This is a genomic window from Allopusillimonas ginsengisoli (assembly GCF_004153455.1).
GTDB classification, from domain to species: Bacteria; Pseudomonadota; Gammaproteobacteria; order Burkholderiales; family Burkholderiaceae_B; genus Allopusillimonas; species Allopusillimonas ginsengisoli.
This window is the reverse complement of the sequence record NZ_SDQE01000001.1, coordinates 854,039-907,562: the sequence shown is the minus strand read 5'-3', so window position 1 is coordinate 907,562 and position 53,524 is coordinate 854,039. Positions and strand designations below refer to the sequence as shown.

60 protein-coding genes, 3 tRNA genes and 3 pseudogenes (1 of these 66 only partly in view) are annotated in these 53,524 nt (G+C 59.4%); 35 read left to right on the top strand and 31 right to left on the bottom strand.

The genetic code is table 11. The annotated features are described in order from the left end of the window. A protein-coding gene (gene moaC / locus ERE07_RS04500; RefSeq protein ID WP_130007582.1) for a cyclic pyranopterin monophosphate synthase MoaC crosses the window boundary here: on the bottom strand, positions 1-243 show its 5' portion. Its footprint begins 291 nt before the window's first position; only the first 243 of its 534 coding nucleotides appear in the window; the start codon lies at positions 241-243; its stop codon lies off the left edge, out of view. A 238-nt stretch (positions 244-481) separates the two neighbouring features. Here moaC and ERE07_RS04495 point away from each other — a divergent pair, with 238 nt between their 5' ends. Continuing rightward, positions 482-988, top strand: a complete 507-nt coding sequence (locus tag ERE07_RS04495; RefSeq protein ID WP_130007581.1) for a peroxiredoxin — start codon at positions 482-484, stop codon at positions 986-988. 148 nt (positions 989-1,136) lie between these two features. Continuing rightward, positions 1,137-2,564, top strand: coding sequence for an MFS transporter (locus tag ERE07_RS04490; protein ID WP_130007580.1), 1,428 nt, complete (start codon positions 1,137-1,139; stop codon positions 2,562-2,564). Here ERE07_RS04490 and ERE07_RS04485 read toward each other — a convergent pair. The 4 genes from ERE07_RS04485 to ERE07_RS04470 all read right to left on the bottom strand — a co-directional run bounded on the left by ERE07_RS04485 (position 2,496) and on the right by ERE07_RS04470 (position 6,063). Next, positions 2,496-3,347, bottom strand: coding sequence for a DMT family transporter (locus ERE07_RS04485; RefSeq protein WP_130007579.1), 852 nt, complete (start codon positions 3,345-3,347; stop codon positions 2,496-2,498). The genes ERE07_RS04490 and ERE07_RS04485 overlap by 69 nt on opposite strands. Positions 3,348-3,372: 25 nt before the next feature. After that, positions 3,373-4,452, bottom strand: coding sequence for a biotin synthase BioB (gene bioB / locus ERE07_RS04480; protein WP_130007577.1), 1,080 nt, complete (start codon positions 4,450-4,452; stop codon positions 3,373-3,375). 191 nt (positions 4,453-4,643) lie between these two features. Next, positions 4,644-5,138: a DUF3293 domain-containing protein gene (locus tag ERE07_RS04475; protein WP_130007576.1), complete on the bottom strand. Its 495-nt coding sequence runs from the start codon at positions 5,136-5,138 to the stop codon at positions 4,644-4,646. Between the two features lie 49 nt (positions 5,139-5,187). Continuing rightward, positions 5,188-6,063, bottom strand: a complete 876-nt coding sequence (locus ERE07_RS04470) for an HpcH/HpaI aldolase/citrate lyase family protein (RefSeq protein ID WP_167670721.1) — start codon at positions 6,061-6,063, stop codon at positions 5,188-5,190. Positions 6,064-6,268: 205 nt separating this feature from the next. On the opposite strand from ERE07_RS04470, the gene ERE07_RS04465 reads away from it, so the two are divergent. From ERE07_RS04465 to ERE07_RS04455, 3 genes are read left to right on the top strand one after another with little or no spacing between them, the layout of a single operon-like run. Next, on the top strand, positions 6,269-7,468 hold the full coding sequence (locus tag ERE07_RS04465; RefSeq protein ID WP_130007574.1) for an efflux RND transporter periplasmic adaptor subunit: 1,200 nt from the start codon (positions 6,269-6,271) through the stop codon (positions 7,466-7,468). A gap of 5 nt (positions 7,469-7,473) precedes the next feature. After that, positions 7,474-9,447, top strand: coding sequence for an ABC transporter permease (locus ERE07_RS04460; RefSeq protein ID WP_245153401.1), 1,974 nt, complete (start codon positions 7,474-7,476; stop codon positions 9,445-9,447). A gap of 7 nt (positions 9,448-9,454) precedes the next feature. Beyond that, positions 9,455-10,873 carry an efflux transporter outer membrane subunit gene (locus ERE07_RS04455; RefSeq protein ID WP_130007572.1) on the top strand — a complete coding sequence of 473 codons (1,419 nt, stop codon included), beginning with the start codon at positions 9,455-9,457 and terminating at the stop codon, positions 10,871-10,873. Positions 10,874-10,928: 55 nt separating this feature from the next. Here ERE07_RS04455 and ERE07_RS04450 read toward each other — a convergent pair whose 3' ends face one another. Further along, positions 10,929-11,915 (bottom strand): diaminopimelate dehydrogenase, encoded by a 987-nt coding sequence (locus ERE07_RS04450; RefSeq protein WP_130007571.1) that lies wholly within the window; start codon positions 11,913-11,915, stop codon positions 10,929-10,931. A gap of 208 nt (positions 11,916-12,123) precedes the next feature. Here ERE07_RS04450 and ERE07_RS04445 point away from each other — a divergent pair, with 208 nt between their 5' ends. The 8 genes from ERE07_RS04445 to ERE07_RS04410 all read left to right on the top strand — a co-directional run bounded on the left by ERE07_RS04445 (position 12,124) and on the right by ERE07_RS04410 (position 20,495). Then, positions 12,124-12,810, top strand: a complete 687-nt coding sequence (locus ERE07_RS04445) for a GntR family transcriptional regulator (protein WP_130007570.1) — start codon at positions 12,124-12,126, stop codon at positions 12,808-12,810. Continuing rightward, positions 12,807-13,682 (top strand): phytanoyl-CoA dioxygenase family protein, encoded by an 876-nt coding sequence (locus ERE07_RS04440; RefSeq protein ID WP_130007569.1) that lies wholly within the window; start codon positions 12,807-12,809, stop codon positions 13,680-13,682. The genes ERE07_RS04445 and ERE07_RS04440 overlap by 4 nt, the downstream gene beginning before the upstream one ends. Before the next feature lie 3 nt (positions 13,683-13,685). Then, positions 13,686-15,056, top strand: coding sequence for an NAD(P)H-dependent oxidoreductase (locus ERE07_RS04435; protein WP_130007568.1), 1,371 nt, complete (start codon positions 13,686-13,688; stop codon positions 15,054-15,056). Positions 15,057-15,150: 94 nt separating this feature from the next. Next, positions 15,151-15,912 carry a DUF3348 domain-containing protein gene (locus ERE07_RS04430; protein ID WP_167670720.1) on the top strand — a complete coding sequence of 254 codons (762 nt, stop codon included), beginning with the start codon at positions 15,151-15,153 and terminating at the stop codon, positions 15,910-15,912. Next, positions 15,909-18,398: a DUF802 domain-containing protein gene (locus ERE07_RS04425; protein WP_130007566.1), complete on the top strand. Its 2,490-nt coding sequence runs from the start codon at positions 15,909-15,911 to the stop codon at positions 18,396-18,398. Before ERE07_RS04430 ends, ERE07_RS04425 begins: the two co-directional genes overlap by 4 nt. Further along, entirely contained in the window at positions 18,395-19,039 is a 645-nt protein-coding gene (locus ERE07_RS04420) for an OmpA family protein (protein ID WP_130007565.1), read from the top strand. The genes ERE07_RS04425 and ERE07_RS04420 overlap by 4 nt, the downstream gene beginning before the upstream one ends. Further along, positions 19,036-19,683: a DUF2894 domain-containing protein gene (locus tag ERE07_RS04415; RefSeq protein ID WP_130007564.1), complete on the top strand. Its 648-nt coding sequence runs from the start codon at positions 19,036-19,038 to the stop codon at positions 19,681-19,683. The genes ERE07_RS04420 and ERE07_RS04415 overlap by 4 nt, the downstream gene beginning before the upstream one ends. 2 nt (positions 19,684-19,685) lie before the next feature. Continuing rightward, on the top strand, positions 19,686-20,495 hold the full coding sequence (locus ERE07_RS04410) for an AraC family transcriptional regulator (RefSeq protein ID WP_130007562.1): 810 nt from the start codon (positions 19,686-19,688) through the stop codon (positions 20,493-20,495). 29 nt (positions 20,496-20,524) lie between these two features. Here ERE07_RS04410 and ERE07_RS04405 read toward each other — a convergent pair whose 3' ends face one another. Then, on the bottom strand, positions 20,525-22,027 hold the full coding sequence (locus ERE07_RS04405; protein WP_130007561.1) for an amidase: 1,503 nt from the start codon (positions 22,025-22,027) through the stop codon (positions 20,525-20,527). 128 nt (positions 22,028-22,155) lie between these two features. Between ERE07_RS04405 and ERE07_RS04400 the strand changes: the two genes are divergently transcribed. Further along, positions 22,156-23,055, top strand: coding sequence for a LysR family transcriptional regulator (locus ERE07_RS04400; RefSeq protein ID WP_130007560.1), 900 nt, complete (start codon positions 22,156-22,158; stop codon positions 23,053-23,055). Between the two features lie 51 nt (positions 23,056-23,106). Here ERE07_RS04400 and ERE07_RS04395 read toward each other — a convergent pair whose 3' ends face one another. Continuing rightward, on the bottom strand, positions 23,107-23,358 hold the full coding sequence (locus tag ERE07_RS04395) for a hypothetical protein (RefSeq protein ID WP_130007559.1): 252 nt from the start codon (positions 23,356-23,358) through the stop codon (positions 23,107-23,109). 157 nt (positions 23,359-23,515) lie between these two features. Further along, the gene (locus ERE07_RS04390) at positions 23,516-24,355 is read right to left on the bottom strand and encodes a VOC family protein (RefSeq protein WP_130007558.1); all 840 of its coding nucleotides are present in this window, start codon (positions 24,353-24,355) and stop codon (positions 23,516-23,518) included. A gap of 230 nt (positions 24,356-24,585) precedes the next feature. Between ERE07_RS04390 and ERE07_RS04385 the strand changes: the two genes are divergently transcribed. After that, positions 24,586-25,182, top strand: coding sequence for a BPSL1445 family SYLF domain-containing lipoprotein (locus ERE07_RS04385; protein WP_425330949.1), 597 nt, complete (start codon positions 24,586-24,588; stop codon positions 25,180-25,182). A gap of 36 nt (positions 25,183-25,218) precedes the next feature. On the opposite strand, the gene ERE07_RS04380 is transcribed toward ERE07_RS04385, so the two are convergent. Beyond that, on the bottom strand, positions 25,219-25,833 hold the full coding sequence (locus ERE07_RS04380) for an ABC transporter ATP-binding protein (protein ID WP_130007557.1): 615 nt from the start codon (positions 25,831-25,833) through the stop codon (positions 25,219-25,221). Continuing rightward, positions 25,830-26,741 carry a LysR family transcriptional regulator gene (locus ERE07_RS04375; RefSeq protein ID WP_130007556.1) on the bottom strand — a complete coding sequence of 304 codons (912 nt, stop codon included), beginning with the start codon at positions 26,739-26,741 and terminating at the stop codon, positions 25,830-25,832. Before ERE07_RS04375 ends, ERE07_RS04380 begins: the two co-directional genes overlap by 4 nt. Before the next feature lie 113 nt (positions 26,742-26,854). Between ERE07_RS04375 and ERE07_RS04370 the strand changes: the two genes are divergently transcribed. The 3 genes from ERE07_RS04370 to ERE07_RS04360 all read left to right on the top strand — a co-directional run bounded on the left by ERE07_RS04370 (position 26,855) and on the right by ERE07_RS04360 (position 29,176). After that, complete coding sequence (locus tag ERE07_RS04370; RefSeq protein WP_130007555.1) at positions 26,855-27,589, top strand: SDR family NAD(P)-dependent oxidoreductase; 735 nt, start codon at positions 26,855-26,857, stop codon at positions 27,587-27,589. A gap of 72 nt (positions 27,590-27,661) precedes the next feature. Beyond that, positions 27,662-28,264, top strand: a complete 603-nt coding sequence (locus ERE07_RS04365) for an NADPH-dependent F420 reductase (RefSeq protein WP_130007554.1) — start codon at positions 27,662-27,664, stop codon at positions 28,262-28,264. Positions 28,265-28,552: 288 nt separating this feature from the next. Next, complete coding sequence (locus ERE07_RS04360; protein ID WP_130007553.1) at positions 28,553-29,176, top strand: LysE family translocator; 624 nt, start codon at positions 28,553-28,555, stop codon at positions 29,174-29,176. Between the two features lie 64 nt (positions 29,177-29,240). Here the strand turns inward: ERE07_RS04360 and ERE07_RS04355 are convergent, their stop codons facing one another. Then, positions 29,241-29,759 carry a GNAT family N-acetyltransferase gene (locus ERE07_RS04355; protein ID WP_130007552.1) on the bottom strand — a complete coding sequence of 173 codons (519 nt, stop codon included), beginning with the start codon at positions 29,757-29,759 and terminating at the stop codon, positions 29,241-29,243. A 305-nt stretch (positions 29,760-30,064) separates the two neighbouring features. Between ERE07_RS04355 and ERE07_RS04350 the strand changes: the two genes are divergently transcribed. After that, a complete protein-coding gene (locus ERE07_RS04350; protein WP_130007551.1) occupies positions 30,065-30,742 on the top strand; it encodes a type 1 glutamine amidotransferase domain-containing protein in 678 nt (225 codons plus the stop codon). Positions 30,743-30,964: 222 nt separating this feature from the next. Here ERE07_RS04350 and ERE07_RS04345 read toward each other — a convergent pair whose 3' ends face one another. Genes ERE07_RS04345 through ERE07_RS04335 form a run of 3 tightly spaced genes read right to left on the bottom strand, consistent with a single transcriptional unit; the run spans position 30,965 to position 32,921 of the window. Next, positions 30,965-31,324 (bottom strand): hypothetical protein, encoded by a 360-nt coding sequence (locus ERE07_RS04345; protein ID WP_130007550.1) that lies wholly within the window; start codon positions 31,322-31,324, stop codon positions 30,965-30,967. A gap of 18 nt (positions 31,325-31,342) precedes the next feature. Beyond that, positions 31,343-32,524, bottom strand: coding sequence for an oxidoreductase (locus tag ERE07_RS04340; protein ID WP_130007549.1), 1,182 nt, complete (start codon positions 32,522-32,524; stop codon positions 31,343-31,345). 1 nt (position 32,525) lies between these two features. Then, positions 32,526-32,921 (bottom strand): RidA family protein, encoded by a 396-nt coding sequence (locus ERE07_RS04335; RefSeq protein ID WP_130007548.1) that lies wholly within the window; start codon positions 32,919-32,921, stop codon positions 32,526-32,528. A 150-nt stretch (positions 32,922-33,071) separates the two neighbouring features. On the opposite strand from ERE07_RS04335, the gene ERE07_RS04330 reads away from it, so the two are divergent. The 5 genes and pseudogenes from ERE07_RS04330 to ERE07_RS04310 all read left to right on the top strand — a co-directional run bounded on the left by ERE07_RS04330 (position 33,072) and on the right by ERE07_RS04310 (position 35,301). Next, positions 33,072-33,995, top strand: a complete 924-nt coding sequence (locus tag ERE07_RS04330; protein ID WP_130007547.1) for a LysR substrate-binding domain-containing protein — start codon at positions 33,072-33,074, stop codon at positions 33,993-33,995. Beyond that, positions 33,992-34,189 (top strand): hypothetical protein, encoded by a 198-nt coding sequence (locus ERE07_RS04325; RefSeq protein ID WP_130007546.1) that lies wholly within the window; start codon positions 33,992-33,994, stop codon positions 34,187-34,189. Before ERE07_RS04330 ends, ERE07_RS04325 begins: the two co-directional genes overlap by 4 nt. A gap of 4 nt (positions 34,190-34,193) precedes the next feature. After that, positions 34,194-34,556: pseudogene (locus ERE07_RS04320) on the top strand (tyrosine-type recombinase/integrase); the annotation flags it as partial. Positions 34,557-34,706: 150 nt separating this feature from the next. Next, complete coding sequence (locus tag ERE07_RS04315; RefSeq protein WP_130007544.1) at positions 34,707-35,015, top strand: type II toxin-antitoxin system RelE/ParE family toxin; 309 nt, start codon at positions 34,707-34,709, stop codon at positions 35,013-35,015. Then, positions 35,002-35,301, top strand: coding sequence for an addiction module antidote protein (locus ERE07_RS04310; protein ID WP_130007543.1), 300 nt, complete (start codon positions 35,002-35,004; stop codon positions 35,299-35,301). Before ERE07_RS04315 ends, ERE07_RS04310 begins: the two co-directional genes overlap by 14 nt. 179 nt (positions 35,302-35,480) lie before the next feature. Here the strand turns inward: ERE07_RS04310 and bdcA are convergent, their stop codons facing one another. Then, positions 35,481-36,194, bottom strand: coding sequence for an SDR family oxidoreductase (gene bdcA, locus ERE07_RS04305; RefSeq protein WP_130007542.1), 714 nt, complete (start codon positions 36,192-36,194; stop codon positions 35,481-35,483). A gap of 75 nt (positions 36,195-36,269) precedes the next feature. On the opposite strand from bdcA, the gene ERE07_RS04300 reads away from it, so the two are divergent. Continuing rightward, on the top strand, positions 36,270-36,860 hold the full coding sequence (locus ERE07_RS04300) for a TetR/AcrR family transcriptional regulator (protein ID WP_130007541.1): 591 nt from the start codon (positions 36,270-36,272) through the stop codon (positions 36,858-36,860). 319 nt (positions 36,861-37,179) lie between these two features. On the opposite strand, the gene ampC is transcribed toward ERE07_RS04300, so the two are convergent. Beyond that, positions 37,180-38,367, bottom strand: a complete 1,188-nt coding sequence (ampC, locus tag ERE07_RS04290) for a class C beta-lactamase (protein ID WP_209021079.1) — start codon at positions 38,365-38,367, stop codon at positions 37,180-37,182. Positions 38,368-38,588: 221 nt separating this feature from the next. Then, positions 38,589-39,242, bottom strand: a complete 654-nt coding sequence (locus ERE07_RS04285) for an alpha/beta fold hydrolase (RefSeq protein ID WP_130007539.1) — start codon at positions 39,240-39,242, stop codon at positions 38,589-38,591. A gap of 354 nt (positions 39,243-39,596) precedes the next feature. On the opposite strand from ERE07_RS04285, the gene ERE07_RS04280 reads away from it, so the two are divergent. From ERE07_RS04280 to ERE07_RS21610, 3 genes are all read left to right on the top strand, one after another. Continuing rightward, positions 39,597-40,001 (top strand): TA system antitoxin ParD family protein, encoded by a 405-nt coding sequence (locus ERE07_RS04280; RefSeq protein ID WP_167670719.1) that lies wholly within the window; start codon positions 39,597-39,599, stop codon positions 39,999-40,001. Further along, a complete protein-coding gene (locus ERE07_RS04275) occupies positions 39,998-40,657 on the top strand; it encodes an ATPase (protein WP_130007537.1) in 660 nt (219 codons plus the stop codon). Before ERE07_RS04280 ends, ERE07_RS04275 begins: the two co-directional genes overlap by 4 nt. Before the next feature lie 352 nt (positions 40,658-41,009). Continuing rightward, a complete protein-coding gene (locus tag ERE07_RS21610) occupies positions 41,010-41,426 on the top strand; it encodes a hypothetical protein (protein WP_167670718.1) in 417 nt (138 codons plus the stop codon). Between the two features lie 193 nt (positions 41,427-41,619). Here ERE07_RS21610 and ERE07_RS04265 read toward each other — a convergent pair whose 3' ends face one another. The 3 genes from ERE07_RS04265 to ERE07_RS04255 form a co-directional block, all read right to left on the bottom strand. After that, positions 41,620-41,913, bottom strand: coding sequence for a HigA family addiction module antitoxin (locus ERE07_RS04265; RefSeq protein WP_209021078.1), 294 nt, complete (start codon positions 41,911-41,913; stop codon positions 41,620-41,622). A gap of 96 nt (positions 41,914-42,009) precedes the next feature. Further along, positions 42,010-42,291, bottom strand: a complete 282-nt coding sequence (locus tag ERE07_RS04260; protein WP_130007534.1) for a helix-turn-helix domain-containing protein — start codon at positions 42,289-42,291, stop codon at positions 42,010-42,012. A 35-nt stretch (positions 42,292-42,326) separates the two neighbouring features. Next, positions 42,327-42,626 carry a type II toxin-antitoxin system RelE/ParE family toxin gene (locus tag ERE07_RS04255; protein WP_130007533.1) on the bottom strand — a complete coding sequence of 100 codons (300 nt, stop codon included), beginning with the start codon at positions 42,624-42,626 and terminating at the stop codon, positions 42,327-42,329. 236 nt (positions 42,627-42,862) lie between these two features. Here ERE07_RS04255 and ERE07_RS04250 point away from each other — a divergent pair, with 236 nt between their 5' ends. After that, entirely contained in the window at positions 42,863-43,300 is a 438-nt protein-coding gene (locus tag ERE07_RS04250) for a DUF6152 family protein (protein ID WP_245153394.1), read from the top strand. A 10-nt stretch (positions 43,301-43,310) separates the two neighbouring features. Further along, entirely contained in the window at positions 43,311-43,784 is a 474-nt protein-coding gene (locus ERE07_RS21965; RefSeq protein ID WP_130007532.1) for a DUF2214 domain-containing protein, read from the top strand. 62 nt (positions 43,785-43,846) lie between these two features. Here ERE07_RS21965 and ERE07_RS22320 read toward each other — a convergent pair. Together ERE07_RS22320 and ERE07_RS22230 are read right to left on the bottom strand one after the other, a co-directional pair. Further along, positions 43,847-43,933 (bottom strand): annotated as a pseudogene (locus ERE07_RS22320) (hypothetical protein); the annotation flags it as partial. A 70-nt stretch (positions 43,934-44,003) separates the two neighbouring features. Continuing rightward, a pseudogene (locus ERE07_RS22230) lies at positions 44,004-44,093 on the bottom strand (XRE family transcriptional regulator); the annotation flags it as partial. Positions 44,094-44,369: 276 nt separating this feature from the next. Here ERE07_RS22230 and ERE07_RS04230 point away from each other — a divergent pair. The 3 genes from ERE07_RS04230 to ERE07_RS22315 are packed head-to-tail and all read left to right on the top strand — an operon-like array spanning position 44,370 to position 45,174. Further along, complete coding sequence (locus ERE07_RS04230) at positions 44,370-44,642, top strand: antitoxin (RefSeq protein ID WP_130007531.1); 273 nt, start codon at positions 44,370-44,372, stop codon at positions 44,640-44,642. Next, positions 44,639-45,040, top strand: a complete 402-nt coding sequence (locus ERE07_RS04225) for a type II toxin-antitoxin system VapC family toxin (RefSeq protein ID WP_130007530.1) — start codon at positions 44,639-44,641, stop codon at positions 45,038-45,040. Before ERE07_RS04230 ends, ERE07_RS04225 begins: the two co-directional genes overlap by 4 nt. A 32-nt stretch (positions 45,041-45,072) precedes the next feature. Further along, positions 45,073-45,174, top strand: a complete 102-nt coding sequence (locus tag ERE07_RS22315; protein WP_425330954.1) for a TA system antitoxin ParD family protein — start codon at positions 45,073-45,075, stop codon at positions 45,172-45,174. Positions 45,175-45,271: 97 nt separating this feature from the next. Here the strand turns inward: ERE07_RS22315 and ERE07_RS04220 are convergent. The 8 genes from ERE07_RS04220 to miaB form a co-directional block, all read right to left on the bottom strand. Further along, a tRNA-Asp gene (locus ERE07_RS04220) sits at positions 45,272-45,348 on the bottom strand. A 41-nt stretch (positions 45,349-45,389) separates the two neighbouring features. Then, positions 45,390-45,465, bottom strand: a tRNA-Glu gene (locus tag ERE07_RS04215). 66 nt (positions 45,466-45,531) lie between these two features. Then, positions 45,532-45,607: transfer RNA gene (locus ERE07_RS04210), tRNA-Ala, on the bottom strand. 191 nt (positions 45,608-45,798) lie between these two features. Beyond that, entirely contained in the window at positions 45,799-47,448 is a 1,650-nt protein-coding gene (gene lnt, locus ERE07_RS04205; protein WP_245153392.1) for an apolipoprotein N-acyltransferase, read from the bottom strand. Positions 47,449-47,452: 4 nt separating this feature from the next. Further along, entirely contained in the window at positions 47,453-48,340 is an 888-nt protein-coding gene (locus ERE07_RS04200; RefSeq protein WP_130007528.1) for a CorC family transporter, read from the bottom strand. A 128-nt stretch (positions 48,341-48,468) separates the two neighbouring features. Further along, positions 48,469-49,014, bottom strand: a complete 546-nt coding sequence (ybeY, locus tag ERE07_RS04195) for an rRNA maturation RNase YbeY (RefSeq protein ID WP_130007527.1) — start codon at positions 49,012-49,014, stop codon at positions 48,469-48,471. Continuing rightward, positions 49,004-50,020, bottom strand: a complete 1,017-nt coding sequence (locus ERE07_RS04190) for a PhoH family protein (protein WP_130007526.1) — start codon at positions 50,018-50,020, stop codon at positions 49,004-49,006. Before ERE07_RS04190 ends, ybeY begins: the two co-directional genes overlap by 11 nt. Then, the gene (gene miaB / locus ERE07_RS04185) at positions 50,017-51,465 is read right to left on the bottom strand and encodes a tRNA (N6-isopentenyl adenosine(37)-C2)-methylthiotransferase MiaB (protein WP_130007525.1); all 1,449 of its coding nucleotides are present in this window, start codon (positions 51,463-51,465) and stop codon (positions 50,017-50,019) included. Before miaB ends, ERE07_RS04190 begins: the two co-directional genes overlap by 4 nt. A 276-nt stretch (positions 51,466-51,741) precedes the next feature. Here miaB and sorT point away from each other — a divergent pair, with 276 nt between their 5' ends. Next, on the top strand, positions 51,742-52,971 hold the full coding sequence (gene sorT / locus ERE07_RS04180) for a SorT family sulfite dehydrogenase catalytic subunit (protein ID WP_130007524.1): 1,230 nt from the start codon (positions 51,742-51,744) through the stop codon (positions 52,969-52,971). Positions 52,972-53,071: 100 nt separating this feature from the next. Beyond that, positions 53,072-53,413, top strand: coding sequence for a SorU family sulfite dehydrogenase c-type cytochrome subunit (sorU, locus tag ERE07_RS04175; RefSeq protein WP_130007523.1), 342 nt, complete (start codon positions 53,072-53,074; stop codon positions 53,411-53,413). Positions 53,414-53,524 lie beyond the last annotated feature (111 nt).

Here is a 53,524-nt window from a genome sequence, read left to right as displayed (position 1 = left end):
AAGAATGCCCGCGATGCGCGCGGTGTTCAGCACTTCGCCCTTTGCATTTTTGCTGGCCGACAGCAGTTCGAAGGCGGCTGCCCCCATGCGGACGCGGCCTTGCGCAATGGCCGTGCGCTGCGTAGAAGGCTTGTCGCCCACGTCGACCATGCTGGCTTTGCCGGCATCGTCCAGGTGGGTAAGCCGGGGCGCGTCAGACGCTGTATTGATGGGCGAAGCGGGAGAGGAGGAAACAGTTGTCATAGGTTGCTCTGGCTGGCGGCCCGATCAGGCCGATGAAACGCGAAAAGTAATGTGGCCTATCATATACGCAATCAAGGAGCCCGCCCTGAGGTGGGGGCGCCAAAATCGTCCTTGGCTCATGAGGCTGCCATCGTGGCAGCCGTGGTTTTGTACGCGGGCCCCTTCCTCGTCGTATCATTATGCTTGCCGCGCTGTGTTCTGTGCTGCGGTCAATCAATTCTTGCATGCGGAGTAAATCATGGCTATCAAAATCGGCGATCGCATTCCAGACGGTACGCTGGGCGAATTCATCGAAACGGCAACCGACACATGTGCGGTAGGCCCCAATAATTTCCAGGTCGCCGATCTGGTCAAAGGCAAGAAGATCGCGCTGTTTGCGGTGCCAGGCGCGTTTACGCCCACCTGCTCGCAAAAGCATTTGCCAGGCTATATCGAACTGGCTGAACAGCTCAAGGCCAAAGGCGTGGACGAAATCTGGTGTGTTGCCGTCAACGACCCCTTCGTGATGGGTGCCTGGGGCCGCGATCAGGGCGTGGCGGGTCGTGTGCGCATGCTGGCAGATGGCAGTGCGGCGTGGACCAGCGCGCTTGGCCTTGAACTGGATCTTACCGGTCGCGGCATGGGCGTTCGGTCGCAGCGTTATTCCGCCTTGCTTGATGACGGTGTGGTCAAGCAGCTCAATGTCGAGGCGGGCGGCCAGTTTGAAGTCAGCGACGCCCAGACGATGATCAATCAGTTGGGCTAAGATTTTTCCTCTTTCTATGATTCACGGCGGCGGCGCGAAGGCGTGGCGGCCGTCAGGCGTATGGCAGGCTGTGCGGATGCAGGCCTGCCTAGTCGTCTCGATTTCACATGCTTTCTCGCTTAAAAGTTGAACAGGCCCCGGTATTCCCATGGTGCAGATGATTGCCTCGTTTTTTTCTCTTTATGTGGCGACGCTGTTGCTGCTCATTGGGTCCGGCCTGTTCAACACCTACATGGGCCTGCGCCTGACAGCCGAGCATGTTTCAGAGCTATGGGTCGGGGGCCTGATTGCCGTGTACTACCTGGGCCTGGTGTTCGGGGCGCGGATGGGCCACAGAGTCATTATGCGCGTGGGCCACATCCGCGCCTACGCGGCGACGGCGGCTATTGTCACGATCACGATTCTTGTGCTGGCTCTGGTGGACAATCTCTGGATCTGGCTCGGGTTCAGGTTTGTGGCCGGCATCGCCATGGTCACGCAGTTCGTCGTCCTGGAAAGCTGGCTCAATGAGCAGACCGAAAACAGTCAGCGCGGGCGGGTCTTTGCTTTTTATATGGTGTGCTCCAGCTGCGGCACCGTGCTGGGTCAGCTCTCGCTGACACTTTTTACCAACCTGAATTACGAACCGCTTATTTTTGCGGCCATGTGTTCGGCCTTGTGCCTGGTGCCCGTTGCCCTGACGCGCCGCCTGCATCCGGCGCTGCAGATGCCGGCGCCTATTCATGCCCGTTACTACTTCGCTCGGGTTCCCTTGTCCTTGCTGGTGCTTTTCGTTGCCGGCATCCTGACTGGCGCATTCTATGGCCTGGCGCCCGTTTACGCCTTGAAGCAGGGGCTGGATAACAGCCAGGTCGCCGTGTTTCTTGCTGCCGGCGTCGCAGCGGGGCTGTTGGCGCAGTGGCCGTTGGGCTGGCTGGCCGACCGCGTCAATCGCGCAGGCATGATACGCATGAGCGCGCTGGTGCTGGTGCTCGTTGCCGTTCCCTTGTGGGGGTGGTGGTCGTTCCCCTATTGGGCGCTGGTCATTTTTTCCTGCTTGCTGGGCGCCTTGCAGTTCACGCTGTATCCGCTGGGCGCCGCCTTCGCCAACGACAACATTGATCCGGAGCGCCGTGTTGGCCTGAGTGCGATTCTGTACATGATTTATGGGTTGGGCGCATGTGTCGGACCGCTGGTGGCTGGTTTGTTGATGCGCGAATTCGGCACCTCCATGTATTTTGTTTTTCTTTCCGTTTGCGCACTGGTATTGGTCGGGTTTGTGCGGCCGCAGCGGGTGACAGGCGCCCACCTCAGCCAGGATGCGCCCACACAGTTTGTGCCCATGTCCGACAGCCTGCAGTCCTCCAACGTGGTGGCCAATCTCGATCCTCGCGTCGATGTCGGGAGCGATGTGTCGTTCGTTACGCCCGAAGAGGAGGGCGGCGCACCGCATGTGGATTCGTCCCAGGCGGTGCCCTTCCCGCCGGAGGGGGAGCCTGCTGCTGCCGAAGGTGCGGGGCAGCCTGAATCAGCGCGGAATGAGTATGACGATAGCGCCGATGGCGAGGGCGACGCCGAGGGCATTAACAAGCGATAGTTTTTCGCGGAAAATGCCTGCACCGATCAGCGTGCCGAGCGAGATCACACCGATATTCATGGCAGAGAAAACCAGCGTCGGATTGTCCGGAAACACTTGATGCGCGCGTATATAAAAATAGATATTGCCAAAATTCAGCAGCCCCAGTACGAGGCCGGCAACGATATTGCGCCGTTGCCAGTTCACGCGACGAATAATCAGATAAAGAAAAATGATCATGCCGGCCAGCACGAAGGCGGCGAACAGGCTGCTGGAAAACGCAGCGCCAGCCTTGGCCAGTTGCTTGAACAGAATATCGATCGTGCCGTAGCCTACCCAGACGGCAAGCAGTAGCCCTGCTGTCTTGAGTGTTTCGCCGGGTACGGCGCTGCTGTCGCGCTTGCGCATCAGCAGGCAGACCAGCGCCACGAGCGCCATGGCGATGCCCGCCAGCTTGCTGGCGGAAGCCTGTTCGTTGAACAGCAGAAACGAGGCCATCAGCGGGATAAAGAGCGAGAGTCGCTGGGCGGCATCGCTGAGCACAATCCCCGCATGGCGTACAGCACCTGCCATGGCCAGGAAAATCGTGGGTAACAGGACACCAAGCAGGGCCAGTATCCACCAGGGTGTCGCTGGCGCGAGCAAGGATGCCGGCTGCGGACGCAGCACCAGCAGACACAGCAGCGCAGCGATCACATAGTTGACGGCGATAGCCTGGTCTATCTGGAGATTGCGCCGCCGCGCAATCTTGAGCAGCACCGACACCGCAACGCTGCAGGCAATGCTGATAAAAAGAATAATCATGCCGCGAGAATAGTAGTCGTGGTTATCAGGCTGTCACCGACCGCGCCTGTGATCGTGCCGGGGCAGCTTCGTCGAGCGGCATTTTTGCGGAGGGTGCGCCAACCGGCACCAGTCCCAGGCGCTCGAACAGCGCACGGTCCCGCTCTACCTGGGGATTGGCGGTCGTCAGCAATTGGTCGCCGTAGAAGATGGAGTTGGCACCCGCCATAAAGCACAAGGCTTGCAGCGTATCGTCCATTTGTTCCCGGCCGGCCGACAGGCGCACCACAGTGCGTGGCATGGTGATGCGTGCCACGGCGATCGTGCGGACGAACTCGAAAGGATCGATGTCTTCCTCGCCGGCCAGCGGCGTGCCTGGCACCTTGACCAGATTGTTAATGGGTACGGATTCAGGGTAGGGCGCCATGTTGGCGAGCTCGACAATCAGCCCGGCGCGGTCGCGGCGCGATTCGCCCATGCCGACGATGCCGCCGCAGCACACATTGATGCCAGCATTGCGCACACGCTGCAGGGTATTCAGACGATCCTGGTAGCTGCGGGTGGTGATGATGCTGCGGTAGTACTCGGGCGAGGTGTCCAGGTTATGGTTGTAGTAATCGAGCCCTGCGTCGCGCAATTGTTCAGCCTGGCCTTCCTTGAGCATGCCCAGCGTGACACAGGTTTCGAGCCCCATGGCCTTGACGGCGCTGACCAGCTCGGCCACTGCGTCAACTTGTCTTGCCGTGGGCGAACGCCACGCCGCACCCATGCAAAAACGCTGCGCGCCATTTTCCTTGGCCTTGCGGGCGGCCTCGAGAACCTCTTGCACAGGCAAAAGCGCCTCTTTGGGAACATCTGTGTCGTAACGGGAAGATTGGGGGCAGTAGGCGCAATCCTCTGGGCAGGCGCCGGTTTTGATGGACAGAAGGCTGGACAACTGCACGGCGTTGGCTTGGTGGTGCTTGCGATGCTCGGTTTGCGCGCGAAAAAGCAAGTCCATCAAGGGCAGCTGATAGAGCTGGATGACATCTTCTACAGCCCATTGGTTTGATGCATGCTGCGTCTGGGGAATCGAGGATGACGAGGGGGCGCCAGAGGGGCGGCGCATGATGCTGACCACTTCCATTTCATACTCCATAAAACATGGCTGTGTATGTTAGAAGCGGGGTCAGGCGCGGGCAAGTCTCAAAAAAACATTAAAATTGCCTAAGTTGCTTCTAAAATCCGTTAATGTTGTGATTAATCGAGTTGTTGGCGGAACGTGCCGGCAAAATCCGACAACCTGCGCAGGGCTGCATTGTGTATCTATATGTAACTTCAAATCTTCCAGACTAGTCTCGGCACAGCGTCACGCCCGGCAAACACCCATGCCAATTGCCCATAGGCGCTGGCCAGTGCGCTGGCTTGGCTGGGGTGAATACCAAGCAGGATCACGGTAGGTTCTGTGGTGTCGTCCATGATGAGGGCGGACGCGTTGGCCCGGGCATGCTCATGCCCTCTTTGGGGCGGTCCATTGACAGCCGCGGCGTTGTACCCGGTGAACATCGGGAGCCCCAGCGTGCGGGCCTCGTCCGTCAGTGCTTCCTGGGCCGCGCGATTGGTTGCGGCGTTCCTGTGTTGAGCGCCCGGGTTGAAGGCGGTAAGAATCGCCATGGTTTGCGCCCCGCAGACCTGCATGAGGTCATGCAAGGCAGGACTCTCGCACCCGATCGATAAAGTGATTTGACCGGAAGGCGCATCAATCACGTACCGGGCCGTGGCAAAAGCATGCACGATGGCGTCGGGCACAGAAGAGGGCGGCCCGGCACTCATCGTGGCTGACTACCCAAAAATGCGGCGGGATCGACGCGGGCCCCGTGCATTACAAACCGAAAGCTTCGCCTTTCTGCACGACCATTTCCGCCTGTTTGACGACGGGTGCGTCTACCATCCTGCCCTCAAAGGTGCAGGCTGATCGGCCTTTGGCTTCTTCTTCTTTGAACGCGGCAATGAGTGCGCGAGCCCGGGCCACGGCCTGCGGCGTGGGCGCATAGGCGGCATTGGCAATGGCGACTTGCGCCGGGTGTATGCAGAAAGCGCCTTCGAAACCCAGCGCGGCGCCACGCTCGACAGTCTGCCTGAATGCCTCGCGGTCGGCAAAATCCGCCACCGAGCCCACAAATCCTATCGGCGCGATGCCGGCACGGCGACACGCCGCAACCGCCATGACATTCGGGATGTAAAGCGTGTCGGCAGACACTTGCATTTGCATGGAGACGGCCAAGTCTTCGGCGCCTATGGTCATGCCGCAAAGCCTGGGATGCGCCGCGGCAATGTCGTCCATATTGCGCAACCCTTCGGCATCTTCCACCATGGCGATCAGCCGTGTCGAGCCATGCGCCAGGCCTTGCTCTCGCTCCAGTTCGTCGATGATTTCCACGACCCCCAGCAGAAAACCCGCATTGGAGACTTTGGGCAGGGTAATCGCCTTGACGTGCTCGCCCACGCAGGCTTCAAGATCGCGCACCAGCAGACGCCAGGGTCGGTTGACACGTACGATCACATCCTTGCCTTGTTCACTGCATTGTCTGGCGACGTCGGCAATGCGTTCGCGCGCTTGCGCTTTCAGCTCGAGCGCGACGCTGTCCTCAAGATCGAGTTGAATGGCGTCGCAAGGTTGGCGCAATGCGCTCTGAATGAAACGGTCGTTGATCGCCGGCACAAACAGCATGGAGCGCCAGGCAAATGCGGTAGACATAATAGAGTCCTCGGTGAATGGTAGGCGTGGATTCTCGCCAGTATAGCGGCGCAGTCTGTCCATATGCCGGGCGCTTCCCGGCTGGGGGCGTCACCTTTGCAACGGGGGCAGCGGTAATGGGCGAACAAAGTACATATTACCTTGCTGTAATGAGAATTAATTGCAATAATCGCGGGTCTCGTATTCTCCGTTTCCATTGCAAGCCATGTCTTTGTCCAGCACGTTCGCGAACAGCCACCCAGGTGGGCGCAGGTGGATTGTTTTCGCGGTTATTGCCGTAGCGCTGGTACTTGGCCTTGTGCTGTGGCGGCATTTCATGCCGCGTGTCAGCTACGAAACCGCGGCGGTTAAAAGAGGCGATATTCAGGCTACGGTTCATGCGGTGGGAACCTTGCAGCCGCGACGCTATGTCGATGTGGGCGCGCAGGTATCAGGGCAGGTCACCCGGCTGCATGTGCAGCCGGGCGATATTGTCGAGCAAGGCCAGTTGCTGGTGGAAATCGATCCCAGTGTGCAGCAGGCCGTGGTGGATGCCGGGCGCGCCGCCATCGCGGGGCTGCGTGCCCAGTTGGCTGAGCAGCAGGCGCGGCATAAATTAGCCCGGTTGCAGTATGCGCGCCAGCAGCGGCTGGCCGCGCGGCAGGCCACCCGGGCGGAAGACGTCGACGCTGCGCAGGCCGAGCAAGCCTCGGCCAGTGCCCGCATGGATTATCTGCGCGCCCAGATTGCGCAAATGCAGGCCAGCCAGCGCGCCGAGGAGGCCAGGCTGGGCTATACCCAGATCTATGCGCCCATGGCGGGTACGGTCGTATCGGTGGAGGCGCGCGAAGGCCAGACACTGAACGCCACTTATCAAACGCCCAATATCCTGCGTATCGCGGATTTGTCCGGCATGACGGTCTGGACAGAAGTCTCCGAAGCCGATGTGCGGCGTGTCAAGGCAGGCCTGCCCGTATCCTTTACCACCTTGGGCGGGGTCGAAGATGTCCCCAGAAAGTGGCAAAGCACGGTGCGGCAAGTCCTCCCGGCGCCGCCGTCCTCCACCTCTGGCGAGGCCGCATCTACGTCCGCGCCCGCAGCGGGAACCAAAGCCGTCACCTACACCGTACTGTTCGATGTCGACAATCACGACGGCGAGCTCATGCCGCAGATGACGGCGCAGGTGTCGTTTGTCACCGCGCAGGTCGGCCAGGTGATTGTCGTGCCGCTGGCTGCCTTGCTCTCCGCAGACGGGAAATATATGGCGCGTGTTATGGCCAGCGACGGCACAGTGCGCTCGCGCCCCGTGCGCCTGGGCGTGCGCAGTCGCCTCGACGCCGAGGTGCTCGACGGGCTGGCCGAAGGCGAATCGCTGGTCATTGCGGAACAGGTGCGCGAGGCTGGCCTGTCATGGCTGCAATGGTAAATGCCATGAGTGCTGTATCACACGACGCTGTTCCCCTGATTGCATTGGCCGCTATCCGCAAGCAGTACGGTGGCACGGGTGATGTGCCCGCCGTCGAGGTGCTGCACGGCATTGATCTGACCATTCACGCAGGCGAGTTCGTCGCCATCATGGGTGCTTCGGGATCCGGCAAATCCACCCTGATGAATATTCTTGGGTGTCTGGATCGCCCTTCGTCAGGGCGCTATGCGTTCAACGGGCAAGACGTCGCCCTGCTGGATGCCGATGCACTGGCCTGGCTGCGGCGCGAAGCCTTCGGCTTTGTCTTTCAGGGCTATCATCTGATCCCCACCGAGTCCGCCCGCGAAAACGTCGAAGTACCGGCCATTTACGCGGGGGTTGATGCCGCAGCGCGTGGTGAGCGCGCGCAATCTTTGCTTGCTCGCCTTGGTCTGGCCGATAAAGCGGATAACAGGCCGCACCAGTTGTCCGGCGGTCAGCAGCAGCGGGTATCGATTGCGCGGGCCCTGATGAATGGTGGCCGCATTATTCTGGCGGATGAGCCAACCGGCGCGCTGGACAGCCACAGCGGCACAGAAGTCATGGCTTTGTTCAGAGAACTTGCGGCGGCCGGGCATACCGTTATCCTCATCACGCACGACCGGCACGTGGCCGCTCAGGCCAATCGCATCATCGAAATCCGTGATGGCTGCGTCGTGGACGATACCGGGCAGAACCCCGGCACGTCCGCCAAAACGATGCTGGCCGCCTCTCTGCGCATGCCTTCAGCGGCGACCGGGCGCGCTACCCGCGAAGACTTTCACGAGGCATTGCGTACCGCGTGGCGTGGCATGCGTATCAATCGCTCTCGCACCTTTCTCACGCTGCTTGGCATTATTATCGGCGTTGCATCCGTCATCGTCATGCTCGCCGTCGGCGAAGGCGCGCGCCAAAAAGTCATGGATCAGATGGGCACGCTGGGGACCACCATCATGTACATGGGCAGCCGTGTTCCGCCGCAGGGGGGCGCGGCAGGCCTGATTACTGCGGAGGATCTGGCAGCCATCGAGGCGCTGCCCGACATCCGGCGCGTACTTCCCGTGATCGGCGATCCCGTGATGGTTCGCTACGGCAACAAGGCCCGCAATCTTTATGTGTTTGCCTCGGGCGAACATATGCCGGACATTCATCACTGGAAAGTCGCCCAGGGGCGGTATTACACCGCCGCCGAAGACCGTGAGCTTGCGCCACTGGTGGTGCTGGGGCATGAAGCCAGACGCCAGTTTTTTCCCGACGAAGAGAATCCGCTGGGAAAGCAGCTGCTGATAGGCAGTGCATCGTTCGAGGTCATAGGCGTCATGCAGGAGCGGGGGGCAGACTCCGGGGCGCAAGACTACGACGACATGGTTTTCATCCCCTATCAAGCGGGGCGCGCGAGGGTATACCAAGCGCAGACACAGCCAGACTATGTCGTCATGGACGCCGTATCCGCAGACAGCGTCATCCAGGCCGAGGCGGCGGTCAGGCAGCTTTTGCTGGCGCGCCATGGCGGCCAGGAAGACTTCAGCATCGGCAACGCCGCGGCGCGCCTTCAAGCCGAAGCCGCCACGCGCCGCAGCATGACGATGATGCTGGGGCTGATTGCCGCCGTATCACTTTTGGTCGGCGGCATAGGCGTGATGAACGTCATGCTCATGACGGTCAAGGAGCGTACGCGCGAGATCGGGATACGCATGGCAACCGGCGCCCGCCAGCGCGATATTCTGCGCCAGTTTCTGACAGAGTCTGTGCTGCTTACCGTGACGGGTGGTGTGTTGGGTCTGGCTCTCGGGTTGGCCATTGGTGCTGTGCTCATCGCTGCGAACGTTCCGATAGTGTTTTCGGTCACGGCCATGCTTGGGGCATTTGCCTGCGCGGTTGCGACGGGCGTGTTATTTGGCTTCATGCCGGCGCGAACGGCGGCGCGGCTCGATCCGGTCGTTGCGCTGGCAGGAGAATAATGTGCGAATGAACGCCTTACGCGGGATTGTCGTAGGCGCGCTGGCGCTCAGTGGCTGCACCGTGCCGCCATCGCCGCCCGCGTCAGCGCCTCAATTGCCCGAGCGCTGGCGGCAGGTGTCGTCCGCGCAGGCCTCGCCATCAGTTTCAGCGCCCGCGCTCCTCCCTGCTGGAGCGCCTGGGGATACGCGGGACTGGTGGCAGTCGTTCGGCAGTGGCGAGCTCAATCGCCTGATTGCCATTGCCCAGACGCAAAGCCTGGAAATAGCGACAGCCGTGGCGCGCGTGCAGCGCGCAGAGGCCAGCGCGCGCCTGGCTGGCGCAACGTTGTTGCCCGACCTGTCTGCGGGCGTAGAGGCGGGCAGGCAGGGGCGGTTGGGCGGCGATGCATGGGCTGAAGGCACGCGGTACGCAGTGGGGCTGAATGCGCAGTACGAGCTCGACTTATGGGGCCGAAACCGCGCTGACTACCAGGCCGCGCTGGCCAGTGTGCAGGCCAGCCGCTTTGATCAGCAGAGCGTGCTGCTTACGGTAACCGCAGGCACGGCAAGTGCATGGATACAGGCAGTATCGTTGCGCGAGCGCCTTGGCGTAAGCCAGCTCAATCTGCAAAGCGCAGAGCGTGTGCTGCAGTTGGTTCAGTCACAAGTGGAGGCCGGCTCGGCCATGGCGCTGGCGCTTGCTCAGCAGCGCACGCTGGTCGCCCAGCAGCAGCGTCAAGTCCATGCGTTGCGCCAGCAAGCGCAGCAGGCAACAACCGCGCTGGCACTGTTGCTGGGCCAGGCAGGCGATATGACGCTGGCCACAGACAAGCTGGACGCTTTGTCTTTGCCATCGATCAACGCGGGCTTGCCGTCGGCCCTGCTGTTGCGCAGGCCTGATATAGCGGCCGGAGAGGCCCGCCTCAGTGCAGCCAGCGCAGATGTGGCTGCAGCGCGTGCTGCGCTGATGCCTTCTCTGAGTCTGTCGGGTTATGTGGGCGGCGGCGGCCAGCGTTTATCGCAAATTCTGGAGAATCCGCTCTATTCACTGGCGGCCAGCCTGACCGCGCCCATCTTCAATGCCGGCCGACTGGCCGCCGGCAGGGATCTGGCTCAAGCTGATCGCGAAGCACTGCTTGCGCAGTACCGTCAGAGTATCGTTGCCGCGTTTGCCGATGTGCAGGTCGCACTGGATGCGCGGGCCGGCTTGCAGGCTCAAGAGCTCGCCCAGCAAGAAGCACTGGTCCAGGCAGAAGCGGCCTTGGCACTGGCCGATGCGCGCTACCGCGAGGGCGCGGAAACATTGCTTGTGCTGCTCGACGCGCAACGCAGCCTGTACGCGGCGCAGGACGAAGCGATACAAATCAGGGCGGCCCGGCTACAGAATGCCGTGGATCTGTATCGCGCGCTGGGCGGTGGATGGCAGCGAGAGACCACCGAACACTAACCACGCAATACCCCGCCTCTGTTTGAGGCCTGAAGCCGGGTAAGGCCAGGCCCAATCACAAGTCTTCCGCGCGCAGCTGCTCGGGGCTTTTGGGAGAAAGCAGGCCGGGGGCGATGTCGAACACCGTCTTGGCGCCAAACTGCCCGGCTTGATGCAGACGATGCACCGCACGCGCGTACGCCACCAGCACGCTGGAGGTGAATTCGGGGTTGCTGCTCAATGCGAGTCCATATTCTATGGTCTGCACATTGCCATTTCCCGTGTTGCCTGATCGGATCACGACGCCGCCGTGAGGCATGGCGCCATGGTCGCGTTGCAGTTCTTCGTCTGTAATGAAGGTCACCGTCGTGTCGTACTGGTCAAAGTAATGCGGCATGGTCACGATGGTGTTCTTGACGGCTTGCGGATCGGCATCCGGTTCCAGCACAACAAAACATTCGCGTGTGTGTTTCTGCCGCACAGAAAGTGTCGGTCGTGAGCCGCTGCGCACCTGGTCTACAGCGTCCTGCACGGGAACGGTGTACTGGACGCCTGCAGCGACGCCAGGCACTCGGCGTATGGCATCTGAGTGCCCCTGGCTCAAGCCTTTGCCCCAGAATGTATAGCTGGCGCCGTCAGGCAACAATGCTTCGCCCAAGACGCGATTGAGCGAGAACATCCCGGGATCCCACCCTGCCGAAATCAGGGCGGTTTTGCGGTTGGCTTTTGCGGGCGCATCGACCGCGGCAAAATACTCGGGAATCCGCGCGTGGGTATCAAAGCTGTCCACTGTGTTGAACAAGGCCGCCAATTCCGGGCCCTGTCGCGGCAGATCCTCTTTGGAACCGCCACAGAGAATCAAGACGTCAATCCGGTCGGTGTGTCCGGGCAAGTCGTCCATGGAATATACCGGTGTCCCGGTTTGGCTTGCCTGGACTTGCGCGGCAGGCCGGCGTGAGTAAATGCCTGTCAACTGCATGTCTGCGTTCTTGGCAACGGCGGCTTCTACTCCGCGTCCCAGGTTGCCGTGGCCGGCAATGGCAATTCGAATGGGCTGTCCCATGGCATATTCCTTAATGTGTTGAACGAGTTGTGTGCGCCGCGACCTGTAACGCTGATCAGGACACCAGGCAGGCACAGCAGCCGCGCTGCGGATAAAAACATGGCGGCAGTGTAACCAACGCAGGGCAATACCCTAGCACAAACCCCTAGATACCAATTTTTTATGAGCGAGTACTGTATACAGTATTCAATACTCGGCCTCCCGCTGTATGCCAGCCCAACTCGTACAAATCACGCCCGCCCCCGATCTCGTAGACCAGGTGTACCGCGCCTTGCTTGACGCTATCTGTACGGGGGCGCTAACCCCGGGCGAGCGGCTGGCGCAGGAAGACATCGCCCAGCGTATGGCGGTCTCGCGCCAACCTGTGCTGCAGGCGCTGCGCTTGCTTAAGAAGGATGGCTTTGTACAGGACGCTCCGGGCCGGGGGGTATTGGTCACCCCGCTGGATCCTGCATGGGTACACCAGGTGTACGAAGTTCGAGGCGCACTTGACGCGCTTGCCGCACGCCTGTCCGCGCAGCGACACGCGCGCATCGCGCCCCGGCTGATTGAGCGGGGGCGGCGTGCAGCGCGCGGGAGCGACGTGCAGGAAATGATCGATGCCGATCTTGCATTCCATCATGCGATTTACGAGGCATCTGGCAACGTGTTGATCGGACACAGCGCCGAGCAGCACTGGATGCATTTGCGCAGGGCCATGGGCGCGGTGCTGCAGTCGCAACCCCAGCGTGAGGCGCTTTGGGACGAACATGAAGCGATCGCGCAAGCGATTGCCGATGGCGATGCAACCCGCGCCGTGCAACTCAGTGAAGGGCATGTGACAAAGGCCAGCAAATCCCTGAGTGACCGGCTGGCGCAGTTATTCACCCCTCTTGCACAAGGAGACAGACAATGAAGCTGACCGAAGCACAGCGCGCCCAGTTCGAGCGTGATGGTTACCTGTTTTTTCCCGGACACTTTTCCGCAGAGGAAACCCGGGTGTTGACTGATGCAGTGCCGGCGCTGTATGCCGAGCGCGAAGCCTGGAACGTGCGAGAGAAAGACTCGGACGCGGTGCGCACGAACTTTGCGGCGCATTTGCATAGCGAGCCTTTTGCGCGGCTGGCGCGGCATCCGCGCATGGTCGGGCCCGTCATGGACCTGTTCGGTGAATCGGTCTATATGCATCAGTTCAAGATCAATGGCAAGATGGCGTTTGAGGGTGATGTGTGGCAGTGGCATCAGGATTACGGCACCTGGCTTAATGACGATCAGATGCCTACCGAGCGCGCGATGAATGTGGCGATTTTTCTGGATGACGTGAGCGAGTTCAATGGCCCGCTGATGTTTATTCCGGGCAGCCATCGCAAAGGCGTTATTGACGCGAAACACGACCTGACGACGACCAGTTATCCGTTATGGACGATCGATAATGCGCTGATTGGCCAGCTTGTGGATCGCGCTGGCGGCCGTGAAGGCGGCATTGTTGCGCCCAAGGGGCCTGCTGGCTCGATGATATTGTTCCACAGCTGTCTGGTGCATGCGTCGGGCAGCAATCTGTCGCCTTTTAACCGTGTGGCGGTTTACCTGAGCCTGTGCGCGGTGAGCAACCATATCCGTCGCTTCAAGCGACCGGAGTATATTGCGCATCGCGACTTCACGCCGATAGAACTGCTGCCCGACGATTGCCTGCTCAAATCCTATCCTGTTGAGGTGCCCTGGAAAAACGGTCTGCCGGACAGCGCATTGCAGACCTCGCTGGAAACGATAGAGTTGGTGGAGAGCTGAATCATGAGTCTGTACCAAAAACTGATGCAGCGTGAGGCCGAAGGCCGTCCCGTGCGCGTGGGCCTGATCGGTGCGGGAAAATTCGGCGCCATGTATCTGGCCCAGGTGCCGCGGACTCCCGGCGTGCATCTGGCCGCCATCGCGGATCTTTCGCCGGACAACGCCCGTGCAAGCCTGGCTCGGGTGGGCTGGAAAGACGACCGCACGCGGGCGACGTCCATGCAACAGGCGCTGGCGCAGGGCAGCACCTGGATTACCGAAGACTGGCAGGCCTTGGTACGCGAAGACGCGATTGATATTGTGGTCGAGTGCACGGGAAATCCAGTTGCGGCGGTGTCTCATGTGCTGGCAGCGATCGAGCATGGCAAGCATGTTGTCAACGTGACCGTGGAAGCCGATGCGTTCTGTGGGCCATTATTGGCTCGCCGAGCGGCGCAGGCCGGTGTCATCTATTCGCTGGCGTTTGGTGATCAGCCTGCGCTGATCTGCGATTTGGTCGACTGGGCGCGCACCTGCGGCTTTCCCGTGATTGCGGCAGGACGAGGACACAAGTGGCTGCCGCATTTTTCCGAATCCACGCCAGAGACGGTATGGGGCCACTATGGTCTTACCCCGGAACAGGCGCGGCGCGGCGGCCTGAATCCCAAGATGTTCAATAGCTTTCTGGACGGCTCCAAGCCCTCTATCGAGAGCGCCGCCGTCGCCAATGCGACGGGCCTGAGCGTCCCTTCCGATGGCTTGCGCTATCCGCCGGCGAGCGTCAGGGATATTCCGTTTGTGACACGGCCCGTGAATGAAGGCGGTGTGTTGGAGCGCAAGGGCATGGTAGAGGTTGTGTCCTCGCTGGAAGCGGACGGTCGCCTGATCGATTACGACATTCGCATGGGCGTATGGGTGACGGTTGAGGGCGAAACAGAGTACATCCGCAACTGTTTCGAAGAATACAACGCGCATACGGATCCAACAGGACGCTATTTCACCCTGTACAAACGCTGGCATTTGATCGGGCTGGAGGTTGGCATGTCGGTGGCCAGCGTGGCGCTGCGCGGCGAGGCAACCGGGGTGGCCACATGCTGGCAGGCCGATGTCGTGGCCACTGCCAAGCGGGATCTTCAGCCGGGCGAGCTGCTGGACGGCGAGGGCGGCTATACCGTCTGGGGCAAACTGTTGCCGGCAGAGCGGTCGTTCGCGCTGGGTGGGTTGCCGCTCGGCCTGGCACACAATGTCAAGCTGGTGCGCCCGGTGAAAAAGGGCCAAAGCCTGAGCTGGGAAGATGTGGCGATGGATACGAGCACGCCTGCATATGCGCTGCGCAGGGAAATGGAGACGGTATTCGGGCAGGCCTTTGCGGGGGAGCTTGTTTCGCAATCGTAGTGAACGTTTCCTGGCTACCCGGGCCGGTGGTCTCTGAGAGACAAGCCCGAAGCCTCGCCACCGTGTAAAATCACTGGTTTTTGACCCTGGTGGTATGGTGCAAGAACTGCCCCGGCACACAGGCGTGCGCGGGCCGGCGTTGGTTCGCCTGCTTGCTCGCCTGACAGACGCCGATGTCCCCGAACCCAGACAACTACTGTCGGACCGCCTGAGCCAATGGCTCGGTTGGGCCGACGCCATTGCGTTGTCTGCGGCTTTGAAGGGCGCGCCGCCAGCAGTGCCTGCCGATCGTGTACCTGATGAAGACGGGCAAGACGACTACGCCAAAGTGCGGGCTGCACTGGAGAGTGCGATCGCCGCCAGCAATGCGCCGTCCGTCCCCAGGCATCGGGGGCAGCAGCGCGCGGCCTTGCGTGCCGAGGCAAGGCCGCCTGTGCAGGTCGATTACGCGACTTACCGACGGCGGTATCGCTCGCTTCAGCAAACCATGGAAACCAGCATTGCCAGTCTGCGCACGCGTTTGCGCACGACGCTGGCCGCCATGACGCCAGACATGGCTCGTCTAGCTGTGGTCGATGCCGCCATGGAGCAGACGCTGGGCGAGCGCGAGCAATATTTGCTGGCAGGCGTGCCAGCGTTACTGCAAAAGCATTTTGATCGTTTGCAGGCGGCAGAACAGGCGGTGCTTGCTGGCGATCCCGCGCCGCAGCAGGCTGGCGCGAACAAGCCAGGCGCATGGCTGGATGTTTTCTGCAAGGATATGCAGCGCGTATTGCTCGCCGAGCTGGACATTCGTTTACAACCCGTCGAAGGGCTGGTGTCAGCCCTTCGTGCCTGTCAACCCAGGACCTTATGACCCGATTCCTTCATTTCGTTGTTTTTGCCCTGGGCCTGGCGGTCACGTGCTGGATAGGCGCCAGTTATGTCGCCTCCAACTCACTGGCGCTGTCTGTCACGATTCTGGTGGGTATTGTTTATCTGGTCGGGGCCCTGGAGCTGTACCGCTATCAACGGGCCACTGCGTCGCTGGTTCAAGCGTTGGACGCGATGCCTGACGCCGTGGTCAGTCTTGACGAATGGCTCGCCCGCCTGCATCCCAGCTTGCGAAACGCGACACGGCTGCGCATAGAAGGCGAGCGCGTAGGCTTGCCGGGGCCTTCCCTGACGCCCTATCTGGTGGGCTTGCTGGTGCTGTTGGGTATGCTGGGGACATTTCTGGGCATGGTGGCCACCTTGCGCGGCACCGGGCTGGCGCTCGAGGGCGCCACGGATCTGCACACCATCCAGGCCTCGCTGGCCGCGCCGGTCAAGGGCCTGGGCTTTGCCTTTGGCACCTCGGTGGCGGGCGTGGCCACCTCTGCGATGCTGGGCCTGCTTTCTGCCTTGTGTCGCCGTGAGCGGGTGCGCGCGGCGCAGATGCTCGACACACGCATCGCGACAACACTGCGCCCCTACTCCCAGGCTCACCAGCGTGAGGAGAGCCTCAAGCTCATGCAACGACAGGCCGATGCGATGCCCGCTGTCGTGGATCGGTTGCAGGAAATGATGCAGGCCATGGAACGGCACAGCCAATCCCTGAACGAACGTATCGAGCAGCATAGCCTTGCGCTGAGCGAGCGCATGGAGCGGCACGGCCTCGCGTTGAACGACCGCATGGAACGGCATACCCTGGCCTTGAACGAGCGTATGGCGCAGCAGGGCCTGGCGTTAAGCGAGCGCACGGAGCAGCAGAGCCTGGCGTTAAGCGAGCGCGTGGAGCGCCAGAACCAGGCATTGAGTGAGCAGATGGAGCGGTACAGCCAGGCCTTGAATCAAGCGATGCAAGCGCAAAGCCAGGCCTTGAGCGAACAACTGGTTACCGGTCAGGGCGCCTTTCATGCCAATGCCGAGATGGTCTACGCCCGGCTCGCAGACTCCGTGGAGCAATCGCTCAGGGATGGCATCGCTGAAGGAGCCCGCGCGGCCAGCGCCTCCATCCAACCCGTCGTGGAGGGCACTATGGCCAGCCTCGCACGCGAAGCCGGCACGCTGCACGACACCATCGCGCAGGCGGTGCAGCAGCAGATGGACGGGCTGTCCACCCATGTCGAGCGAACAGTCAACGCGATGGCAGGCGTATGGGATAAAGCGTTGACCGGCCATCAGCAGGCCAACGAGTCGCTGTCCCGGGACTTGCGTATGTCGCTGAATGGGTTTACCGAATCGTTCGAGCAAGGAGCGACCCGTTTATTGGATGATGTCTCCACGCGTTTGACTGGCACAGCGGATGCCTTGTCGCAGGCCTGGGGCCAGGCGCTCGACGAGCAGGCGCAAAGCAGCAACAAGCTCGCGGGCGACAACCAACAGGCCTTGATCGCCACTGTCGCGGCCTTTGAACAGCATGCCGCCTCGCTGGTTGGCACCATCGATCAATCCCATCATGAATTGCGGACAGCGCTGATTGAACAGGATGAGCAGCGCCTGACTGCCTGGACGGCGTCGCTTGGCGCCATGGCAGACGCTCTGCGCCAAGAGCTGGCGCAGTCCAACATACATGCGGCCAGCCAGCAGCAGGCCATTTGTGATGCGTTGGCAAAGACTGCCAGTGCGGTTTCATCCGAAACCCAGGCGCATGCCAGCGCCACCATCGCAGAAATCGAACGGCTTGTGCAGGCCGCCGCGCAAGCTCCCAGGGCCGCCGCAGAAGTTGTCACAGAAGTGCGCCAGAAGCTGTCCGACAGCATGGCTCGCGACAACGCGATGCTTGAAGAACGCAGCCGTCTGCTTGAGACTTTGGGAACCTTGCTTAATGCCGTCAATCATGCGTCCACCGAGCAGCGTGCCGCCGTGGATGCACTGGTTGCGACCTCCGCGGATATGCTGGAGCGCGTTGGCAAGCAATTCACCCACAGCGTGGAAACCGTCACCGGCAAGCTCACTGACAAGGTGGATGCTGAAACAGCCCGCCTCACCCATGTTGTAGAGACGGGGACGAGCAAGTTCACCACCATGGTCGAGGCCGAAACCGGCAAGCTTGCGGGCAGCGTCGAAGCTGAAACCAGCCGGCTCAGCGGCATTGCCGCGCAGGTGACCGGCAGCGCCGTAGAAGTAGCGAGCCTGGGCGAAGCATTCGGCAAAGCGGTGCAGTTATTCAGTGAGTCGAATGCGTCGCTGGTGGAGCACTTGCAACGCCTTGAAGCGACGCTGGACAACTCCATTACGCGCAGCGACGAGCAACTGGCCTATTACGTGGCGCAAGCGCGAGACGTTGTCGACCTGAGCATGATGTCGCAAAAGCAGATTATGGAAGAACTGCAGCAACTGGCCAGCCAGCGCGTATCCGCAGGCACTGAAGCGGTATGAACGACGAGATCGACGCAGGCGTAGAGCCGACGGTACCGGTATGGGCGGTCTTTGGTGATCTGATGTCGGTGCTGTTGGGCGCCTTTGTCTTGATTCTTGTCGGCGTCATTGGCGTGCAGGTGGAGCTGTCTGCGAGACTGAACGAAGAGATCAAGCAGCGTCATGAAGAAACGCAGCGCCGCAAAACCCTGGAACAAGCACTTGCCCGTCCCCTGGCCGAAGGGCGTGTCACCCTGGTTGACGGGCGCATCGGCATCAGCGGCAGTGTGCTGTTTGCATTGAATTCGGATCAGTTGCAGATCGAAGGCCGCGAGGTGTTGAAAACCCTGGTCGAGCCCTTGTCTGAATATCTTGAATCCCACGACGAGGTGTTGATGGTCAGCGGCTTTACTGACGACCAACAAGTCAGGGAAACAAATCGCCGTTTTGCCGACAACTGGGAACTCTCCGCCCAGCGGGCGCTTACGGTCACGCGCGCCTTGATCGACGAAGGCATTCCTTCTTCTCTGGTGTTTGCAGCCGCCTTTGGCGCGGAACAGCCCGTGAGCTCGAATGCCGACGAAGCGGGGCGGGCCAGAAATCGACGGGTAGAAATAGCGCCCGTTCCCAGGCCCCATCTTGAGTCGGTAAAGGCGCCGTGAGCAGCGACGGCACTTCTGGTGTTCAAGACGCATCCGATATCCAGGCTGCGCTGGATGCCTGGCGAGCGCGCCGCGGCGATGCGAAGGACTCTGTCCGCCTGTATTTCATCGAGGCGCTCGCCGCGCGCGCGGCGAGCCAGACCGGCGCCGCCAGGGCGCTGCTGGATCAGCGGTTGGCGGAGCTGCTACAGCATGATGAGACGCTACCGGCCGGCCCGCTTCAGCAAATATCAACTACTGTCCCGCCCGCGCATCGCCCCCTCGCGGAGCTGCTCGCTTATCTGGGCAGTCAACCCAGCGGCGATTCCGCTGATCCTGCGCCGCAAGATTTGGCCCGTTTGCGCGCCACCTATCCCGAGCTCTCGGTGATCGACTACTTTCGCGATATCTGGTCTCGCCTGAACACCACACGCCAACTGAAACAATCGCAGGAAAAAGTGCCTCATAATGCAGGCCCGCTTAATTCAAGCAGTCTTGTGCATCGCTCGCTGGCCTTGATGGGAGAGCTCTCGCCCGGATACCTTCAGCATTTTCTTTCCCATCTGGACGCCTTGTCCTGGATGGAGCAGATGAAGGATAGCGGTGCTGAGACCGGCAAGGAGGGCCAGCGCATGACGACGGCAAGGAAGAGCGGGAGGCGTTGAGGATGCCTTCTGTGTCCTCTTCCCTGATATCTCCCAAGGCCGCCTCGTCTGCCGATGGCCCCTTGATCTTTGCTGTGGCACGGCCCACTGGTGATGCGCGGATGACACGTCCGCATCGACACGCGCGTGGCCAACTATTGGGGGCGATGCGAGGTCTGCTGTCCATCGATGCCGATGGCAGCCAATGGGTTGTGCCGGCAACGCATGCGGTGTGGATACCGCCCGACATCGAACATGGGCTGCGCTCGCACGGACCTTTCGCAGGATGGAGTGTTTATGTCGTGCCATCCGCGTGTGCAGACCTGCCTGGTCGTCCTTGTATTCTGGAGACCTCTGGCTTGTTGCGGGCGGCTGTCTCGCGTGCTGCCGATTGGCCCAATACAGGCCGCGCGCTCGACGCCGCGCAAATGCGTATTGCTGGCGTAATCCTCGATGAAATCCGCAGCCTGCCGCACGCGGCGCTTGGGTTGCCCATGCCTCGTGACAGGCGGCTGCTTAAAATCGCTCGGGCATTGTCTGCCCGGCCCGGCGACGATCGTCGCATGGAGGAGTGGGCTGCCTGGGCCGGCATTGCGCCGCGTACGCTGACCCGACGTTTTGTGGCGGAGACTGGTTTCAGCTTTACCGAATGGCGCCAGCGGGTGCGTTTGCTGCGGGCGCTGGAAATGCTGGCCTCGGGCGAGTCAGTCACAACGGTGGCGCTGGAATTGGGCTACAACAACGTCAGCGCTTTTATCGCGTTGTTCCGGCGAGCATACGGCGTGACACCGGGGCAGTATTATGGTGTCCGAACTGTGGCATGCGCTGGATGATGTGCTGTGGTTTTGGCGCCTCGATACTCCTAACCTGCAGTATTCCGGTCAGGCTCAGCTGACTTGTTCGGCATCGACGCCGCGACGCCGCCCGCCCATACTCGCGGTTTTCGATCGGCCCACGGCATAGCCTGTTCCAACTGACCAGCGAGCCGGAACAATACATCCTCACGCCCGAAACCTGCGGCGAATTGCAGCCCGACAGGCAGGCCGCTGTCAGCGTCGGTGCACAACGGCATGGACATGGCAGGCGTGCCGGCCATATTGAAGAATGCGGAAAAGGGAGCATGGCTCAGGACGTGATCCGTCCAGCCGAGACCGTCAAGGCGTTCCGCGCCTTGCTGGTAGAGGCCCAGGCGCAGCGGCATTCCGGGCAGGGTCGGGGTGAGGAGCACATCAAGTTCGTGGAACCACGCACCGATGGCGCGAGTCACCGTATTGCGTAAGTCCAGGGCGTGCAGATAGTCGGCGGCGGACACATTAATGCCGTATTGGTAGCTTGCAAGTGTCGCAGGTTCCAGTGTATCTGGCGTTAATGGCCGCCCCGTCGCTGCGGCGATGCCGTCTAGGCCGTTAGCCAGCCATGCTGTCCAGATGCTGGTGGTCGCGTGAACGAATGCGTCCCAAGATGCTCCGGCCGACAGCGTTACCGGCTCCACCCGATGACCCAGGTGTTCCAGACGGAGCGCGACACGCTCGACGGCATCAACCATGGTTCGCTGGCTTCGGGCGCCATTCCAGGCGTGCGCCATATAGCCTATCCTTAATGTTCCCGGCGCCAGGCCGACTTCGCGCAGAAATCCATATTGCGGCGCGGGCGTATAGTAGGGTTCCCCTGCGGGTTCGCATTGAATTGCGTCGAGCAATGCGGCGCTGTCCCTTACGCTACGGCTCAGCCCCATATGGGTTGCCATGGCGCCGAGCACTTCATCGGCCATTGGGCCGGAGGAACTGCGACCGCGTGTCGGCTTCATGCCGAACAGGCCGGTATAGGCCGCTGGCACGCGAATTGAGCCTGCCGCGTCTGTTGCGTGCGCCAGCGGAACGATACCCGAGGCCACCGCTGCAGCGGCGCCCCCGCTTGAACCGCCCGCCATCAGTGTGGGGTCCCACGGATTGCTCGTCGCGCCTTGCTGCACAGACTCGGTTGTTGTGCTGAATGCCATTTCGGGCGTGGCGCTGCGTCCCAGGGTGACCAGTCCTGCCTGGCGAAAACGGCGCATCAGGCAGGAGTCTGACGGGGCCACCATGCCCTCGGCGAGCCGGCTGCCCAGCTCACTTCGTTTGCCAGCCATCGAGACGCCCAGGTCCTTGATCAGAAAAGGCACACCCGCGAGCGTGCCGCCCTGCATCGCGCGGGCCATGTCCCGGGCTTCGGGCGACCAGACTTCGACGATGGCGTTGAGGGTGGGATTGATGGCATGCGCGGCAGAGAGCGCCGCCTCGCTCAGCTCATGGGGCGTGACTTCTCCGGCGGCGACCAATTTGGCAAGCCCGATTGCATCATAGCCAGCGTATTCATTCAGCTTCATGTTTGACTCCAATTGTGGATGTCTGAAAGCATAATGAATGGCGAAATACTTGATTAGCCCTGATTTCTGGCAAGAACTGTGCCATGTGTTGCACAATAGGGCGGATCCTATCCGAGCCTGAGATATCTATGTCATTTGATCTGAATGAAACCCTTGCCTTTTTGCAAGTCGTGCAGGAGGGCAGCTTTACCGCAGCGGCTCGCGCTTTGCATCAGCCCAAAACCACCGTCAGTCGCCGAGTGCGCGAACTCGAGGCGCGCATCGGCGCCCAATTGCTGCATCGGACCACGCGCAGGCTGAGCCTGACGGACGCCGGGGCGCTGTATTACGAACATTGCAAAGACATCACGTCTAAGCTGCAGGACGCAGAAAATGCCGTTGGCCAACTGCAAAGCGGACCCCGCGGCTGGCTGCGTGTCACCTTGCCGTATTCATGGGGCATCAGTTGGATCGCGCCGATGTTGGCAGGTTTTCGCGCCAGATATCCTGATCTTCGACTCGAGATACTGGCTTCCCACGCGCCACTGGATCTCGTCAAGGAAAACCTGGATGTCGCGCTGCGTCTGGGTGTTTTGCCAGATTCCAGCTTGATTGCCGTCCGGCTGGGTACGTTTCCCACCGGCTTGTACGCCAGTCCGGATTATCTGGTCCAGCATGGCGTTCCCGATCATCCCGAAGCACTGACTCGCCATCACACCCTGACGCTGCATCAGGCACGCACGGATGCGGGCTATGCCTGGCCCCTGAGCCATCATGGCGAGCCGGCGCAGCGTTTCCCCGTGCAGCCTGTCATGGTGGCAAGTGATCCTGAGTTTCTGCGGCCTGCGCTCTATGCCGGCGAGGGCATTACGCTAGCCATGCATGCCAGCATGAAAGACGATATTGAGTCAGGCAAGCTTAGCGCCGTACTTGCGGATTGGTCCGGCCCGGAGCAGGCAGTCCATGCGGTCTATCCCCAAAGTCGCGTCATGGCTCCCAAGGTGCGGGCGTTCGTGGATTATGTGCGGGCCTATGCTTGTTGTGCTTAGACGATCGCCTTCCACGATGAACATAGCGCATGGGCGCACCCGCTGAACGCTTTAATGCCGCGCTACCAGACGCCGCAATGCGGCATCCTTAATCGACAGCACATCAAACAGACCTACGGCGCGCAAAGCAGGCAAAGCATCGACGATGTCACGCTCGGCAGCTTCTCGCTGCAGGGCATCCGCCGAAGGGTCGCACCAGAGCCTTACGTTGGCCAGGAAAGCACCCACGCTGCCTTTGCGGATCACGACACCATGGCGTTCGACGTGGTCGAGATTATCTGGAAGCAGGTCTTCTGCGCGCATGGTAGTTACCTCTCAGGATGGTTGGAAAGGTATCACTGTAGGCCGGCTGGTGTGGCGTGGCTACGTTGTATAAGACATTCAATAACGATTCAACGCCATTGTTGTTGTCCTTGACTTGGGCAACAACAATCGGGCGTGCGTGTCGCACGCCGACTGCTCAAGCCTCCTGAAATGCCAGAATCACATTCATGGCCGATGTGGGTGGGACGACGACGCGGTTGTTTGTTTCTTTCCAACCCGGCACAGCACCCGCGCGCAGCGCGTCGCGAACCGCATCCAGGGAGCGCGTGTAAAGCGTCAGGGCGACTGCGCGTTCGTCTTCGGCGGGAACCTCGTCCGCCGCAATTCCGTAGCGCTGCGCAATCGCCTCGCGCCTGAGGTAACGAACACGAGCCTTTCCTGCGTCGAAGAACACACCGCCATCCTCTGCGTTCAACACGCCAGGCCCGAACGCCTGCTCCAGCAGGTTCGCTGTTCTCGCGGGGCTGGGTGTGACGTACACGTATTCAGCAATTCCCTGTACGGCATTCGCATGCGTCTGCCATTCGGGCCGCCAGACCAGTTCTGGTGTCAGGTGGTGACAGAAAAACAGTCGACCATTCGGCACACTCGCTGCCTGTACATCAATCGTGCGAAACCGCGCTTCGCTTTCGGTGCCGTCTTCCAGGGTTATCGGGCGAGATAGTGGCTGTGGACCGTCACCTTGCAGCGGCACACGGCGCGCGGCGAGGCGCTGCCACAACGCGTCTGCCGCCGTGGTCTTGAACACAAGACCAATCAGCCCAGGCGGAAAAGGCAGGCTGGCCTTGTCGGCATTGCGTGGCTCCACGCCCATCAGTTCCAGATAGTCGGAGCCGAATATGGCCAGGTGATTGCTGGTGCCTAGCGAATGATGGCCGCGCGGTGTCAGCGTGAAGCCAAGGCGCCGATAGCAGTCAAGCGCGGTGTCAAGATGCTGAGCGACATTGATGACGATGTGATCGATGTGTTCTGTCATGAGAATGATTGGCCTTGTGGGTAGCACATGGGGTAACGCCTTGCTGCGCCAACGCTGGCATGAGTGCTCGTGGCTTGTATGGGTGAAACTGCCAGAGTATCCTCTCTCGTGAGCATGCTCTACTCAGCGCATAGCCATTAGGCAATGCGGATAATGGCGCAGGGCATCTACGATTAAATCATTATTGGCGCAGGTATGGCAGGTGTGCCACCCAATCTCAGGAGAACAAGGTGCGAGAACAAAAAAATTCCCGAAAACTCGTTGTTGCGTTGGCTATGGGCGTTGCTGGCCTGGCGTTTTCGGGGTGTACCACGACACTGCCGCAGAGTCAGCCAAAAACAATGGCTGAGCGGCACGCGAGTGTCGACTCGCGCGCCGACGATGCGCTCAATCGGCTGTACGAGATCTCTCCCGACGCGCGTTCGGCCGCCGCAAAGGCGAAAGGCGTGCTGATCTTTCCCAAGGTGCTGAGCGGCGGAATCGTTGTCGGATTTGAACGTGGTGATGGCGTGCTCAGGGTGAATGGCGCGCCCCAGGGCTACTACACCACGGCCGGCGGATCGATCGGCTTCCAGGCTGGCGCGCAATCCAGGGCAATTGTCATGCTGTTCATGACACAGGAAGCACTCGATGAATTCCGCAATAGCGATGGCTGGACCGTTGGCGCGGGTGCTACCGTAGCTGTCGCAAACGTGGGCGCCAATGGGGTGATCGATTCAGAAACGCTTTCCAAGCCTGTGGTCGCATTTGTGACAACCAATGCGGGCCTGGCGGCGGGCGTGTCGCTCAAAGGTACAAAGATCGCGAAAATGGTGGATGAAGGGTAGGCTGTTGTTTGCCACGCGGCGCTGACAGCGCCGCGCTCAGGCCAGGGCGGCAATAGCGATGACGCTTGCGCCGCAGGCCCGCACCAATTCAGCATCGTGACTGGCAAACAGCACGACGCGGTCCCGAGACCAGATCTTGAACTGCTCCGCCAGCACAGCGCGGGCCCGCGCGTCCAGCCCATTGCTCGGGCCATCCGCGATGACGGCGGCTGGCTTGCCCAAAGCGGCTGCGGTCAGGAAGACTTTGCGGCGCGTACCCGTCGACATCTGTTCGAGGCGTTTGTCCAGATGCGGCTCCAATCCCAGTTCGTACGCCAGATCGAACGCATCTTCGCCGAGCGTCGTGTTCTTTTCCAGGGCGGCTTGCTCGAGCAGGCCACGCCCCGTCTGTAACGGAAAGGCCAGGCAGTTGTCAGGCACATAGGCCAGTCGGGCTTTGGCTTGTCGTGACGCGTGGGTCAGGGAGTATCCATCGATCCAGACGTCTCCCGCATCCGGCGCGATAACGCCCGCGATGAGGCCCAGCAAGCTGGATTTGCCTGTGCTTTCTTCTTCGCATAGCGCAACGCATCCAGGCGAGAACGTATGAGTGAGCCCCTGGAAGATGAAATGGTCGCCGTAGCGCTTGCCGAGATTGTCGATGCGTATCATGCGGGGTTCGGGATGCTCTGAGGGTTGCCAAGGAGTTCGACCAACCGCAACTCGCATGATGAGAGATCATACCCCCGCCGTTGCGAGATCATGAACGTGAGCGAGCCGACATGCCAGGCGCGGCGTTCAAGCTCGACGAGTTGCCCGTTTGCCAGATCCCTGACAACGAGGTGCCGCGGCATGTGCCCCCAGCCGAGACCGGCCTTGAGAAGGTCACGCTTGGCGCCTAGATCGTTGACCAGCCACTGGCGCTTGCCGGCGACGCCCTGTTGAGTCTTTTCTGTTCCCGGTTGGTTATCCGTGACGACGATCTGAACATGTCTGCCAAACTCATCCTTCGGAATGGGTGCCGGGGTTGAAGCGAGTGGGTGGGTGAGCGCACACACCGTCACCATCTCCGCCTCGCACAGCCAGTGGCGTTCCATGGCATCAGGATTCACCTCCGGCACGTTATCGATCGTGACAGCCAGGGCACACACCCTTTCGAGCACCAGGTTCTCACCCCCTTGCATGGTGGTGATTCGCAGGTTGATCGATGCAGTGAGGAACTCCGCTTGCAGTGTCCACAAACAGTCGATCAGATGCGCGCGCGGGAAGTAGGCATCGATCGCAACTGAAACCTGTGGCGCTCCGGCGTCGGCGATTGAGCTGGCGCGGTTTTTCATTTCTTCGGTACGTGAGATCACTGCCCGCGCGTCCGGCAAGAGGCTGTGCCCCGCCGCAGTGAGCTGCGCCTTCCGTGTGTTTCGCTCGAACAGTTCGACATCAAATGCGCTTTCTAACGCCTTGATCGCGTGGCTGATGGCTGACTGTGCGCGCCTGAGTTTCCGCGCCGCGCCCGAAAAGCTTCCCTCATCACATACCGCAACGAACGCACGCAGTTGGTTGATGGTGACATTGTCAAGCATATATATCTAAAAATTAGATTGAATTAAGCAATTTTTAGTCAATTGTATTGATGTGTCAAGGCGCTTAGACTGATTTCTAACCTCAACAAAGGACGCCGACCCGGCAACACATTATGAACAGACTGAATGGAAAGACCGCCGTGATCACTGGCGGGGCGACCGGCATTGGCCGCGCCGCAGCAAAGCGTTTCATCGAGGAGGGCGCCTTCGTCTTCATCTTCGGACGTCGACAGGAAGCGCTCGATGCCGCTGTGGCCGACCTCGGGCCCAACGCACGCGCGGTAAGGGGCTCGGTCTCCGATCTGGCCGACCTCGACCGGCTCTACGCGGCGGTGAAGACCGAGCGCGGAACCCTCGACATCGTTTTCGCCAATGCGGGGGCGGGAAGCCTGCTTGCGCTGGGCAATATCACCGCCGAGCACATTGACGAAATCTTCGACACCAATGTGAAGGGTTCGATCTTCACGGTTCAGAAGGCGCTGCCGCTGATGGGCGAGGGCGGTTCGATCATCCTGACTGGATCGAGCGCCGGTACCACGGGCGCCCCCGCATTCAGCACCTATAGCGCGAGCAAGGCGGCAGTGCGTAACCTTGCGCGGACCTGGGCGGAGGATCTGAAAGGCACCGGCATCAGAGTGAACGTGCTGTCGCCCGGACCGACGGCGACCGAACTCGCGAAGGAGGCGGTAGGCGAGGAGGGCATGAAGATCTTCGCCTCGATGAACCCGCTTCAGCGCATGGCCGAACCGGCGGAACTGGGGGCGGCGGCGGCCTTTCTTGCATCGCAGGACAGCAGCTTCATGACCGCCAGCGAGCTTGCCGTCGATGGCGGCCTGGCGCAAATCTGACACGCCGCGCTCTACGGGCCCCTCCATTCGATCGTCGGAGCCCGCCGGGCGCGGCAAACCCAAGGAAAAACTATGAACTACGCAATTATTGGTTTCGGCCAGATCGGCCAGGCGCTTGCCAAGGCGTTTGCCCGAAGCGGTATCGAAGTATCCGTTGCAACAACGCGCGACCCGGAAAGCTTTGCAGCCGATGCCGCCGCGATCGGACCCGGGATTATTCCCAGAACACTGGCGGAAGCCGTCAAGGCCGACATCGTCTTTTTGGCTGTCCGTTACGAGTCGCACCCTGATGTCGCGAAGGCGTTGCCGAGCTGGAAGGGAAAGATCATCATTGACGTGACCAATACCTACGGCGTGTCTCCAGAGAAACTGGGAGGACAGCCTTCGTCCAGGGTCGTCGCACAGGCTTTTACCGGTGGGCGATTGGTCAAGGGCTTTAACCATTTGGCCGCCGCCGTCCTCAACCAGGATCCGACCGTACACGATGGAAGGAGAGTTGTGTTCCTGACGAGCGACGATGATAGCGCGGTAGCGCCGGTGGCAGCCCTCGCCGAACGGCTCGGCTTCGCACCCATCAATCTTGGGAGGCTCGACAAGGGTGGCGCGCTTGTGCACGCGCGAGACAAGGTCTGGGGGCCTTTGATCTTTCAGGATCTGTTCAAAAAGCAGGCGTAATTCATTTCACCAACGCAAGCCTCCCGGCGTTCCGGGCGTTGAAGGTCCAAGTCCCGGGACGCAACCCCAAAGCGATTCATCGCGGTCCCGTCCCAAATTTTTACAAGCACGGGCACCGCAGCTGCACCCTCTGCAGGCAGCTCTCCCGGCATCGTTCATGATCCCCGTGCTGAGGAGCTTTTCACATCGAGTTGCCGAAGCGAGGCGTAATGGTGGCGATGGTAGAATTCCCCCTACACCAGCTCGCGCAGCGCCGAGTTCCGGTCAATAACGTCTTGCATTGGATTCATGGAATACCTGTCTCAATTGCTCACTCTCTCCGGGATCGTTCTCCTGGCCTGCATCAGTCCCGGGCCGGACTTCGTTGCCGTCACGTCCAATGCCTTGAATGACCGGCGATCAGGTACCTTCGTCGGCCTGGGCATCGCTTGCGCGGTAGTCGTCTGGGCAACCTTGGCCATCCTTGGGTTTGGATTGCTCATCAAGGAATTGTTCTGGCTCTACGAAACCATCCGTCTGGTCGGTGCGGCTTACCTGATCTACCTCGGTGCTCGGATGCTGATAACGTCTTTCAGGTCTAGGAACAGGGAACTGCGTGTGGGCCGTGCTTCGCGAGTCAGTGGGTTGCAAGCGTGGCGCCAGGGTTTCATAGTCGGCATCACTAATCCGAAGACGGCGACCTTCTTTGCCACCTTGTTCGTGACCGTACTACCGGTCGGCGCACCCACCTGGGTGTATGTCAGCATGGTAGCGCTGGTCGGTCTAATAACGGCCGGGTGGCTGGGGATACTTGCTGCGTTCTTTTCAGTGGGGCGAGTTCGATCTGTCTATATGCGCGTGAGCCGAGGGGTCGATGCATTGATGGGCGCAGCACTCGTGGGATTGGGGATTCGCCTGGCCAGCAGTCGTTAACGCGAGAGGGATGGCAGACTTTGTGGGCTGGGCTCGCCCGCCACTTTATTTATCGCGGCCACCACTAGCGATGGTAGGTTTCCAAAGCCAACGCAAATTGCTGGGGGGAGACATCATGCGCTGACCGTTCCGTAACGTCAGTGATATTGCTTGCGTGTGTCATCGTAAAAAATACGTCATCTTCGGATTCGATCTCCCAGCCCAAACGTTCATAAAAGCGTTTGGCGGCATGGTTAATGCGGAAGACCCGAAAACGTAGGGGAAGCCCAACCTGATGACTGCAACGGAGAAGATTGGACAGCAGCGCGGTTCCGATTTTTGATGATCTTACTGTGGGCATCAACGCGATCATTCTCAGGTATATTTCCGCCTCGCCAAAGTCGAGCTGGAAGTAGCCGACGAACTCTCCGTCCTTCTCTACGACATACGTTGCAGAAGAAGAAAACGTTTTTTCGAAATCGATTACCTGCCAGTTCTCGTCCCATCCCCAGATTGACTCAATATGAGATTTCATTGCATGTTGGTACAGCGTCCAAATCGGCGCTTTGTCATGCTCGGAAGCAAGTCTGGTAGAAATCTTCACTATTGTTTGAATTCGTGAGTGGCAAATTTTGGATCGCAGCGAACAGCCGCTCTTGGCCCAATACCGACACGGCAAACTTCAGCCATGTGTGGTCAGAGGCTCTACCGTCAGCTTAAAACCCATCGCATGGATAACCTTGAACAGCGTATCGGAGCTGGGCGCATCTTCTGGACAGGCGCCACAGGCCTTCATTGGCATACTCAACGGCAGCAATTTTGGTAAGCTGGTGGTTCGCATCGCCAGCGAATGAGGCCCCGCCGGCAAGACCGCTCGCTTCCCCCTCCTCCATTCAAAGAAGGCGCTTCATGAAAATTCTGATGATTCTCACTTCGCACGATCAACTGGGCAACACCGGCAAGAAGACGGGTTTCTGGCTGGAGGAATTCGTCGCGCCTTACTACGTATTCAAGGACGCTGGCGCGCAGATCACGGTGGCCTCGCCGCATGGCGGACAGCCGCCGCTGGATCCGAAGAGCGACGATGCATCGGCGCAGACCGATGCCACTCGCCGTTTCAAGGATGACCCGGCGGCTCAAGCCGTTCTGGCCAGCACGCAGAAGCTGAAGGATGTCTCGGCCGCCGACTTCGACGCAGTGTTCTATCCGGGCGGCCACGGGCCGCTGTGGGATCTGGCCGAAGACGCCACATCGATCGCGTTGATCGAAGCCATGCTGGCCGCCGGCAAGCCGGTCGCTGCCGTATGCCACGCACCCGGCGTGCTGCGCCACGTGAAGTCGGCCGATGGCAAACCGCTGGTCCAAGGCAAGTCCGTCACCGGTTTCACCAATACCGAGGAAGAGGCCGTCGGCCTGACCAACGTGGTGCCGTTCCTGGTGGAAGACATGCTGAAAAAGAACGGCAGCAATTACAGCAAAGGCGGTGACTGGCAGCCGTACGTGGTCAGCGACGGCCTGCTGATTACCGGTCAGAATCCAGCGTCATCCGAGCCCGCCGCGGAGGCGTTGCTGAAGATGCTGGGCTGATCAACCCTCGCCAACGATGCTGTCCGCGGCATCGTTGGCGCAGCTGTTCTCTCTGCTTCGTCGTGCGTATCAGTGGTGAGCGATGCTTCGACGTTTCCCAAATGTCCGTTCTGAGGGGCGTATTTGAGGCCGCCGACCGGTTGAATCCGCAACCCTTTGCAGACATTCGAAAGTGCGCTGTAGCGGCTGAGTAACGCCGCGAGGCTTGGTTTACATAAATTATTAGACGTCCTCAAGGTCACGTACAGACAATGCTGTTAGTCTTTGAAGCGCTAGCGCAAGTAGACGACTGTCCGCGACATCGTGTTCAAGATGCAGGCAGGCCAAGATTTCAGAGACTGTTACCCAAAGAGCCAGCTTTGGATTCTCCAAAACGAAAGAGTCTCTTATAACCCCGCCGACGTTCGGCTTTATGCCATGCCCGGCGCGCTGAATGAATGATGTCGTTTGCTGCCCGCCAAGTTGCTTCAGGTAATTGTCCAGCGAGAAGGTAACTTGACTCACATTATGCGCGAGCTTATAGCGAAGCTCATAGAGCAATTGGAGCACACGTCGGATCAGCGACTGATGGGCTCGAATCATGCCAAGCCCCTTGCACCTTCAGCGGTCCAACGCCGGAGCGCCCTCAACAGAGAGGTGAACCTCCGCGCGATGACGAACCGCATTGGCGAGGTCAGCGATCGGCGCCAACAACCCTCGATCGAAGGTCTTATGCACCTTGCCGGCACGCAGTCTTGCCGGCCAGTCGGCATGCATGAGCGCACCGCGGCCCAGGGAAACGAAGTCTGCCTCCTGTCTTGCCACCACCCCGTCGGCCTGCGTCGCATCATGCAGCGAACCGTTCGCCAGCACCGGCACCGCAACGTGCCGCCTCGCCAACGCTGCAAGACTGGGACCGTGCTCACCGAACGCAGGACGCCAGGCCTCGAACTCGGTCGTGTGAAGGTAGTCGATGGGCAGCGCACCGAGCGTGCCGAAGATCTGCGCCGCATCGGCCTCGCCGCCTTCCCACTTGTGCGTGAAGTCGTTGACCTTGCCTTGCGAAGTGCGCACACCCACGACAAAGCACTCTGTCGTCGACCGTCGGACGGCTTGGATGACGTCCCCCGTCAAGCGCAGGCGGTTGGCCAGACTGCCGCCGTAGCTGTCCTCGCGCAGATTGGTGTGGGCAGTGAGAAACTGGTCTAGCAGATACCCGTTGGCGCCGTGTACCTCGACGCCGTCGAATCCGGCCTCCTGCGCTCTGCGCGCCGCTTGTGCGAAGCCTTCGACCGCCTCGGAGATGTCATCGGCTGACATCGCTTCGGGCATCCGGTAAGGCCCTTCACCCCGATAAAAAGCCAGTTGCTGTCCCGTGGGTAACACGGCCGAGGGGCCCTTTGTCGTGATGCGATGGGGATTCCCCTGCGACAGCGCGCCCGCGTGCATCAGTTGCGCGACGATGCGGCCGCCATGCGCATGCACACGGTCTACCACGGTCCGCCACGCATCGCGCTGTGCGTCGTCGGCCAGGCCTGGCTGGAAGAGGTAGCCCTGCGCATGGGCCTTGTCCGTATAAAGGCCTTCGGTGATCACCAGACCGAAGCCGCCAGCTGCGAAGGCTTCGTAGTAGTCGGCCATCTGCTTCGTGGCGTGGCCGTCCGCCGTGGCGCTGACCCGGGTCATTGGTGCGACGGCGAGACGGTTGGACAAGCTCAGTCCACCTCCCACGCGCAGCGGCGTGAACAATTCAGCGTGCGCTGTCTGCGCATCGCCTTCCGGACGATTGACGAGCGTGCTCATGTCAGCGGCCCTCCGGCTGGCGTATGGCCGCGATTGCCTCGATCTCGATCATGGCGGCGGGGTCGTAGAGCGCCTTGATCTCGGCGATCGTGTCGGCCGGATAGGGGGCCGAAAAGAAGCGACGACGCAACGCCACCACGTCCTCGAAATGCCCCATGTCAGTGACGAAGATCGTGACCTTGATCACGTCCTTTAAGCTGGAGCCGCCGGCTTCCAGCGCACGGCGCAAATTGAGAAAGGCCTGCTCGCCTTGAGCAAGAAAGCCGCCTGCGACGATTTTTCCGTCATCGGCGGCGCCCGCTTGACCAGAGATGAAGAGCAAATTCCCGAACTGAATGCCCTGCGAGAGTAGGAACGGAGCGTAGTTGTCGGGCTGGGTCGTGACACGTTTCAGCATGGTGCGAATCCTTTCATTTATGGTCGGCCAGAAAGTTGAGGTATTGATGGCCGATCCGTACCGTTACTATAGGGACTGGTATGCCTTGCGACAAAGGTTTGTTTATCAGGTATAAGATGAGATAATCTCATTCATATGTCGATGCCACTCATGCAACGTCGATCACTTCCGCTATCCGCGCTTCGCGCGTTCGAAGTCGCCGCGCGCTTGGGCAGCTTCAAGGCTGCCGCCGAGGAACTGGCTGTTACGCCGACCGCCGTCAGCCACCAGATCCGCGCACTGGAAGCGCAGACAGGGCTTGCATTGTTCGATCGCCAGGTGCGCAAAGTGTCGCTGACCGATGCAGGGGCGCAGCTCTACCCGGTGCTGCGAGACGGGTTCGATGCGTTCGAGGCGACGCTGGCACGGTTGACGCAACAGCGAACGCGGGCTCAGGTGTGCATCTCCGCGACGAATGCATTCACCGTGAAGTGGCTGGTACCGCGCATGGACGATTTCCGGCGCAGGCATCCCGACATTGACTTGCAGTTGCAGGCGAGCGACGACCTCGTCGACCTGCGATCGACGGCGGTCGACATCGCGATCCGCTATGGCCGTGGGCCGTATCCCGGTCTTGCGATCGAGCCGCTGTTCACCGACCGGTTCGCACCCGTGGCAAATCCGCGTCTGGGCGTCGTGTCGCCGGAAGATCTGGCTCGCGTGCCATTGATCCGTTTCGACTGGAAGCGGCCTCAGCCAGAGAACCCGACCTGGGAACGCTGGTTCACGGTCGCGCAGCGGCGCCAACCGCCACAAGTAAGTCAGCTACGCTTTTCCGACGAGGGACACGCCATACAGGCGGCCGTCGCCGGCCATGGCATCGCCCTGGTCAGCCTGGCGTTGATCGCCGACGAACTGGAAGCCGGCCATCTCGTGCAGCCATTCGGACCCGCGATCGACGGACACACCTATCACCTGGCCTCGCACGCTGACCGGCCGTCCTCGGCGCCAGTCCAGGCCGTGGCGCACTGGCTGCGCACACAGGCGGCGCGGCGGAAGCTTGGAAATAGCGAAGTGACTGAGCGCCGGCCGTGAGCAGTCAACGGTTTGCCAACTGGAGTAGACATTGGCCTGGGGTTACGCTCAGCGAAGAGCACCTGCACGAGACTTCGGAACGGCTGGTCCTGGCCGGCGTTGCGGGTGCTGCGGTCATTGAGATCGCCCCCATGTTCCAGACGTACGATCTGTTGCTCGATGTCCGATATCAGACAATCATGTTGAGTTGGTGAAGGGCAACGTCCTGTGCAGTTTGAAATCACAGAACAAACACGTGATGCGTTGGTGGTGTGGATACGCTCTAAACAATTACGTACTGACGGTTTTATTTTTTCAAGTAGGTTGCGTGCATCTGCTCATCTCTCGACTCGGCAGTATGCTCGGATAGTTGAGGGCTGGGTGACTGCAATCGGACTAGACCCTACTGCCTATGGCACGCACACGATGCGACGAACAAAAGCCTCACTCATTTATCGACGCACCAAGAATTTGAGAGCAGTGCAATTACTTCTTGGTCACACGAAACTTGAAAGTACAGTTCGGTATCTTGGTATCGAAGTCGATGATGCGCTCGAGATGGCGGAGCAGACAGAGGTGTGATTTTATCTGCCGGGCAGCCACACTTCATATTTGCTGCCCGGGCAGAATCTGTTTGTTGCTCACGTATGGGTCAGTTCGTCTGGCTACCCATGATCCTGCACATGCAAAATAAAGGCTTGCGAATCGTATCCTTAAGGCTACAATAAGCGTATGTACAGCATCATTGAAACCGAGCAATTTGTACAGTGGCTCGACGGCCTAACAGATCGTACGACTCGTGCGCGGCTACAGCTTCGTCTAAGGAAAGCATCGCTCGGCAATCTCGGAGACCACAAATCTGTTGTCGGTGACAACGTGTGGGAAATGCGTGAAGTCTTCGGCCCAGGCTGGCGAATGTATTACATTTTGCACGGAAGTACGGTAATCATGATGCTTGGCGGAGGTCATAAGTCCAGCCAAAAGAAAGATATTGAACGAGCCAAGGCCTTGGCTCAGGAGTTGCGAAATGAGCAAGATTAAGACCCGTCCGTTTGATGTATCCAACTACCTTGAAGATGAGGCAGATGTTGCAGCCTACCTTCAGGTCGCAATAGAAGATGGCGATCCAGCACTGTTAGCGGCGGCGTTGGGCGACATTGCCCGAGCCCGAGGCATGACTCAATTAGCTCGCGACACCGGATTGTCTCGGGAAAGTCTTTACAAGAGCCTCTCGGGAGAGCGTGCGCCCAGCTCCGATACGTTGTTCAAGGTTATCCATGCCATGGGTTTTAAGCTGACGGTAGAGCCTTTGATTACCCACGGATGAACCCTGGCGTGTCGGGAGTCGGCCAGAAGCAGCCGTTTAGCGTCGGCTCGCGACCCCGGCAGCCGGACGGCGCCAAATCGTTGACGCGTAGGATTTCGAGGCGCCAGGCTATATGCTCGCGCTTTGAAACCGGGGTCCGCAGAGGAAATGCCCTGCTCGGATCCCGTTCTATTCATCCCTTACGCTCCAAACGCCCCGTCTATCGTATGCATCGCTCCAGTCACGAAGCCAGTCTCCGGACCCGCCAGCCATGCCACCATCGCCGCGACCTCTTCTGGCTGGCCGTGGCGCTTGATAGCCATGAACCCATGCAGCAAGTCTTTCATCGGCCCATCGGCCGGATTGGCGTCCGTGTCGATGGGCCCCGGCTGAACGACGTTCACGGTGATGCCGCGCGGGCCGAAGTCACGCGCCAAGCCACGCGCCAGCCCCTGTAGGGCGGATTTGCTGAGCGCATACGCGGCCATGCCAGGCACAGGCATCCGGTCGCCATTCACTGATCCGATGACGATGATTCGGCCTCCTTGGGGCATACGCCGCGCCGCCTCGACAGAGGCGTGATACGGTGCATGCACATTGATTTTGAACAGACGATCTATGGCATCCGGATCCAGTTCGAGCGCATCCCCGAAGACTCCAACGCCCGCATTCACGACCAGCACGTCCAATGGGCCGCTATCACGCACCTGTGCAATGACGGCGTCCCGGTCCGCGCTGTCGGTTTGGACGGCCTTGCTGGTCGTCTCTGCGGCAAGTTTTTCAGCCGCGGCCGGAGAGCCCGAGTAGGTGAACGTTACATAGGCTCCCTCTGCAGCAAAGCGCCGCACAATCGCCGCACCAATCCCGCGACTTCCGCCCAGCACCAACACAGATTTCTTATGGAACGCAGACATTAAACACCTCTAGATAAATATGTAGGACACACTATAATAAACGAACTAACACAGGCGTCAAGAATTTTTATAGTTATGACTACAAAATCAATTCGGCCCCGAGGCCGCCCCCGCAAATTCAATATTGATGAAGCGATCGCTACCGCTCAGAGCCTGTTTCATTCCCGAGGCTACGAATCGGTCAGCGTGTCGGACGTGACCGACGCGCTGGGCATCAACACACCCAGTTTTTATTCGGCTTTTCGAAGCAAAGCGGGCCTTTTTGAGCGGGTCATCAACCGGTATGCAGATCACGGAGCCATTCCGCTTGCCGATATTCTGCGTCCTGATCGCCCGGCAGCAGAGTGCATCGCCGCAATGCTGGAGGAAGCGGCACGTCATTATGCCACTGACCCTGCCGCTACAGGATGCATCGTGCTGGAAGGATGTCGTAGCAGTGACGAAGAGGCCCGTGTGCTTGCACGGGCGGCGCATAAGGCTGCCATCGAAGTCATCCGCAGGTACATCGCGGCCCGGCACCCCTCGGATGCGGCGCAAATTACGGAGTACGTCAGTACTCTGATGATTGGACTTTCAGCACAGGCGCGCGCTGGCACAGGGCTGGACACCCTGCTTGGCACCGTGCGTGTAGCCAGCCTTGCCGTCGCCTCAGCTCTTCGCGCATGACATCGCCTGCTATCTGGGTTTAGCGTTCGCAGAGAAATGACTAGAGCGAGCAAGATGAACGCAAAACTGTCGACCTAAGACCCTGCCGCTACCCTGGTTGATGATGAAGAAATCAATGAGACGAACTTTCGCTTTGGGTCGCAAGCGGCCAGCCCACTCATGAAATCGAGCGTCGGCTTCCGTCTGGCTCATCTTGATGTGAATTATGTGTTGCTTCAGCGCTGTCATGAGGGCTGAGCGAAGCTTGATGTTTTTCGCTTCTTCCTGGGCATCTTCGATGGCATCCCGGACGTTGTCAAATCGTGGTTTGCTCGCAAGCTCACTTCGAAAGCAGCGCCTCAATCAGGGAGTAGGTTGCAGTAATCCGCGCCTCGTTGGGATAGTTGCGATTGGCTAGAACAACGATGCCGAGGTTTTCGCCTGGAAGAACTGCAACATAGCCGCCAAAGCCATTTGTGGATCCTGTCTTGTTTAGAATGACGTCCTTCTGCGGCGGGAGCGCCGGTTTGATCTTCACGGCTTTCTGCGGGTATAGGATAAAGTCGTAACTGTTCGCTGACTTCATCGTCTCAATATCCGCGGGCCAAGCGTATTGCTCCCATATCATGTCTTGCGTAAATTTTGCAGTGCTGAACTGACCCTCCTGCGTGCGGCGCACTGCGGCTTCGAGTGGCGCAGATACCTTCGTGATGCCGAGTTCCACGTCCAGCAGCTTGAGCATATCCCTGGCGCTCGACTTGACGCCGTAGGCTTCTGCATCAAGGACGCCGGGCGTTACGCGGATGGGCTTGTCGGTTTTGCGATCATATCCAAAGGCGTATTGGCTCATCTCTTGCGCTGGCACATCGATCCAGGTGTTATTCAAACCAAGCTGAGGTAACAGGTCAGTGTGTACTGCCTGGGTATAGCTCATGCCCATTGCATCAGCTGTAATGTGCCCGAGCAGGCCGATACTGATGTTGGAGTAGCTGCGTGAACCAGGCTGAGGCGGCTTCCAGGCCTTTAGCCAGTTCACGAGCTGTTTGATGTCCGTGACGTGATCTGGAACCTGCAAGGGGAGTCCGCCTGAATGATGGGTGGCTAAGTCCATTAATGTCATATCGTTGCCGATAGAACAAGCATCCGCACACAGAAAGTGGGCGGCCTTGTCGCCCAGAGATAGCTGGCCGCGCTGTTCGGCCAGCGCTGCGAGTGTCACGTTGAAGACCTTGCTTATGGATCCGAGCTCGAAAAGTGTGTCAGGGGTGACGGGACGATTATCGGCGCGCGACGCCAGACCCGTTGCGTAGAAGCTGTGCTGGCCGTTTCTTGTGACCCCAACAACAAGGCCAGGGATTTTGTATTCTTTGATAACTTGTGCGTAGGCGGTTCGAGCCTGTGACTGAAATGTATCGTCGTTTGCCAAGACGGGTGAAACCATAGGCGTTGAGGCAAACAAAGCGATCACTATCCATGATTTACAGCAGGTCATCTGGAGCCCTTCGATACGTGATGGAAAAAAACCCATTTGGTCCAAAAATAAAGCACTGGAACTACGTGAAAATCTGGCTCTTGCAACAACGCTGCTACTACTTGAACCACGACAATGACATCCGAATCCATTGTGGGCCGAACATAGCGCTATGCTGTCATTTCGGCTGATCAGAAGAACTGATCGCTTCGTTCCGCATGCTTGCCCGCAGAAAAAACGGGGACTAGAGGTCCGTCGACCTGCTGCCCCCGGCTTGCCTACACGTACTGCAAGAGAATCCTCGTGAGGGCCTCGGGGGCCAATCGAGGAATATCGTGCGCGCAGTCGAGGCGATGCGTGGCCCATTCAGGATCCAGTCGCAGACGTGTGTACAACTCCACGAACGGGCTTCCCTCCCATCCGAATGCAGCGATGAAGGCTTTGGTGCGGACGTTGCGCCAATTGCCGGTCAGCTTGATCGACTGCAGAAAGGTGGCGATGGGGTGCGGGCGGCACCGCCTGTCCAGATGGGCCGAGGGCGCGCAATTCAAACCATCCGCAGCCACGCCCGCTATAAAGCGCTCGCGATAGGGTTGCGTGGTGAGCGACCAAACCGATGCGCCGTTGTCCGGCACGTAGGCATCAGCGTAGATGATTGCTTCTACACGCGACGGCTCCTTGTCTGCCGCGCCAGTGATCACCATTCCTCCGTACGAATGACCAACAAGAACGGCCCGCGTATCGCGCCAGCGTATCGCCTGAACCACCTCGTCAATATGACGTTCGAGATTGGCTCCGGTCGAACGCTCGCTACCCAGCCCCGAGAGAGTGAGCGCCTGCACTTCATGACCTTCGTTTGACAGCATCTCGCTAACAGCATCGAAGGCCCAGCCTCCGTGCCAACCACCAGGCACCAAAATGAATCTAGTCATCAGATTTGTCCTCTCGCATGCGCCCGCCGGGCCAACATTGCACCATTGGCCACAGCTGTGTCGATACATACTTATTGTCGTTTGGAAATCGCGTTCGCACAATTTAATCGCTGTTGGCAGCGCAGACGTCTTGGACCTTCGCTTCTGTCATGAGTTTATGCCGCATTGTCTTCTGGACCGTCGGGGCGCTTGTAACCGATGGAATAGACTCTCACTCCGTGCCTTTCGTACACGCGGAGGCTGAGCCATGCGTGGTTCGCGAAGACGAATCGCCAGTGTCATTTGTCGATCATGGTGGCATAAAGTGGTAATATGACTACAAATAGTAGAGTAACTCGTTTTCTGGAGTGCGCCATGGCCACAACCTCTTCCATTCGGCTGTCGGACACCATTGTCGCCCAGGCCCGGCGCGATGCCGATACCTTCAACCGCACCATCAGCGGCCAGATCGAATATTGGGTTCGCTTGGGCCAAGCCGTCGAGTCCGTTCCGGGCTTCGACATAGATCGGGTGCGGGCCGCGCTCAATGGTCAGCTCGATGTCCGACTGCTTGCCCACAATGAACTGATGGCCTTTGAGGAAAGCCTGGGCAACGCCTTGGCTACCCCATCGGCAAAATCCAACCAGGACATGAAGGCCCTGGGCGATGCGGGCGGTGCAGTTGGCTACGACGAGCAGGGCCGTTTGATTCGCACACTACCCGGGGGCGGCGTTGAAGTCCTCGAAGACCCCAACGAAGGACGGGCTGCGACCAAATGATCCTGGCAGCAGAAATTGGTCCGCCAGTCCTCATCATTCTTGCTGGCCCGAACGGGGCAGGGAAATCGACTCTCTACCGCAATGAGTTGCAAGACCGCTACCGCAGTCTGGAGTTCATCAACCCCGACGAGCTTGCGATGCGACATTTTGGGCATGCCGCGCAGACGCTGGAGGAGTCCCGCAAGGGGCAGCATCTGGCCGACGCACGGCGCGAAGCGCTCATGGCCGCAAATCAGAGCTTCATCACAGAATCGACCTTCTCTCACCTCTCCAAACTCGAATTGCTACAGCAGGCGCAGGCAGCGGGTTACCGTGTGTTTGTCTATCACGTCAACGTCCAGAGCCCAACCCTATCGGTGCTTCGCGTCGCCCATCGCGTCTCGCAGGGTGGGCACCCAGTCCCTGAGGACAAGATCCGGGGGCGTTATGAGCGAAACCAACAACTCATTCGCCAGGCCGTCATACGCGCAGACAGGGCCTACGTTTTCGACAACTCCATGGCCGCTCAGCCGCACCGCCTTGCGCTGGAGTTCCGAGCGGGGCTGATCGACATCGTTCACTCTCAGCCAACGCCCTGGATGCTAAGCCTTTACGCGCATGAGATCGAAGCCTTCACCCAGACCGAGCAGCCGCCGAGGCCGAGGCATAAGGGCTGATACCTACCTCACAATCACCTTCGGAGGTGGCCACCACAGTTACGTAGCCTTTCACATAAGCAGTGACAGGCCGTCCAGAGGGTACACATTGCTCATTGCATAATGTGCAATACACAGTGAAATCCGCCCGAGCTTACGGATGGCCGCGTCTGTCAAGGCCTTCGCTGAACACGTCGATGACACATTAAGCTCGGCCTGTCGTTGAGGTCGCCGCATATGCCAGTTGTCTTTGCGAAGGATGTTACGCCGCTGTTCTTTGCGCTTTCGGGCGCTTGATGAGGTAGGGTCGCTCAGACCATGCCACCTTGGGTGCGTAAGTTATCATGGCACTGATTTTCTACAGGAGTTCGCCTTGTCCGACATCGTTGACAGTCGCCTCGCCAACGCTTTTTTCGCCAATGCGAGAGTGTCAGTAGATCTGGCCGGTAAGGACGGGCGAGGGGATTGCAGTCCTTTGCCGAAGGCAATTTCTCGGCAGATTGATGTCCGTTGCCGCAAGCAGGGCGGGCTGTGGGTCGGGGGCAAGGCCGTATTGACGACCGCAACGCTCAGCTTTGCCCCGAACAGCATGAACCAAGCACTGCATGCTGCCCCGGAAGATCTGGAGGTGACCATATCGCTGGCCAACATCAACAATATAGTGGTTCATCGAGGTTTGATTACGGCCGTCATCGAAATCCGAACTGGCACGGGAATTTTGAAAATCAAATGCTTCAAGGCCAAGGCTTTTGCCACAGCAATCGAAGCGGCACGCCTCGCAGCGCGTTGATTGCACGCGGCTAGAATCCTGTGTGCGTCCGCTCGTTTTGACGGCCTACCCCTAGCACCGGCCACAGCCTTCATGTCTGAATATGTTTTACCCGGAAGGTTGGCAACCGATGCGATTCCGCATCCGGTGGTTTCTTCCTGCACTACTGGCTGAGACACCGACTCCCCCGTGATTGTGATTGAAGGCATGAATGCTAAACGGTGGCGAAGCGAAGCTCATCGACACTTTGCAAATCGACATGCTGGCGGGCGAGCCACAAGTCGTGGGCATCCTGCATGGCGAGCCAGCTTTCCGGGCTGCGTCCAACTGCCTTGGAAAGGCGAAGTGCCATTTCAGGCGTGACACGAGACGTGCCGTTGAGTACCCGGCTGAGTGTGGAAGCAGCTACGCCGAGCGCTTTGGCAAGTTTACGCCCACTGATATTGTTGGGTTCAAGGTAGATGCCGGATATGAATTCACCCGGATGGGGTGGGTTATGCATGCTCATTAGTCGCATTCCAAAAACCGTTAAAATTTGCTCGATTTCATGCGGTTTTGCAGACTTTTATTCCAAAGTTTTTGATTCGAAATTCTGGTCCCAACCCTAGGCAGGTTCAAATACACGCATCTCAATGTGCAGCCCAGCGGCAGCGGCCATATTGACCAGTGCATCAAGACCAAAAACCTTGATTTTTCCGCGCATCAGATCAGAGACGCGGGGCTGGGTCACACCAAAAAGCTTGGCGGCTTCGGCCTGACTCATCTTGACGCGAACTATGTGCTGCTTCAGTGCCGTCATGAGGGTTGAACGAAGCTTCATGTTCTCCGCTACTTCCTGGGTGTCTTCGATGGCATCCCAGATGCTGGCAAATCGTTGGTTGCTCATTTGCTTAGCTCCTGTAATAGGTCTCGATAACATTTCTAGGCTAGATCTATATCCGCTTTGTTGGTTTTTTGCGTCTTTTTCTGAAAGCAATGGATCACATAGATGGCATCGACGAACTTCGCAACGTAGACGACCCTGAAGGCGCCAGCACTATCGCGAACGCGGATTTCTCTGACACCTTGGCCCACTGTGTTCATAGGCTTCCAATCATCCGGATCCACACCGCTCTGAACCTGATCGATCTGGTGGCCCGCTTCGCGCTTGGCAGAAGGTGGGAAGGCACGAAGATCATCAAGTGAGCTTCCGAGGAACTCGACAGGCTTGGATGGTGGCATGTGTGATTTATACAATATTTTGTATGTTCTGGCAAACCCAATGTTGCTGTTTATCAGCATATGGATAAGAGACAAGGCTGAGCGGCAGTTATCGACTCCAAAGCGGACGTTTGGCAAAGGCTATTACACTTCGCTTTGGGGGCCGTAGGCACTGGCGGTTCTTGTACCATTAATAAACGGGAGCTGAGTCAATGAGTTGGACTCGCAGTTTTTTACTCACTTCAAGGAGCGTGATTATGTCGGTATCAAGCGAAAGCCGAACCGCCACCCGAGTAATCTCCGTTACGGCGCGCAATGTAGCGCATCGTATGGTGCTCATACTTTGCACCACGGTCATGGCGCTATTTACCATGCAAGCCTTCGCGCATCACGGCTGGGCCTGGGCGGAAGAGGAGCAGTCCGAGTTGAAGGGCACCATCACCGAGATTTCAATGGCGCCGCCACATCCAGCCCTGCGCGTGAAGGACCAGGATGGTCGTTTGTGGCAAGTCGATCTAGGAAACCCGAGCCAGACACAGCGGTCAGGTTTCTCCGGCGACACTGCCAAAGTGGGCGATGACATTACGGTACTGGGCAACCGCACCAAAGAGCCGAACAAGGCGCATATAAAAGCCGTGCGCATTACGGTCGGCGGCAAACAGTACGACATGTATCCAGAACGCATCAAGCAATGACGACACGGCGATGACAGATTTTCTGCAAGCAATTTCCGGCTGGCCCGGTGCCGCCTTTCTGCAGGAATACTGGGTCGCCTATCTTGTTGTCAATGCAGCCCACATCCTTGGTATTGGGCTACTTCTTGGCGCGATCCTACCGCTCGATTTGCTTCTTTTGCGTTCAACGCGCAGACGGGATCTGCTGACCCTTGGCCCCTTTCTTGTACGCGCAGCGGCGACGGGCACCTCACTCGCGGTGACGACAGGGCTTTGGTTATTCTCAGTGAAGCCGGTGGAGTACGCAGAGAATCCAGCTTTCCTCTTCAAGGCCACACTGCTTGTACTGGCAATCTGCAACATCGCACTTCAGCATCGCGGCGAGCACTTTGATGCAGCCCTGCGCAGCGGCCAGCCATCTGTGCGAGTTCGAACCCTGGCCGCCACATCCACCATTCTTTGGCTTTCTGTCCTCATAGCCGGCCGCTGGATAGGTTTTGTCTGAGACGATGTAATTGGCGGGAGATTGCCGGTGGCTGGGTAGCTAGCTGCGCTACCAAATGCGGCCAACACGTCAGCATCCAGGCGCAGCTTCACTGCCTTTTTCGTCGCAGCCTGAGTGCTTCCCACGGGGTGTCCTCGACGCTTGGTGATCTGTTCCGGCCTATGATTTGAGTATATGGGTTTGTCCTTTTCCCGTCGTAGACTGCTTTATGCCGTCTTGTTAGGCAAGAGCCACTGTCAAATGGCCCATGGATTCGCTGGCCGTGGGCTTGAGTTTGATTTCAATGTCATAGCCCAAACGGTTCAGGCACGCCAACCCCAATTGGCCATCCCGAGACTTCACTTCAAGTTGGTTATCGGATCAGGCGGCCTGTTTGTACAATGGTTCAAACCAAGCTCCGTTCACATCATAACTGGCCAAGAACGAGGTCCATAAAATACCGCCAAGGTGCCATCGACGTAGCGGTGCGTCCGCACCCGTTGCTTGACGTAGTGGTGGCGCAGCCGATCGGGCGGAATCTGGCGGGCCTTTCCGTTCCGTGCCGTTGGCATATACAATATGGCATATACATACCGGGGTGTTGCCATGACTATCTCTACTACCAACTCCAGGCCGCGTGAGGCCAAGCTATTTCGGAACAATCGCAGCCAGGCAGTCAGGATTCCCGCTGAATTTGAAATGCCGGGCGATAGGGTTCTCATCCGTCGTGAAGGCGCGCGCCTCATCATTGAGCCTGTGTCCAAGCCTCGGGACATTGTGGCGCTATTGGGCCAATGGAGGAAGAGCGAACCCCTTGCCCCTCAAGACAGGTTTCCCGACATCTCCGATGCTCCCCCCATACCGGACGAAGTTCTGTGAGCGGCTATCTTCTGGACACCAGCATCATCAGTGCCTTGATGAGCGACCCTGACGGCGCAGCTGCTCGGCATATCGAGCGTGTCGGTCCTCAGAAAATCTGCACCAGCATCATCGTTGCGGCGGAATTGCGCTATGGCTGCGCGAAGAAGGGCTCCGCGAAGCTGCTGGCCCGTGTGGAAAGCGTTCTGGAGGTCATTCCCATCATCCCCTTGGATATCCCGGCTGACACCGAGTACGGTGGTATCCGCGCCGAACTGGAGGCGGCAGGAAAGCCTATCGGCGCAAACGACTTGTTGATCGCGGCCCATGCTTCCGCGCTGGGTATGACTTTGGTGACGGCGAACGCCAGGGAGTTTGAACGCATACGCGGCCTGGCCGTCGAAAACTGGCTCGAATGAGGTGGTCGATTCGGATGATTTGACGTAAGCATCTGTCCAGGGCCGTCAGCGGCCAGATCGAATGCTGGATTCGCTTGAACCAAGCTGTAGAATCCGTTGCGGGATTCGACATAGGTCGGGTGCGGACGGCCTAAAATTCCGAGCGTTGGAATAAAAGCCCCGACTTTGGAACATAAATAAGACGAAAAAAAAGCGCTTACGAGAAATAAGCGCTTGATCTTCTGAATTCTTTGGCGGAGCGGACGGGACTCGAACCCGCGACCCCCGGCGTGACAGGCCGGTATTCTAACCAACTGAACTACCGCTCCGCAGCGGTGTGCTACTTAAACTACAAAGCCAGGAAAAAACCTGGCGTCCCCTAGGGGATTCGAACCCCTGTACCCACCGTGAAAGGGTGGTGTCCTAGGCCTCTAGACGAAGGGGACAGGACTTAAACAAGCTGCGCATTCTAGCATATTAAATGCGACTGTACTGCAATTCTTCACTGAACTTGGTGGAGGTAAGCGGGATCGAACCGCTGACCTCTTGCATGCCATGCAAGCGCTCTCCCAGCTGAGCTATACCCCCGTTGCGCGGTTGTTTAGCGAAGAAGCGAGATTATGCACGAAATTTTTAATGCGTGCAAGTTGGCGTGGCAATTTCCCCCGGGGATGTGTTGGCACAACGTGAGAATGTCCGCCCTGTGAAAAATAGAAATGCTCGGACAATGGCGTGAGTCACATTCTTGAGATGACCAGGCAAGCGCAGGATCGCGTGCCCTATCCCGCTTGCGATGGACGCCTGCCAGTCAATCGCAAGACAACGCCTACTACGAGAAACAGTCCCAGCCAGATCAGCGCCAGGCTGTTGCCCCAACGTACATAAGGCGTCATGCCCGTCGTGCCCTGAACCTCGACATCGAGCACCCCTTTGTGCATCGCATCCAGCACGCCGCGTACTGAGCCGTCAGGATCGATGGCCGCCGTCATGCCGGTATTCGTGGCGCGCAGCATGGGACGCGCGGTTTCAAGCGCGCGCATGCGAGATATCTGCAGGTGCTGGCGCAGGGCCCAGGAGTCTCCAAACCAGCCCAGATTGCTCAGATTGAGAAGAATGCTGGCGCCTGGGTCAGTCTCGTTGAGGGGGCGTACCGACTGTATGATTTCTTCGCCAAACACGTCTTCGTAGCAGATGTTCGGCGCGATCATCTGGTCGTGAACAGCAAATAGTGGCTGGCGTACCTGGCCACGATCGAAGTCACCCAACGGAATGCTGAGCGCATCGACAAACCACCGGAATCCAGGGGGGACAAATTCACCGAAGGGAACCAGATGGTGCTTGTCATAGCGCATTGGCATGGTTGCTGACGTAAAGTCGGCGGCCGGGGTGTTGGCATCGAAACCGATCGCGCTGTTGGTGTAGCGGTCGCGCGTGGCCAGTCTATCATGCAGTGGCATGCCCATGATGATGTCGGCCTCGCGAGTGCGCGCGACCTCCAGCCAGTGATCCCACAGGTTCGGAGCAACCTCGTCCTGAAAGAGGGGCACAACCGTTTCAGGCAAGACAATCAGGTTGGGCTTGCCGTCTAGGCTGCGTGGTTCGAGCGAGGCCAGCTCAAGGTAATCAATCTGGCCCTGGACAAACGCCGAGGGCTCGAACTTGTCCGATTGCGGGATATTGCCTTGGACGAGGCGAACAATCATGGGTTTGCCATGCGGCACAGCCCAGGTCATGTGAGTGAAAAAAATGCCAGCCAAGCCCGTTAGCACGGCAACGCCTACACCGACGGCGGCGCGAGCATCGTTTTGCGTATCCTTGGCGCAGGCGAGCAGGGCGATGGCGGCCGAAGCAAACGCGGCCAGCCAGGCAACGCCATAGACACCGACAATGGGCGCCCAGCCCGACAGTACGCCTTCTACGTGCGCGTACCCGATGTTCAGCCAGGGCAGGCCTGTAAACAGTGTGCCGCGCAGCCACTCGCTGAGCGCCCAGCAAGAGGCCCAGATGGCTGCGGAAAGCAATTGGCGCTGGTAGCTGGAGCCCCCGCTAAAATAACGCGCCCCAAGACTGTACGCCAGGCCTGTGGCAAGCGCGCCGTACAGGGCTAGCCACGCCGCAAGTATCATGACCGCGCCAATGGCCAGTGGCGCGGCCAGGTCCCCGTAATGATGCAGGCTGATGTACAGCCAGTACAGCCCAACGCAAAAGTTGCCGAAGCTGAACGCGTATCCCGCCCCGAGCGCTTGTCTTAGCCCCGTTGCGCGCATGGCATGCCAGGCCATGGCTGCCAGGGTGAATATCTGTACAAATGGCAAAGACCAATGGGGAAGCGGCCCCGGCGCAAAAGACAGGGCATGCAGGGCGCCCAGGGTCAGCAAGGCGAGCAGGGCGGGTGAAGGCGTCCAGGAAAGGCGGAAGGAGTTTTGCAAGAGGTCAGTCGTCGGTATTCGGCGGCGCCAGGGGGGTTGAGGCATTGTGCTGGATATGCAGCCAGAGCGCGCGCCGGGTATCGGCGCCTACAACGGTAATATTCATGCCTTCGTGGTTGATGCTGTCGCCGCGCCTGGGAATGCGGCCGAGTTCGGCTGCAAGCCAACCGCCCAGGGTGTCGTAGTCATCGTGCGGCAGGTTGGTGCCGAAATGCTCGTTGAAGATATCGATTTCTGTGATGCCCATGGCACGCCAGCTATTGGTGCCCGTCTGGAATATGGTTTTTTCAGCGTCTTCGTCGTATTCGTCTTCGATATCGCCGACGATTTGCTCCAGTACGTCTTCCATGGAAACCAGGCCGGAAATGCCGCCATGCTCATCGACGACGATCGCCAGGTGATTTCGGCTGATGCGAAATTCGTGCAGCAGCACGTTCAGGCGTTTGGTTTCGGGAATGAACACAGCGGGTCGTACCAGCGGACGCAGCGCGATGGACGGGTTGCTGACGGAGAGCAGCAGGTCTTTGGAAAGCAAGATACCCACGATATTGTCGCGGTCGTCTTCGTATACCGGAAAGCGCGAATGGCCTGTTTCGATGATTTCGGGCAGGATTTCCGACAAGGGTTTGCTGATGTCGAGCATATCCATCTTGGAGCGCGGCACCATGATGTCTGCCACGGTCTGGTCGGCCACATCCAGCGCGCCGGAAATCATGGCGTAGGCTTCGCCGTCCAGCACTTGGCGATCGTAAGCAGCTTCGAGCACGGCCTTGATGTCTTCGCGGTCTGCGGGCTCGGAAGGCCGCATGAACGACGTAAGCCGTTTGAACAGGGACTTGCTGTTGGATTTTGCGGAGCGAGGTTCGGGGTCGGGAGAGCTAGGGTCTGACATTGTCCAAGGGACTGAATACACGAATGTTTAGGATAACCGATTATGCGCGGGCAAGCTAAGCGAGCTGTTCCCGGGATATCCTTGATTGATATTTCCAGGATGCCGCTGTGTCGGCGGCGCTGAGCGTTTCAGGGCTGGTAGGGATCGGGAAGCCCCATGCCGTCGAGTATGGAAATTTCGAGGGATTCCATTTCCTCTGCATCGCCATCGTCGAGGTGATCATAGCCCAGCGCGTGCAATACGCCATGCACGACCAGGTGGGCGGCATGATAAAGCACCGGTTTGTTCTGTTCTGCCGCTTCACGATAAAGCACGGGAATACACAGCACGATATCGCCGCTCGCGCTGCCCTCTTGATCCAGGCCATATTCAAAAGTAAGGACGTTGGTGGCGTAGTCTTTATCTCGAAAGCGCCGATTGAGTTCGCGGCCTTCGATATCGTCCACCAGCCGCAGGCCCAGCGTTACATGGCACAGTGTCTGGCTGTCAGGCCCGGCCTGTTGCCAGGCTTGCGCTACGCCGTCCACCGCGCGCCGCACCCAGCGACGCAGGCGCCAGCGCGGCAGTTCCTTTGCCTCGGTGCCGAACTGGATGGAGAGCGACAGCGTGGGCGCGGCACCGGCGCCTTGGCTTGTGGCCTGAGAATCTGCCTGCACGCAGAGGTTACGCGACATGGTCACCGGCTTTTTCATAGGCATCGACGATGCGGGCCACCAGGGGATGGCGGACGACGTCCCGGCTGGTGAATTGTGTGGTGGCGATGCCCTGGACGTCGCGCAGCACATCCACGGCGTGGATCAAGCCGCTGGCCTGGCCGCGGGGCAAGTCCACTTGAGACGGATCGCCATTGATAACTGCCTTACTGCCGAATCCAATACGCGTCAGGAACATTTTCATCTGCTCCGGCGTTGTGTTCTGTGCTTCGTCGAGGATGACAAAGGCGTGATTGAGCGTACGCCCGCGCATGTAGGCCAGCGGCGCGATCTCGATGGTCTGTTTTTCGAACAGGCGCTGTACGCGCTCTATGCCCATCAGGTCGTACAGGGCATCGTAAAGCGGCCGCAAATAGGGGTCTACTTTTTGTACCAGGTCGCCTGGTAGAAAGCCCAGACGCTCCCCGGCCTCGACCGCGGGGCGGGTAAGCACCAGGCGCTGCACGGTTTCGCGTTCCAGCGCGTCGATGGCACAGGCCACGGCCAGCCAGGTTTTACCGGTGCCCGCAGGCCCGATGCCGAAAGTGATGTCGTGGCGCAAGATGTGATTGAGATACTCACGCTGGCGTGGCGTACGTGGCCGAAGGTCGGACTTGCGAGTACGCAGGTTCAGGCTCAGGTCGTCTACGGGCGGCAGTTCCGGCAGGGTTTCAGCCACCTCCACGGCGGGCTTCCCCTGGGTTTGGGCCAGGCCGGCGCCCAGTTCCACCATGCCTAACTGAATGTCATCCACAGACAGGGCCTTGTGCACGGCACGCCGGTGGAAGAGTTGCACCGCCTTGGCAGCTGCCTTGGCCTGGTCACCGGTGATCGAGACATGGTCGCCGCGTCGGCTGATGCTGACATTCCAGCCGTCGGCGATTTGACGCAGATTGCTGTCCAGGGGGCCGCACAGATTGGCGAGGTGGGTATTGTCGCCGTCGAGCTTGACGGTGATCGGCTTCTTGTTCCTGGCGGCCGCCGTCATGCGGTTTCCTCAAGCGAATCGTGCGTGACGACCTCGCCGCGCAGCGAGTTGCTGAGCGCCTGCGTGATACGCACATCGATCATGTGGCCGATGAGCCGCGGATTGCCAACGAAATTAACCATGCGGTTGTTTTCGGTACGGCCTGCGAGTTCGCCGGGATCGCGTCGGGACGGGCGCTCGACAAGAATACGTTGTGTCGTGCCGATCATGGCGTTGCTGATTTCTGCCGCTTGCTCGTTGATCAACGCCTGCACGCGGTGCAGACGCTCGAGCTTGACCTCTTTGGGCGTGTCGTCTTCGAGATCCGCGGCGGGTGTGCCTGGACGACGTGAGTAGACAAAGGAAAATGACTGATCGAAGCCCACGTCGCGGATCAGCTTCATGGTTTTTTCGAAGTCGACCTCGGTCTCACCCGGAAAGCCAATGATGAAATCGGAGGACAGTGTGAGGCCAGGGCGGGCCGCTCTTAGCCGGCGCACGATGGATTTGAACTCCAGCGTGGTGTAGCCACGCTTCATTGCGGCGAGGGTGGCATCACTGCCAGCCTGTACCGGCAAGTGCAGGAAGGGCACAAGCTTGGGCAGCGCGCCATGGGCTTCGATCAGGCGCGTGGTCATTTCCTTGGGGTGCGAGGTGGTGTAGCGGATGCGCTCTATCCCCGGAATCTCGTGGACATACTCAAGCAGCATGGCGAAATCCGCGATCTCGTGGCTGTCGCCCATGGGGCCGCGGTAGGCATTCACGTTCTGGCCCAGCAGCGTGACTTCTTTGACCCCCTGGTCGGCCAGATCGGCGACTTCGACCAGTACGTCGTCGAAGGGGCGCGAGACTTCAGCGCCGCGTGTATAGGGCACCACGCAGAAGCTGCAGTACTTGCTGCAGCCTTCCATGATGGAGACGAAGGCGGTAGGCCCATCTACCCGCGCCGGCGGCAGGTTGTCGAACTTTTCGATTTCGGGAAAGCTGATGTCCACTTGCGAGCGACCGGAAGCGCGGCGGCGGGCAATGAGCTCGGGCAGGCGATGCAAGGTTTGCGGTCCGAAGACGACGTCGACATAGGGTGCGCGCTTGACGATGGCTTCGCCTTCTTGGCTTGCAACGCAACCACCTACGCCGATGATGAGATCGGGCTTGGCCTGGCGCAGATGCTGCACCCGGCCCAGATCCGAGAATACCTTTTCCTGCGCTTTCTCGCGCACGGAACAGGTGTTGAACAGAATGATGTCGGCTTCTTCGGGATTTTGGGTGATTTCCACACCCTGGTCTTCGCGCAGAACATCCGCCATTTTGTCGGAGTCGTATTCGTTCATCTGGCAGCCAAAGGTGCGTATGAACAGCTTGCGGTGAGGCGCGACGGGGTCGGGCGTTCTGCTGGCGGGCTGCGAGGGTGAAACCGGCGAGGCGGCGTTCAGGCCTGCATCGCGTTTGATGTTGATTTCGTGCATGAGTATTTGCCGTGACGGGTGTATATCCCGGGGGCACAGGATAAAAGCGGTATTGTACCGGGTTGCAGGCGGTCGGCGTAACAGTCAAATACCCTGGACTAGTGACCTCGATATGTCTGGACTAGTGACCCCAATATGTCTGGACTATATAAATATATAGCTTCTGTGTATACAATTGCGAAAGTAAAACATGTATATGAGTGATTCCGAAGGAGAACTCCGCGCGTTGTGCGAACGGGCGGGTTTCCGTACATGCCGAAACTTTTGGGAGCAATGATGAACGAACTGCAAAATCACAGTCGCCGGCGCATGCTGGCTACGACGGGTGGACTCATGGCCTTTGCTGGATTGGGCGGCGTGCCTTCCCTGGCCAGTGCACAGCAGGCTGCAGCGAAGGACGCGGGCGCGGCTGCCGCCAAACCCCTGCCAGCGTATGCGGACTGGAAAGACCTGGACAGCATGATTGTCCATAGCGCCAATACGATTGAGCTGCGTCGCTCTGCGTTCGGCTCGGGTGTGGTGACACCCCTGGACCGGTTGTTCGTGCGTAATAACCTGAATCCGCCTTCGGAAGAGATTGTCAAGGATCCGGATGCGTGGACGGTAGAAATCAAAGGCGTCGGCAAGCCACGCAGCTTTACCGTGGCTGAACTGAAAACGCTTGGGCTGGAATCGGTACCGGTGGTGCTGCAGTGCTCAGGCAACGGTCGGGCCTGGTTCCCCAGCGAACCCAGCGGCACTAAATGGACAGTGGGCGCAGCCGGCTGTGTGATATTCAGCGGCGTGCCTGTCAAGGCGCTGCTGGAAGCCGTTGGCGGCATTGAAAGCGGTATGAAGTTCATGACCAGCCTGGGTGGGGAAGAGATTCCGGAGGGCCTGGATCCCAAGACCATCATGGTGGAGCGTTCCGTCCCCGTAGAAGCCCTGGATGACGCCATTCTGGCGTGGGAAGTCAATGGCGAGCCGCTGCCACTGGCGCATGGCGGACCGCTGCGCGTCATTATTCCTGGTTATACAGGCGTCAATAACGTCAAGTACGTCAAGCAGATTGCGTTCACGACAGAGCAGTCTCCCGCCAAGATTCAGCAAACGGGCTACCGCTTCGCGCCACTCGGCGAAAGTGGCGCGCCTATTCATGCGTCCATCTGGGAAATGCCCGTCAAGTCGTGGATTACCTATCCTTCGGAGCCTGATCAGGCCGTCAAGGCCGGCAAGGTACAGATTCGCGGCGTGGCGATGGGTGGGATGTCCGCTGCCAGCAAGATTGAAGTGTCGGTGAACGGCGGCAAGGATTGGCAAAAGGCTGAGTTCGTTGGGCCTGACCTCGGGCCCTATGCCTGGCGTGAGTTCGTGCTGTCAGCTACGCTTGATGCCGGTACGCACGAGCTGGCAAGCCGGGCCACCAACGCCGACGGCGATGTCCAGCCCGAAGAACGGTTGGAGAATAACCGTGGCTACTTGAACAACAGTTGGCGTGATCACATGCTGGCTGTCAAGGTTGCCTGACGCCAGTCATTCAGCGGTACATTGAAGGCGCGCCCGTCAGGGCGCGCTTTTCGCCCCTTGTGGGATTTATATGAAATTTGTTAGTAACGAGGATGTAAGCATGAGTTATTCCGTACTGTCCCGGGTCGCCGGCGTGTTCCTGGCGTGCCTGGCCTGTACCAGTGTAGCGGCCGAGCCTGACGCGGCAACGCTCGAAAAAGGCAAGGCTATTTTCCTGACCGAGGCAGTGCCTGCCTGTGCGGTCTGTCATACGTTGGAGGATGCCGGCGCAACAGGCGCCATCGGACCGAACCTCGATGAGCTCAAGCCTGGCTATGCGCATGTCAGGAAAATGGTGACTGAAGGCGCCGGCACCATGCCTGCGTTTGCCGCCTCGCTGGACGAAGCTGCCATCGACGCCGTATCGGCCTATGTATCGCATGTGACGGGCGGGGGCGAATAATCCCCTGGCCCAGGTCTGCCTGTTAAGCGACCAACAAAAAAAGGCCACGTTGCATGGTTAGTCATGCAACGTGGCCTTTTTGCTGCGGCAATGAGGCGCCGGGTGCTGAGG

Bases quoted from the DNA above. Each gene is read 5' to 3' on its own strand.
- ERE07_RS04375 (WP_130007556.1), bottom strand. From the start codon at position 26,741: ATGCTTGACAATGTCACCATCAACCAACTGCGTGCGTTCGTTGCGGTA.
- sorT (WP_130007524.1), top strand. From the start codon at position 51,742: ATGAACGAACTGCAAAATCACAGTCGCCGGCGCATGCTGGCTACGACG.
- ERE07_RS04430 (WP_167670720.1), top strand. From the start codon at position 15,151: ATGGTGCAAGAACTGCCCCGGCACACAGGCGTGCGCGGGCCGGCGTTG.
- sorU (WP_130007523.1), top strand. From the start codon at position 53,072: ATGAGTTATTCCGTACTGTCCCGGGTCGCCGGCGTGTTCCTGGCGTGC.
- ERE07_RS04200 (WP_130007528.1), bottom strand. From the start codon at position 48,340: ATGTCAGACCCTAGCTCTCCCGACCCCGAACCTCGCTCCGCAAAATCC.
- ERE07_RS04380 (WP_130007557.1), bottom strand. From the start codon at position 25,833: ATGATACGCATCGACAATCTCGGCAAGCGCTACGGCGACCATTTCATC.
- ERE07_RS04275 (WP_130007537.1), top strand. From the start codon at position 39,998: ATGATCCTGGCAGCAGAAATTGGTCCGCCAGTCCTCATCATTCTTGCT.
- ERE07_RS04460 (WP_245153401.1), top strand. From the start codon at position 7,474: ATGAGTGCTGTATCACACGACGCTGTTCCCCTGATTGCATTGGCCGCT.
- ERE07_RS04190 (WP_130007526.1), bottom strand. From the start codon at position 50,020: ATGACGGCGGCCGCCAGGAACAAGAAGCCGATCACCGTCAAGCTCGAC.
- ERE07_RS04445 (WP_130007570.1), top strand. From the start codon at position 12,124: ATGCCAGCCCAACTCGTACAAATCACGCCCGCCCCCGATCTCGTAGAC.
- bioB (WP_130007577.1), bottom strand. From the start codon at position 4,452: ATGGAAGTGGTCAGCATCATGCGCCGCCCCTCTGGCGCCCCCTCGTCA.
- ERE07_RS04400 (WP_130007560.1), top strand. From the start codon at position 22,156: ATGTCATTTGATCTGAATGAAACCCTTGCCTTTTTGCAAGTCGTGCAG.
- ERE07_RS04360 (WP_130007553.1), top strand. From the start codon at position 28,553: ATGGAATACCTGTCTCAATTGCTCACTCTCTCCGGGATCGTTCTCCTG.
- ERE07_RS04490 (WP_130007580.1), top strand. From the start codon at position 1,137: ATGGTGCAGATGATTGCCTCGTTTTTTTCTCTTTATGTGGCGACGCTG.
- ERE07_RS04370 (WP_130007555.1), top strand. From the start codon at position 26,855: ATGAACAGACTGAATGGAAAGACCGCCGTGATCACTGGCGGGGCGACC.
- ERE07_RS04260 (WP_130007534.1), bottom strand. From the start codon at position 42,291: ATGAGCAACCAACGATTTGCCAGCATCTGGGATGCCATCGAAGACACC.
- ERE07_RS04450 (WP_130007571.1), bottom strand. From the start codon at position 11,915: ATGGGACAGCCCATTCGAATTGCCATTGCCGGCCACGGCAACCTGGGA.
- ERE07_RS04310 (WP_130007543.1), top strand. From the start codon at position 35,002: ATGAGCAAGATTAAGACCCGTCCGTTTGATGTATCCAACTACCTTGAA.
- ERE07_RS04365 (WP_130007554.1), top strand. From the start codon at position 27,662: ATGAACTACGCAATTATTGGTTTCGGCCAGATCGGCCAGGCGCTTGCC.
- ERE07_RS04335 (WP_130007548.1), bottom strand. From the start codon at position 32,921: ATGCTGAAACGTGTCACGACCCAGCCCGACAACTACGCTCCGTTCCTA.
- ERE07_RS04255 (WP_130007533.1), bottom strand. From the start codon at position 42,626: ATGCCACCATCCAAGCCTGTCGAGTTCCTCGGAAGCTCACTTGATGAT.
- ERE07_RS04330 (WP_130007547.1), top strand. From the start codon at position 33,072: ATGCAACGTCGATCACTTCCGCTATCCGCGCTTCGCGCGTTCGAAGTC.
- ERE07_RS04470 (WP_167670721.1), bottom strand. From the start codon at position 6,063: ATGTCTACCGCATTTGCCTGGCGCTCCATGCTGTTTGTGCCGGCGATC.
- ERE07_RS21965 (WP_130007532.1), top strand. From the start codon at position 43,311: ATGACAGATTTTCTGCAAGCAATTTCCGGCTGGCCCGGTGCCGCCTTT.
- ERE07_RS04465 (WP_130007574.1), top strand. From the start codon at position 6,269: ATGTCTTTGTCCAGCACGTTCGCGAACAGCCACCCAGGTGGGCGCAGG.
- ERE07_RS04455 (WP_130007572.1), top strand. From the start codon at position 9,455: ATGAACGCCTTACGCGGGATTGTCGTAGGCGCGCTGGCGCTCAGTGGC.
- ERE07_RS04390 (WP_130007558.1), bottom strand. From the start codon at position 24,355: ATGACAGAACACATCGATCACATCGTCATCAATGTCGCTCAGCATCTT.
- ERE07_RS04345 (WP_130007550.1), bottom strand. From the start codon at position 31,324: ATGATTCGAGCCCATCAGTCGCTGATCCGACGTGTGCTCCAATTGCTC.
- ERE07_RS04265 (WP_209021078.1), bottom strand. From the start codon at position 41,913: ATGAGCATGCATAACCCACCCCATCCGGGTGAATTCATATCCGGCATC.
- ERE07_RS04350 (WP_130007551.1), top strand. From the start codon at position 30,065: ATGAAAATTCTGATGATTCTCACTTCGCACGATCAACTGGGCAACACC.
- ERE07_RS04420 (WP_130007565.1), top strand. From the start codon at position 18,395: ATGAACGACGAGATCGACGCAGGCGTAGAGCCGACGGTACCGGTATGG.
- ERE07_RS04425 (WP_130007566.1), top strand. From the start codon at position 15,909: ATGACCCGATTCCTTCATTTCGTTGTTTTTGCCCTGGGCCTGGCGGTC.
- ERE07_RS04315 (WP_130007544.1), top strand. From the start codon at position 34,707: ATGTACAGCATCATTGAAACCGAGCAATTTGTACAGTGGCTCGACGGC.
- ERE07_RS04395 (WP_130007559.1), bottom strand. From the start codon at position 23,358: ATGCGCGCAGAAGACCTGCTTCCAGATAATCTCGACCACGTCGAACGC.
- ERE07_RS04485 (WP_130007579.1), bottom strand. From the start codon at position 3,347: ATGATTATTCTTTTTATCAGCATTGCCTGCAGCGTTGCGGTGTCGGTG.
- ERE07_RS04300 (WP_130007541.1), top strand. From the start codon at position 36,270: ATGACTACAAAATCAATTCGGCCCCGAGGCCGCCCCCGCAAATTCAAT.
- ERE07_RS04340 (WP_130007549.1), bottom strand. From the start codon at position 32,524: ATGAGCACGCTCGTCAATCGTCCGGAAGGCGATGCGCAGACAGCGCAC.
- ERE07_RS04475 (WP_130007576.1), bottom strand. From the start codon at position 5,138: ATGAGTGCCGGGCCGCCCTCTTCTGTGCCCGACGCCATCGTGCATGCT.
- ERE07_RS04230 (WP_130007531.1), top strand. From the start codon at position 44,370: ATGACTATCTCTACTACCAACTCCAGGCCGCGTGAGGCCAAGCTATTT.
- ERE07_RS04405 (WP_130007561.1), bottom strand. From the start codon at position 22,027: ATGAAGCTGAATGAATACGCTGGCTATGATGCAATCGGGCTTGCCAAA.
- ERE07_RS04495 (WP_130007581.1), top strand. From the start codon at position 482: ATGGCTATCAAAATCGGCGATCGCATTCCAGACGGTACGCTGGGCGAA.
- ERE07_RS04435 (WP_130007568.1), top strand. From the start codon at position 13,686: ATGAGTCTGTACCAAAAACTGATGCAGCGTGAGGCCGAAGGCCGTCCC.
- miaB (WP_130007525.1), bottom strand. From the start codon at position 51,465: ATGCACGAAATCAACATCAAACGCGATGCAGGCCTGAACGCCGCCTCG.
- ERE07_RS04440 (WP_130007569.1), top strand. From the start codon at position 12,807: ATGAAGCTGACCGAAGCACAGCGCGCCCAGTTCGAGCGTGATGGTTAC.
- ampC (WP_209021079.1), bottom strand. From the start codon at position 38,367: ATGGGTTTTTTTCCATCACGTATCGAAGGGCTCCAGATGACCTGCTGT.
- ybeY (WP_130007527.1), bottom strand. From the start codon at position 49,014: ATGTCGCGTAACCTCTGCGTGCAGGCAGATTCTCAGGCCACAAGCCAA.
- ERE07_RS04285 (WP_130007539.1), bottom strand. From the start codon at position 39,242: ATGACTAGATTCATTTTGGTGCCTGGTGGTTGGCACGGAGGCTGGGCC.
- ERE07_RS04250 (WP_245153394.1), top strand. From the start codon at position 42,863: ATGTCGGTATCAAGCGAAAGCCGAACCGCCACCCGAGTAATCTCCGTT.
- ERE07_RS04410 (WP_130007562.1), top strand. From the start codon at position 19,686: ATGCCTTCTGTGTCCTCTTCCCTGATATCTCCCAAGGCCGCCTCGTCT.
- ERE07_RS04280 (WP_167670719.1), top strand. From the start codon at position 39,597: ATGGCCACAACCTCTTCCATTCGGCTGTCGGACACCATTGTCGCCCAG.
- bdcA (WP_130007542.1), bottom strand. From the start codon at position 36,194: ATGTCTGCGTTCCATAAGAAATCTGTGTTGGTGCTGGGCGGAAGTCGC.